General features: G+C 72.3%; 50 protein-coding genes and 1 pseudogene (2 of these 51 cut by a window edge). 27 read left to right on the plus strand and 24 right to left on the minus strand.

Annotation, left to right across the window (positions count from 1 at the left end; genetic code table 11):
- Window positions 1-763, plus strand: partial view of an acyl-CoA dehydrogenase family protein gene (locus MQE23_RS34760; protein ID WP_020274857.1) — the 3' portion only. It extends 428 nt beyond the left edge of the window; only the last 763 of its 1191 coding nucleotides appear in the window; the start codon falls outside the window, past its left edge; the stop codon is at window positions 761-763.
- A 37-nt stretch (window positions 764-800) separates the two neighbouring features.
- On the opposite strand, the gene MQE23_RS34765 is transcribed toward MQE23_RS34760, so the two are convergent.
- Window positions 801-1238 (minus strand): cell division protein SepF, encoded by a 438-nt coding sequence (locus MQE23_RS34765; RefSeq protein ID WP_020274856.1) that lies wholly within the window; start codon window positions 1236-1238, stop codon window positions 801-803.
- A 289-nt stretch (window positions 1239-1527) separates the two neighbouring features.
- Between MQE23_RS34765 and MQE23_RS34770 the strand changes: the two genes are divergently transcribed.
- From MQE23_RS34770 to MQE23_RS34790, 5 genes are all read left to right on the plus strand, one after another.
- Window positions 1528-2766: a DUF5685 family protein gene (locus MQE23_RS34770; RefSeq protein ID WP_243381196.1), complete on the plus strand. Its 1239-nt coding sequence runs from the start codon at window positions 1528-1530 to the stop codon at window positions 2764-2766.
- 196 nt (window positions 2767-2962) lie between these two features.
- Complete coding sequence (locus tag MQE23_RS34775; RefSeq protein ID WP_037671258.1) at window positions 2963-3868, plus strand: S1 family peptidase; 906 nt, start codon at window positions 2963-2965, stop codon at window positions 3866-3868.
- Window positions 3869-4236: 368 nt separating this feature from the next.
- Window positions 4237-5319, plus strand: a complete 1083-nt coding sequence (locus MQE23_RS34780) for a S1 family peptidase (RefSeq protein WP_037671255.1) — start codon at window positions 4237-4239, stop codon at window positions 5317-5319.
- A gap of 390 nt (window positions 5320-5709) precedes the next feature.
- Window positions 5710-9153 (plus strand): DNA polymerase III subunit alpha, encoded by a 3444-nt coding sequence (locus tag MQE23_RS34785; protein ID WP_037671253.1) that lies wholly within the window; start codon window positions 5710-5712, stop codon window positions 9151-9153.
- A complete protein-coding gene (locus MQE23_RS34790) occupies window positions 9150-10133 on the plus strand; it encodes a hypothetical protein (protein ID WP_243381197.1) in 984 nt (327 codons plus the stop codon). Before MQE23_RS34785 ends, MQE23_RS34790 begins: the two co-directional genes overlap by 4 nt.
- Window positions 10134-10149: 16 nt before the next feature.
- Here MQE23_RS34790 and MQE23_RS34795 read toward each other — a convergent pair whose 3' ends face one another.
- Window positions 10150-10524: a cupin domain-containing protein gene (locus MQE23_RS34795; RefSeq protein ID WP_243381199.1), complete on the minus strand. Its 375-nt coding sequence runs from the start codon at window positions 10522-10524 to the stop codon at window positions 10150-10152.
- A 79-nt stretch (window positions 10525-10603) separates the two neighbouring features.
- Between MQE23_RS34795 and MQE23_RS34800 the strand changes: the two genes are divergently transcribed.
- Both MQE23_RS34800 and MQE23_RS34805 read left to right on the plus strand, forming a co-directional pair.
- The gene (locus MQE23_RS34800; protein WP_020274849.1) at window positions 10604-11050 is read left to right on the plus strand and encodes a MarR family winged helix-turn-helix transcriptional regulator; all 447 of its coding nucleotides are present in this window, start codon (window positions 10604-10606) and stop codon (window positions 11048-11050) included.
- 170 nt (window positions 11051-11220) lie between these two features.
- Window positions 11221-12081: an alpha/beta fold hydrolase gene (locus MQE23_RS34805; RefSeq protein WP_243381200.1), complete on the plus strand. Its 861-nt coding sequence runs from the start codon at window positions 11221-11223 to the stop codon at window positions 12079-12081.
- Window positions 12082-12190: 109 nt separating this feature from the next.
- Here MQE23_RS34805 and MQE23_RS34810 read toward each other — a convergent pair whose 3' ends face one another.
- Entirely contained in the window at window positions 12191-13186 is a 996-nt protein-coding gene (locus tag MQE23_RS34810; RefSeq protein ID WP_243381201.1) for a lytic polysaccharide monooxygenase, read from the minus strand.
- Between the two features lie 287 nt (window positions 13187-13473).
- On the minus strand, window positions 13474-13608 hold the full coding sequence (locus MQE23_RS43555) for a hypothetical protein (RefSeq protein WP_020274846.1): 135 nt from the start codon (window positions 13606-13608) through the stop codon (window positions 13474-13476).
- Between the two features lie 139 nt (window positions 13609-13747).
- On the opposite strand from MQE23_RS43555, the gene MQE23_RS34815 reads away from it, so the two are divergent.
- The gene (locus MQE23_RS34815; protein WP_020274845.1) at window positions 13748-14419 is read left to right on the plus strand and encodes a class I SAM-dependent methyltransferase; all 672 of its coding nucleotides are present in this window, start codon (window positions 13748-13750) and stop codon (window positions 14417-14419) included.
- Here the strand turns inward: MQE23_RS34815 and MQE23_RS34820 are convergent.
- Together MQE23_RS34820 and MQE23_RS34825 are read right to left on the minus strand one after the other, a co-directional pair.
- Window positions 14378-14878 carry a DUF402 domain-containing protein gene (locus MQE23_RS34820; RefSeq protein WP_037671251.1) on the minus strand — a complete coding sequence of 167 codons (501 nt, stop codon included), beginning with the start codon at window positions 14876-14878 and terminating at the stop codon, window positions 14378-14380. The genes MQE23_RS34815 and MQE23_RS34820 overlap by 42 nt on opposite strands.
- On the minus strand, window positions 14859-15785 hold the full coding sequence (locus MQE23_RS34825) for a GNAT family N-acetyltransferase (protein WP_020274843.1): 927 nt from the start codon (window positions 15783-15785) through the stop codon (window positions 14859-14861). Before MQE23_RS34825 ends, MQE23_RS34820 begins: the two co-directional genes overlap by 20 nt.
- Before the next feature lie 71 nt (window positions 15786-15856).
- Here MQE23_RS34825 and MQE23_RS34830 point away from each other — a divergent pair, with 71 nt between their 5' ends.
- Complete coding sequence (locus MQE23_RS34830) at window positions 15857-16225, plus strand: GntR family transcriptional regulator (protein ID WP_020274842.1); 369 nt, start codon at window positions 15857-15859, stop codon at window positions 16223-16225.
- Between the two features lie 10 nt (window positions 16226-16235).
- Here the strand turns inward: MQE23_RS34830 and MQE23_RS34835 are convergent, their stop codons facing one another.
- The 6 genes from MQE23_RS34835 to MQE23_RS34860 all read right to left on the minus strand — a co-directional run bounded on the left by MQE23_RS34835 (window position 16236) and on the right by MQE23_RS34860 (window position 22503).
- The gene (locus MQE23_RS34835) at window positions 16236-17009 is read right to left on the minus strand and encodes a DUF72 domain-containing protein (RefSeq protein WP_020274841.1); all 774 of its coding nucleotides are present in this window, start codon (window positions 17007-17009) and stop codon (window positions 16236-16238) included.
- A gap of 33 nt (window positions 17010-17042) precedes the next feature.
- Window positions 17043-18137 carry a DUF5925 domain-containing protein gene (locus MQE23_RS34840; RefSeq protein ID WP_020274840.1) on the minus strand — a complete coding sequence of 365 codons (1095 nt, stop codon included), beginning with the start codon at window positions 18135-18137 and terminating at the stop codon, window positions 17043-17045.
- Window positions 18138-18213: 76 nt separating this feature from the next.
- Window positions 18214-19014 (minus strand): polysaccharide deacetylase family protein, encoded by an 801-nt coding sequence (locus tag MQE23_RS34845; RefSeq protein ID WP_020274839.1) that lies wholly within the window; start codon window positions 19012-19014, stop codon window positions 18214-18216.
- A complete protein-coding gene (locus MQE23_RS34850) occupies window positions 19007-19996 on the minus strand; it encodes a glycosyltransferase family 2 protein (protein WP_020274838.1) in 990 nt (329 codons plus the stop codon). Before MQE23_RS34850 ends, MQE23_RS34845 begins: the two co-directional genes overlap by 8 nt.
- A complete protein-coding gene (locus tag MQE23_RS34855) occupies window positions 19993-20814 on the minus strand; it encodes a glycosyltransferase family 2 protein (protein ID WP_243381202.1) in 822 nt (273 codons plus the stop codon). The genes MQE23_RS34850 and MQE23_RS34855 overlap by 4 nt, the downstream gene beginning before the upstream one ends.
- A gap of 480 nt (window positions 20815-21294) precedes the next feature.
- Window positions 21295-22503, minus strand: coding sequence for a S8 family peptidase (locus MQE23_RS34860; protein ID WP_243381204.1), 1209 nt, complete (start codon window positions 22501-22503; stop codon window positions 21295-21297).
- Between the two features lie 336 nt (window positions 22504-22839).
- Between MQE23_RS34860 and MQE23_RS34865 the strand changes: the two genes are divergently transcribed.
- Entirely contained in the window at window positions 22840-23646 is an 807-nt protein-coding gene (locus tag MQE23_RS34865; protein ID WP_020275275.1) for an SGNH/GDSL hydrolase family protein, read from the plus strand.
- Between the two features lie 4 nt (window positions 23647-23650).
- Here the strand turns inward: MQE23_RS34865 and MQE23_RS34870 are convergent, their stop codons facing one another.
- From MQE23_RS34870 to MQE23_RS34885, 4 genes are all read right to left on the minus strand, one after another.
- Window positions 23651-25300 (minus strand): serine/threonine-protein kinase, encoded by a 1650-nt coding sequence (locus MQE23_RS34870; RefSeq protein ID WP_243381206.1) that lies wholly within the window; start codon window positions 25298-25300, stop codon window positions 23651-23653.
- 79 nt (window positions 25301-25379) lie between these two features.
- Window positions 25380-26999, minus strand: a complete 1620-nt coding sequence (locus MQE23_RS34875) for a nickel transporter (RefSeq protein ID WP_243381208.1) — start codon at window positions 26997-26999, stop codon at window positions 25380-25382.
- Window positions 26996-28882 carry a tetratricopeptide repeat protein gene (locus MQE23_RS34880; RefSeq protein WP_243381209.1) on the minus strand — a complete coding sequence of 629 codons (1887 nt, stop codon included), beginning with the start codon at window positions 28880-28882 and terminating at the stop codon, window positions 26996-26998. The genes MQE23_RS34875 and MQE23_RS34880 overlap by 4 nt, the downstream gene beginning before the upstream one ends.
- Window positions 28883-28990: 108 nt before the next feature.
- Window positions 28991-30541 carry a DUF4331 domain-containing protein gene (locus tag MQE23_RS34885; protein WP_037671695.1) on the minus strand — a complete coding sequence of 517 codons (1551 nt, stop codon included), beginning with the start codon at window positions 30539-30541 and terminating at the stop codon, window positions 28991-28993.
- A gap of 227 nt (window positions 30542-30768) precedes the next feature.
- On the opposite strand from MQE23_RS34885, the gene MQE23_RS34890 reads away from it, so the two are divergent.
- The 3 genes from MQE23_RS34890 (at window position 30769) to MQE23_RS34900 (ending at window position 32513) form a co-directional block, all read left to right on the plus strand.
- On the plus strand, window positions 30769-31311 hold the full coding sequence (locus tag MQE23_RS34890) for a sigma-70 family RNA polymerase sigma factor (RefSeq protein ID WP_010046179.1): 543 nt from the start codon (window positions 30769-30771) through the stop codon (window positions 31309-31311).
- A complete protein-coding gene (locus MQE23_RS34895; RefSeq protein ID WP_020275270.1) occupies window positions 31308-32120 on the plus strand; it encodes an anti-sigma factor in 813 nt (270 codons plus the stop codon). The genes MQE23_RS34890 and MQE23_RS34895 overlap by 4 nt, the downstream gene beginning before the upstream one ends.
- 126 nt (window positions 32121-32246) lie before the next feature.
- The gene (locus MQE23_RS34900; RefSeq protein ID WP_037671693.1) at window positions 32247-32513 is read left to right on the plus strand and encodes a hypothetical protein; all 267 of its coding nucleotides are present in this window, start codon (window positions 32247-32249) and stop codon (window positions 32511-32513) included.
- Between the two features lie 182 nt (window positions 32514-32695).
- Here MQE23_RS34900 and MQE23_RS34905 read toward each other — a convergent pair whose 3' ends face one another.
- A complete protein-coding gene (locus tag MQE23_RS34905) occupies window positions 32696-33478 on the minus strand; it encodes an ABC transporter permease (RefSeq protein ID WP_243381211.1) in 783 nt (260 codons plus the stop codon).
- Window positions 33475-34455, minus strand: coding sequence for an ATP-binding cassette domain-containing protein (locus MQE23_RS34910; protein ID WP_020275267.1), 981 nt, complete (start codon window positions 34453-34455; stop codon window positions 33475-33477). The genes MQE23_RS34905 and MQE23_RS34910 overlap by 4 nt, the downstream gene beginning before the upstream one ends.
- A 63-nt stretch (window positions 34456-34518) precedes the next feature.
- On the opposite strand from MQE23_RS34910, the gene MQE23_RS34915 reads away from it, so the two are divergent.
- Window positions 34519-35235 (plus strand): TetR/AcrR family transcriptional regulator, encoded by a 717-nt coding sequence (locus MQE23_RS34915; RefSeq protein ID WP_243381212.1) that lies wholly within the window; start codon window positions 34519-34521, stop codon window positions 35233-35235.
- Window positions 35236-35239: 4 nt separating this feature from the next.
- On the opposite strand, the gene MQE23_RS34920 is transcribed toward MQE23_RS34915, so the two are convergent.
- The 3 genes from MQE23_RS34920 to hmgA are packed head-to-tail and all read right to left on the minus strand — an operon-like array spanning window position 35240 to window position 38531.
- Window positions 35240-36412 carry a type ISP restriction/modification enzyme gene (locus tag MQE23_RS34920; RefSeq protein WP_037671685.1) on the minus strand — a complete coding sequence of 391 codons (1173 nt, stop codon included), beginning with the start codon at window positions 36410-36412 and terminating at the stop codon, window positions 35240-35242.
- Between the two features lie 26 nt (window positions 36413-36438).
- Window positions 36439-37188: a GntR family transcriptional regulator gene (locus MQE23_RS34925; RefSeq protein WP_243381214.1), complete on the minus strand. Its 750-nt coding sequence runs from the start codon at window positions 37186-37188 to the stop codon at window positions 36439-36441.
- A gap of 26 nt (window positions 37189-37214) precedes the next feature.
- Window positions 37215-38531 (minus strand): homogentisate 1,2-dioxygenase, encoded by a 1317-nt coding sequence (gene hmgA, locus MQE23_RS34930; protein WP_020275263.1) that lies wholly within the window; start codon window positions 38529-38531, stop codon window positions 37215-37217.
- A gap of 181 nt (window positions 38532-38712) precedes the next feature.
- Here hmgA and MQE23_RS34935 point away from each other — a divergent pair, with 181 nt between their 5' ends.
- The 11 genes and pseudogenes from MQE23_RS34935 to MQE23_RS34985 all read left to right on the plus strand — a co-directional run bounded on the left by MQE23_RS34935 (window position 38713) and on the right by MQE23_RS34985 (window position 53133).
- Window positions 38713-39321 carry a hypothetical protein gene (locus MQE23_RS34935; protein ID WP_037671684.1) on the plus strand — a complete coding sequence of 203 codons (609 nt, stop codon included), beginning with the start codon at window positions 38713-38715 and terminating at the stop codon, window positions 39319-39321.
- Entirely contained in the window at window positions 39318-39935 is a 618-nt protein-coding gene (locus tag MQE23_RS34940; protein WP_037671682.1) for a TetR/AcrR family transcriptional regulator, read from the plus strand. Before MQE23_RS34935 ends, MQE23_RS34940 begins: the two co-directional genes overlap by 4 nt.
- Window positions 39936-40028: 93 nt before the next feature.
- Window positions 40029-42296, plus strand: a complete 2268-nt coding sequence (locus tag MQE23_RS34945; protein WP_243381216.1) for a molybdopterin oxidoreductase family protein — start codon at window positions 40029-40031, stop codon at window positions 42294-42296.
- Between the two features lie 135 nt (window positions 42297-42431).
- Window positions 42432-43850 (plus strand): CitMHS family transporter, encoded by a 1419-nt coding sequence (locus tag MQE23_RS34950; protein WP_243381217.1) that lies wholly within the window; start codon window positions 42432-42434, stop codon window positions 43848-43850.
- A 22-nt stretch (window positions 43851-43872) separates the two neighbouring features.
- The gene (locus tag MQE23_RS34955) at window positions 43873-45102 is read left to right on the plus strand and encodes an MFS transporter (RefSeq protein WP_243382866.1); all 1230 of its coding nucleotides are present in this window, start codon (window positions 43873-43875) and stop codon (window positions 45100-45102) included.
- A gap of 93 nt (window positions 45103-45195) precedes the next feature.
- Window positions 45196-45786 carry a hypothetical protein gene (locus tag MQE23_RS34960; protein ID WP_020275257.1) on the plus strand — a complete coding sequence of 197 codons (591 nt, stop codon included), beginning with the start codon at window positions 45196-45198 and terminating at the stop codon, window positions 45784-45786.
- Between the two features lie 1147 nt (window positions 45787-46933).
- A pseudogene (locus tag MQE23_RS34965) lies at window positions 46934-47395 on the plus strand (class F sortase); the annotation flags it as partial.
- A gap of 198 nt (window positions 47396-47593) precedes the next feature.
- A complete protein-coding gene (locus MQE23_RS34970; protein ID WP_243381218.1) occupies window positions 47594-48934 on the plus strand; it encodes an ABC transporter ATP-binding protein in 1341 nt (446 codons plus the stop codon).
- 143 nt (window positions 48935-49077) lie between these two features.
- Window positions 49078-50466 carry an aldehyde dehydrogenase family protein gene (locus tag MQE23_RS34975; RefSeq protein ID WP_020277602.1) on the plus strand — a complete coding sequence of 463 codons (1389 nt, stop codon included), beginning with the start codon at window positions 49078-49080 and terminating at the stop codon, window positions 50464-50466.
- A 20-nt stretch (window positions 50467-50486) separates the two neighbouring features.
- Complete coding sequence (locus tag MQE23_RS34980; protein ID WP_020277603.1) at window positions 50487-51569, plus strand: Zn-dependent alcohol dehydrogenase; 1083 nt, start codon at window positions 50487-50489, stop codon at window positions 51567-51569.
- Between the two features lie 193 nt (window positions 51570-51762).
- Window positions 51763-53133, plus strand: coding sequence for an MFS transporter (locus MQE23_RS34985; protein WP_020277604.1), 1371 nt, complete (start codon window positions 51763-51765; stop codon window positions 53131-53133).
- Here MQE23_RS34985 and MQE23_RS34990 read toward each other — a convergent pair.
- The 3 genes from MQE23_RS34990 to MQE23_RS35000 form a co-directional block, all read right to left on the minus strand.
- Entirely contained in the window at window positions 53122-54084 is a 963-nt protein-coding gene (locus MQE23_RS34990) for a DMT family transporter (protein ID WP_243381219.1), read from the minus strand. The genes MQE23_RS34985 and MQE23_RS34990 overlap by 12 nt on opposite strands.
- Window positions 54085-54191: 107 nt before the next feature.
- Window positions 54192-54902 carry a winged helix-turn-helix domain-containing protein gene (locus tag MQE23_RS34995; protein ID WP_037674397.1) on the minus strand — a complete coding sequence of 237 codons (711 nt, stop codon included), beginning with the start codon at window positions 54900-54902 and terminating at the stop codon, window positions 54192-54194.
- Window positions 54903-54962: 60 nt separating this feature from the next.
- The gene (locus MQE23_RS35000) at window positions 54963-55604 is read right to left on the minus strand and encodes a TetR/AcrR family transcriptional regulator (RefSeq protein ID WP_037674389.1); all 642 of its coding nucleotides are present in this window, start codon (window positions 55602-55604) and stop codon (window positions 54963-54965) included.
- 77 nt (window positions 55605-55681) lie between these two features.
- Here MQE23_RS35000 and MQE23_RS35005 point away from each other — a divergent pair, with 77 nt between their 5' ends.
- Window positions 55682-56255, plus strand: the 5' portion of a protein-coding gene (locus tag MQE23_RS35005; RefSeq protein ID WP_037674401.1) for an acyl-CoA dehydrogenase family protein. It continues 578 nt past the right edge of the window; 574 of the gene's 1152 nt are visible here — the first part of the coding sequence; the start codon lies at window positions 55682-55684; its stop codon lies beyond the right edge, outside the window.

Consider the following 56255-nt stretch of genomic DNA (forward strand, 5'->3'; position numbering starts at 1 on the left):
GACCGAGCCCGACCACGGATCCGACCCCGCCTCCATGCGGACGTACGCCAAGCGCGACGGCACCGACTGGGTCCTCAACGGCCGCAAGATGTGGATCACCAACGGTTCGGTCGCCGGTGTCGCCGTCGTCTGGGCGCAGACCGAGGACGGGATCCGGGGGTTCGTGGTGCCGACCGGCAGCGGTGGGTTCTCCGCCCCGGAGATCAAGCACAAGTGGTCCCTGCGCGCCTCCGTCACCAGCGAGCTCGTCCTCGACGACGTACGGCTGCCCGCTGACGCCGTCCTCCCGGAGGGCACCGGCCTGCGCGGACCGCTCAGCTGTCTGTCGCACGCGCGGTACGGGATCGTCTGGGGCGCCATGGGTGCGGCCCGCAGTTGTTTCGAGGCCGCGGTCGACTACGCGAAGTCGCGGGAGCAGTTCGGACGGCCCATCGGCGGCTTCCAGCTCACCCAGGCCAAACTCGCCGACATGGCGGTCGAACTGCACAAGGGAATTCTGCTCGCCCATCACCTGGGGCGGCGTATGGACGCCGGCCGCCTGCGTCCCGAGCAGGTCAGCTTCGGCAAGCTCAACAACGTACGGGAAGCGATCGAGATCTGCCGCACCGCCCGCACCATTCTCGGCGCCAACGGGATCTCGCTCGAATACCCCGTGATGCGGCACGCGACCAACCTCGAGTCGGTGCTCACCTACGAGGGCACCGTCGAGATGCACCAGCTCGTGCTGGGCAAGGCGCTCACCGGACTCGACGCCTTCCGGTGAACCCCGCGCGGGGGCAGGGCCGGTGAGCGGCCCTGCCTCAGCTCTGGTTGAAGAAGCCGTCCGTGCGGTGCCCGGCCGGGTCGCCGTTCACGATCTCCGTGTTGGCGGGGGTCAGCAGGAACACGCGGGTCGACACCCGCTCGATCGAACCGCGCAGACCGAAGATCAGCCCGGCCGCGAAGTCCACCACGCGCTTGGCGTCGCCGGCCTCCATGGCCGTGAGGTTCATGATGACCGGCACGCCCTCGCGGAACAGCTCGCCGATGGCGCGCGCGTCCCGGAAGCTGTCCGGGGTCACCGTGCCGATGCGGCGCCCCTTCTCCTCGGCGACGTCCGAGGCCACCTTGACGCGCGGATCGGTGACCCAGGCCTCCCCGGGCTCGGTCCCGTCGGAGTAGTCGTCGTCGTAGTAACGCTCGTCTTCGTTGTCGTCGACGAGGCCAAGCCAGGCACTTGCCTTGCGTACCGATCCCATGGACGCCTCCTCTCACAGCGGTCTTTCTGCTTTCCGCATCCCTATGGTCGTCCATGATGCGGATGGCGCGCCAAGTGGATAGACGCCGCACGGGGGGTTTGTGACGGTACTGGTGCACAGCGAATCCGTCGAGAGTCCGTGTTTCCCAAGGGCCTTGTCGTAAACGACTGCTGACTGTGAGTGAAATATGATTCTTCGCGGCGTACGGGTGATGAGCGGTGCGTACGGGTGAACACGATGGCCGATACCATGCGGCGCCAAACGTCGTACGAAGCACGGGGGGACATCGATGTTCGGAATGGTCAGGCCCTGTAGGCACCGGCTCGGGGAGAGCCTCACGGCCCAGTGGATGGCGCATTTGTGTGGGCTGTGTCTCGCGCTGCGCGGGGACCACGGGCAGCTCGCGCGCATCGTCACGAACTACGACGGGCTTCTCGTCTCGGTGTTGACGGAGGCTCAGGCGGGCCGGGCGGCCGGCGCGTCGAGCGGTGTGGGGCGGCGTACGGCGGGGCCGTGTCCGCTGCGCGGGATGCGCACCGCGTCCGTCGCGCACGGTGAGGGAGCGCGGCTGGCGGCGGCCGTGTCGCTGGTGCTCGCCTCCGCCAAGGTGCGCGACCACGTCGCGGACGGCGACGGACTGCTGGCCCGTGCGCCGGTCGCACGCGCCGCGCGCCGGGTCGCCGCGGGCTGGGACCGCGCCGGGGCGCGCACCGGTTCCGCCGTCGGGTTCGACACGGCCGTCCTGGTCGACGCCGTGGACCGGCAGAGCGGCATCGAGGCGCTCGCCGGTCCCGGCACACCGATCCTGACGGTCACCGAACCGACCGAGACCGCGACCGCCGCCGCCTTCGCGCACACGGCGGTCCTCGCCGGCCGGCCGCACAACGCCGGGCCGCTCGCCGAGGCCGGACGGCTCTTCGGGCGGCTGGCCCATCTCCTGGATGCCGTGGAGGACCTGCACGCTGACGCCGCTTCAGGCGCCTGGAACCCGATCGCCGCGACCGGCACCTCCCTGGCGGAGGCCCGGCGGCTCGCCGACGACGCGGTGCACGGCGTGGGGCTCGCGCTGCGCGACGCCGAGTTCGCCGACGCGAAGCTCGTGCATCTGCTGCTGGTGCACGAGCTGCGGCGCTCGGTGGACCGGGCGTTCGGGACGGTGCCGGTCTGCGCGTCACATCAGGGCGGGCCGTACGGACAGCAGCCGCCTCAGGGCCCGTACGGTCAGGGGCCGCACGGGCCGCACGGCTCTGGGCAGAACCCGTACGCGGGCGATGGCGGAAACCCGTTCGCAGGTGGGGGAGGCGGGTACGGCGGCGGTGGTCTCGGCGGTGGCGCGCCGGTGCCCCAGCCGCCCCGGGGGCGGCGCGGGTTCTGGGCCGGCTGCGGGATGTTCTGGCTGCTGTGCTGCACCTGCAAGCTGTGCTGTGCCAAGGAGTACGAGGGGCCGTGGTCCCGCAAGAAGCGCGAGGGCTGTTGCCGCGATTGCGACTGCGATGGATGCGACTGCTGCTGCCCCTGCGACGGCTGACCCCGTGTGACCTGTGGTTCAGAAGGGCACGGCCGAAAGGCCCTCTTGCGCCTACCGGCCGTTCGGCCGAATACTCCCCCACAGCGCTTGTCAGGGGCACGGCGGATTCGGAATCCGGCCCGCCTCGCCCCGGACTGCGCCTCACGGGCCCGAAACCCCACGAGGGCCCCCTACTTCCTTTGTGGAGGAACGAAAAGTGAGGATCAAGCGCACCACCCCCCGCAGTGGCATTTCGAGACGGACCCGGCTGATCGCCGTTTCCACCGGCCTCGTTGCCGCCGCAGCGATCGCGATCCCCAGCGCGAACGCCTCCGACACCCCCGCCACCTTCAGCGCCGCCGAGCTCAAGAGCGCCAGCGGCTCCCTGCTGAAGGCCGACATCCCGGGCACCGCCTGGGCCGTCGACAGCAAGACCAACCGCGTGCTCCTGACCGTCGACAGCACGGTCAGCCAGGCCGAGATAGCGAAGATCAAGCAGCAGGCCGGCGCCAACGCCGACGCGCTGACGATCAAGCGCACCCCCGGCAAGTTCAACAAGCTGATCCAGGGCGGCGACGCCATCTATGCGAGCAGCTGGCGCTGCTCCCTCGGCTTCAACGTCCGTGCCAGCAACGGCACCGAATACTTCCTGACCGCCGGTCACTGCACCGACGGCGCGGGCACCTGGTACTCCAACTCCGGCCGCACCACGGTCATCGGCTCGACCGCCGGCTCCAGCTTCCCGGGCAACGACTACGGCCTCGTCCGCTACAGCGGCTCCGTCAGCCGTCCCGGCACCGCGAACGGCGTGGACATCACGCGCGCGGCCACCCCGAGCGTCGGCACCACCGTCATCCGCGACGGCTCCACGACCGGTACGCACAGCGGCCGTGTCACCGCCCTCAACGCCACCGTGAACTACGGCGGCGGGGACATCGTCTCCGGCCTGATCCAGACCACCGTCTGCGCCGAGCCCGGTGACTCCGGCGGTTCGCTCTACGGCAGCAACGGCGTCGCCTACGGTCTGACCTCCGGCGGCAGCGGTAACTGCTCCTCCGGTGGTACGACGTTCTTCCAGCCTGTCACGGAGGCCCTGAGCGCCTACGGGGTCAGCGTGTACTGAGCCCCCGGCGGCCGTTCGCAGCACTTCGCAGCCCCCGCACGCATCGCGTGCGGGGGCTTTCGTGTGGCGTGTGGGCGCTCCTCCGAACCGGCTGCCGGAGGGGCGAAATTCGGCCATGCGTGAACCCCGCAGAGTGCCCGCACATTACTCACGCGTAATGTTTGCACTGTGAACACAGGGGAGTTGGGTCCGATTTGACCGTGGACGGTCAAAATGAGGGGGCGTGCGAAGCGCTGTCTACGCGCGTCTCGAACTCACCCTTGTGTGCTCCCCGTTGTCCTCGGAATAGTGGGCGCTCGTCAACAAAGCCTTCCGGTTCGCGAGGTCCCCACAACCTCTCGGGCCGACCCCCCACAGGAGGACGTGAGTTGAAGCACCGACGCATACCCAAGCGGCGTGTAGCCGTGGCAGGTGCGGGTATCGCCGCACTGGTCGCCGCGGGAGTCACCTTCCAGACTGCGAACGCGAGCGAGACCCCGGAGGCCTCCGCGCCCCGGACCCTGTCGGTCGCGGCGGCCGGAAAGCTCGCCTCGACGCTGGCCGAGGACCTCGGCGCCGACGCGGCGGGCACGTACTACGACACGAAGAGCAAGAGCCTCGTGGTGAACGTGCTCGACGAGGCCGCGGCCAAGGCCGTCGAGAAGGCCGGAGCCAAGGCGAGAGTCGTGGCGAACTCTCTCGCCGAACTGAAGAGCGCCCGCGGCACGCTGAAGCAGGACGCGACGATTCCGGGCACCTCCTGGGTGACCGACCCGACCAGCAACAAGATCGTCGTCACCGCCGACCGTACGGTGTCCAAGGCCGAGTGGGCGACGCTGACGAAGGTCGTCGACAAGCTCGGTGCGAAGGCCGAACTCCAGCGGACCAAGGGCGAGTACAAGCCCTTCGTCGCCGGTGGCGACGCGATCACCGGTGGCAGTGGCCGCTGCTCGCTCGGCTTCAACGTGGTCAAGGGCGGCGAGCCGTTCTTCCTGACCGCGGGGCACTGCACCGAGGGCATCTCGACGTGGTCGGACTCCAGCGGCAAGGAGATCGGCACCAACGCGGACTCCAGCTTCCCGGGCAACGACTACGGGCTGGTCAAGTACACCGCGGAGGTGGCTCACCCGAGTGAGGTGAACCTCTACAACGGCTCGACGCAGAAGATCACGGGTGCCGCCGAGGCGACGGTCGGCATGGAGGTCACGCGGAGCGGTTCGACGACCCAGGTGCACGACGGGAAGGTCACGGGGCTGGACGCCACCGTGAACTACGGCAACGGCGACATCGTGAACGGTCTGATCCAGACCGACGTGTGCGCGGAGCCCGGTGACAGTGGTGGCTCGCTCTTCTCGGGCAGCAACGCGATCGGGCTGACGTCCGGTGGTAGCGGTGACTGCACGTCCGGTGGGGAGACGTTCTTCCAGCCGGTGACGGAGGCGCTGTCGGCGACCGGGACCGAGATCGGCTGAGTTCCGGGTTCCAGGTTTGTGGAGTCCCGCCCCTTGTGTGAGGGGCGGGGCTTTTCCGTGTGCCGCCGGCCTCCGGCGGTTGGGCCGGGTGCCGGCGGCGGCCTGTGGCTGCTTCGGTGGGGGTGCGCGTAGCGCCTACCGGGGTGCGGTGGGTCGGGGTCGCGTCGGGGGGCTTTACCGCGCCTTGCTCAAGCGGCGGCGTCTCTCGCCTCGTCGCGGAACGAGCGGTGTGGCATGCCTCCACAGTCGGGGGCATTTTGGTGTTTCCGCAGGTGGGGTGGGGCCGAGCGGTTGTCGCACATGTATTCGAGAATTGGTCTATGGTGGGGGTGGGGTAGCTGGGAACAGATGTTCGAGAGCCGGTGTGGTTCACGAGTGCGGGAGGTGCGTGTGCCGGGGTTCACGCATCTGCACACCGTCTCCGGATTCTCGTTGCGGTATGGAGCCTCGCATCCGGAGCGGCTGGCCGAGCGCGCCTCCGAGCGGGGCATGGACGCCCTGGCTCTCACTGATCGCGACACACTTGCCGGTGCCGTCCGGTTCGCCAAGGCCTGTGCGAAGGCGGGAGTCCGTCCGGTGTTCGGGGCGCAGCTGGCGGTGGCGGGAGCGGAGCGCCCCGAACCCGGGCGGGGGCGGGGGCGGCGCCGTACTCCTGTACGCGGTGGCGCCTTCGTCGATGAGTCCGCCCCCCGGGTGACCTTCCTCGCCCGGGACGGTGCCCGTGGCTGGGCCGGGCTGTGCCGGCTCGTCTCGGCGGTGCACGAGGGGGAGGGGACGCCGCTGCTGCCCTGGGAGCGCAATCACGCCGAGGGTGTGACCGTGCTGCTCGGGCCTGATTCGGATGTGGGGCGTGCCCTGGCCGCCGGGCGTCCCGACCGTGCGGCGCGGCTGCTCGTGCCCTGGCGGGAGGTCTACGGCGACGCCCTGCGGCTGGAGGCCGTCTGGCATGGCCGGAAAGGTACGGGGCCCGGCTCCCTGCGGCTGGCCGCCCGGACCGTCGGGTTCGCCGCCGAGCAGCGGATCCGGCCCGTGCTCAGCAACGCCGTACGGTACGCCGACCCGGGGCTGGGGCCGGTCGCCGACGTGCTGGATGCCGCCCGGCGTCTGGTGCCCGTCGACCCGACCAAGGAGCTGGACTCCGGTGAGGCCTGGCTCAAGGGGGCCGGGGCCATGGTCGGGGTGGCGGAGCGGATCGTGGAGGCCGCGGGGTTCCGGCGGGACACCGCTCATCGGCTGGTGGAGCAGACCGAGGCCACCGCCGTCGAATGCCTGGTCGATCCGGAGGACGATCTCGGGATCGGTACCGTCCACTTCCCCGAGCCGCATCTGGTCGGTGCCGACCGCCGTACCGCCCAGCGGACACTGGCCTCGCGGGCGGCGGCGGGGATGGTGCTGCGCGGGTACGACCGGCGGCGGGAGTACTGGGAGCGGATGCACCATGAGCTGGACATCATCGCCCACCATGGCTTCGCTTCCTATTTTTTGACCGTGGCCCAAGTGGTCGACGATGTGCGGGAGATGGGCATCCGGGTCGCCGCCCGGGGATCCGGGGCGGGGTCGCTCGTCAATCATCTGCTCGGTATCGCGCACGCCGATCCGATCGAGCACCGGCTGCTGATGGAGCGGTTCCTGTCGAAGGAGCGGGTCGTGCTGCCCGACATCGACATCGACGTGGAGTCCGCGCGCCGGCTGGAGGTCTACCGCGCGATCATCGACCGGTTCGGCACCGAGCGGGTCGCGACGGTCGCGATGCCGGAGACGTATCGCGTGCGGCATGCGATCCGTGACGTGGGGGCCGCCCTGTCCATGGACCCGGCCGAGATCGACCGGGTCGCCAAGTCCTTTCCCCATATCCGGGCGCGGGACGCCCGCGCCGCGCTGGAGGAACTGCCCGAACTGCGGGCGCTGGCGGGCGAGAAGGAGAAGTACGGGAGGCTGTGGGAGCTGGTCGAGGCGCTGGACGCCCTGCCGCGCGGGGTGGCCATGCATCCGTGCGGGGTGCTGCTGTCGGATGCCTCGCTGCTCGCGCGCACGCCGGTCATGCCGACCAGCGGCGAGGGCTTTCCGATGTCGCAGTTCGACAAGGACGACGTGGAGGATCTCGGGCTGCTCAAGCTGGACGTGCTGGGGGTGCGGATGCAGTCCGCGATGGCGCACGCGGTGGCGGAAGTGGAGCGGGTGTCGGGGGTGAGGGTCGATCTGGACGGGCTGTCGCCGGGGGATCCGGAGACGTACCGGTTGATCCGGTCCACCGAGACGCTCGGCTGCTTCCAGATCGAGTCGCCGGGGCAGCGGGACCTGGTCGGACGGCTCCAGCCGGCCGGCTTCCACGATCTCGTCGTCGACATCTCGCTGTTCCGGCCCGGGCCGGTCGCCGCCGACATGGTGCGGCCGTTCATCGAGGCCCGGCACGGGCGGGCGCCGATCCGCTATCCGCACCCGGACCTGGAAGAGCCGCTGAAGGAGACGTACGGGGTCGTCGTCTTCCACGAGCAGATCATCGACATCGTCGACATCATGACCGGCTGCGGGCGCGGTGAGGCCGACCGGGTGCGGCGCGGGCTGTCGGATCCGGAGTCGCAGGGGCGGATCAAGGTGTGGTTCGCGCAGCACGCGGCGGCGAACGGATATGACGCGGAAACGATCCAGCGGACCTGGGAGATCATCGAGGCCTTCGGGTCGTACGGCTTCTGCAAGGCCCACGCGGTCGCCTTCGCCGTGCCGACGTACCAGTCGGCGTGGCTGAAAGCGCATCATCCCGCTGCTTTTTACGCCGGGCTGCTCACCCATGACCCCGGGATGTATCCGAAGCGGCTGCTGCTGGCGGACGCGCGGCGGCGCGGGGTGCCCGTGTTGCCGTTGGATGTGAACGCGTCGGGCGTCGCACACCGTATCGAACTGGTGTCCGGTAAATGGGGGCTGCGGCTGGCGCTCTCCGACGTGCACGGCATCAGTGAGGCCGAGGCGGCGCGGATCGCCGAAGGGCAGCCGTACGCCTCGCTGGTCGACTTCTGGGAGCGGGGCCGGCCCAGCCGTCCGCTGGCCCAGCGGCTCGCGCAGGTGGGAGCGCTGGACGCGTTCGGCGCCAACCGCCGTGATCTGCAACTGCATCTGACCGAGCTGCACCGGGGCGCGCGGGGCGCGGGCGGTGGCCAGCTCCCGCTGGCCGGAGGGCGGAAGACCGCACCGGCCGGGCTGCCCGACCTCACCTCCTCGGAGCGGCTCAGCGCCGAGCTGGGCGTGCTGTCCATGGACGCCTCGCGCAATCTGATGGACGATCACCGGGCGTTCCTCGACGAGCTGGGCGTGGTGTCCGCGCGTCGGCTGCGCGAGGCCAGGCACGGCGAGACGGTGCTGGTCGCGGGCGCCAAGGCGGCCACCCAGACGCCGCCGATCCGGTCCGGCAAGCGGGTCATCTTCTCCACCCTGGACGACGGCACGGGCCTGGTCGACCTCGCCTTCTTCGACGACTCCCACGACGCCTGCGCCCACACCGTCTTCCACTCCTGGCTGCTGCTGGTGCGCGGGGTGGTGCAGCGGCGCGGCCCGCGCAGCCTCAGCGTGGTGGGCGCCGCCGCATGGAACCTCGCGGAGCTGCTGGAGGTGCGCCGGGAGGAAGGACTGGAGGGGGTCGCGGCCAGATTGGCCGGTTCCGGTGATTCCGGTGACGGCGAGGGGCCGGAGGGCTCCGCGGACCAGGATCCGGCGGAGCAGCGGAAGATCCGTATGCCCACGGGGTACGAGATGCACCCCTGGGCCGATCTGCGTCCCGCGGGCGAAGGGCCCGCGGTGGGAAGAAAGTTGTGGCACCAGAGTCCGGGGAGTGCGGGATGACCATCCTCTGCGTACGTTTCCAGCTGCCTCCGACGCGCGAGGCCGACCTGCCCCGACTGCTCGGGATGCTCGAGGAGTTCACGCCCGTCGTCCAGGCCCTGCCACCGGACGGGGCGCTGGCCGACCTGCGGGGCGCCGAGCGGTACTTCGGGCGGGACGCCCTCCAGCTGGCCTCCGTGATCCGGGTGCGCTCGCTCGCGCTGTACGGCGTCGACTGCGTGATCGGTGCCGGGCCTGGACCGATGCTGGCCCGCGTGGCGCTGCGCGACGCCGTGCCCGGGGTGACGTGTGCGGTGCCCGAGGAGCGGGACGCCATCGCGGAGTTCCTCGCGGACAAGCCCGTCGCCGCGCTGCCCGGCGTGGGCGCCGCGACCGCCCGTACGCTGGACGACTACGGCCTCGACACCCTCGGCAGGGTCGCCGCCGCGCCGCTGTCCACGCTCCAGCGGCTGATCGGCGCGAAGGCCGGCCGCGAGCTGCACGAGAAGGCCAACGGCGTCGACCGCGGCCGGGTCGTGCCGAACGCCGTCTCCCGCTCCCTCGCCACGGAACGCCCCTTCGGCCGCGACGAACTGGACCCGGACCGCCACCGCCGTGCCCTGCTGTCGGCCGCCGAGGAGATCGGCGCCCGGCTGCGCGCCCTGGAGAAGGTGTGCCGCACGCTCACCCTGACCGTGCGCTACGCCGACCGCTCGGCCACGACCCGCAGCCGCAAGCTGAACGAACCGACCGCGCACTCGCCGGACCTGACCAGGGCCGCGTACGGCATGTACGAGGCGCTCGGCCTGCAACGCGCCCGGGTCCGCGCGATCGCCCTGCGCGCCGAGGGACTCGACCCCGCCGACCAGGCCTCCCACCAGCTGACCTTCGACCCCGTGGACGAGAAGGTCCGCCGCATCGAGGAGGTCGCGGACCGGGCACGGGCGAAGTTCGGACCGCGGGCGGTGATGCCCGGGGGACTAGGGGGACTGGCGGCGTAGATCCTTCTGCGTGACGTCAGTTGGCCCACGGCGGCACGATGCGCGTGCCGTCGGCGAGCCGTGCCTCCAGGCCGATCGAGGTGGTGACCCAGGAGTGCGCGGTCCGGTCGGTGGGGTTCTCGACGGCCAGGGTGGCGCCGGGATTGATGATCACCGTGTCGCCCGCGGCGATCCGCTCGGTGCGGCCGTCGAGGGTGATCAGCAGTTCCCCGTCGAGCAGATGGAAGATCTCCTCCCGGTTGACGGTGTGCGCGGGTGCCTTGAGACCGGCCGGGATCTCACCGCGCCAGGCGCACAGCTCCTTGCTGCCGCTGCGCGGGGTGGCGTACGAGACGAAGCGGGCGCCGTGGATCTCGTGGGTGACGGCTTCGGACGAACGGACGATGGGCATGAGGCCTCCAAGTAGTCAATCTGCTTGACTATATGGTCAAGCAGCTTGACCATCGAGTCAAGAGTGTTTCAATGCATGCGTGCAGAACTCCGAGGCCATGGCCCTGTCCGCCGCCCTGCTCGCCGTCGCCGGTGGGCTGACGCAACGCATCAACGAGGGTGTGATCGCGCGCGGTTTCGAGGGGGTGCGGCCCGCGCACGGCTTCGCCTTCGCGCGGCTCGCCCCGGACGGTGCGACGGTCACCGACCTGGCCGCCCACCTCGGGGTGACCAAACAGGCGGCCAGTCAGCTCGTCGACGAAATGGTGCGCAAGGGATACGCCGAGCGGCGGCCGCACCCGGAGGATGCCCGGGCGCGGCTGGTCGTGCTGACCGGGCGGGGATGGGCCTGCACTCGGGCGGCGGAGGAGGCGGCTGCGGAGGCCGTGCGGGAGTGGGGGGACGTGCTGGGGGAGCGGGAAGTGCGGGCGCTCGGGGAGCAGTTGCTGCGCATCGCTCCGCGCGGGCCCATCCGGCCTGCCTGGTGAAGGGGCGTCGGGTGGGTCAGTGTCGTCGGTTACTACTGGAAGTTTTTACTGACGCGTAACTTCCCAGTTCGACTACCCGCTCATAACTTGACGAGTGAACAGCATCCCGTGATCCGGATCACAGGGCGTCGTGCCGTCGCACCTCCCTTGAGCCGCAAGGAGATCACCCGATGCTGCCCTGGAAACGAGTGCTCAGACCCCTGGCCGCGCTGCTGCTGACCGCCGCGGCCGTCACCGTCCCCGCCACCTCCGCCCAGGCCTCCGGCGCACCGAGCTCCGGTTGGAACGACTATTCCTGCAAGCCGTCCGCCGCCCATCCCCGCCCCGTCGTCCTCGTTCACGGCACCCTCGGGAACTCCGTCGACAACTGGCTGGGGCTCGCCCCCTATCTGAAGGTTCGGGGCTACTGCGTCTTCTCCCTCGACTACGGACAGCTCGAGGGCGTCCCCTTCTTCCACGGCCTCGGCCCCGTCGAGAAGTCGGCCGTCCAGCTGAAGGACTTCGTCGACACGGTGCTCGCCACCACCGGCGCCGCCGAGACCGACATCGTCGGACACTCGCAAGGCGGCATGATGCCCCGCTGGTACCTGCGGTTCCTCGGCGGCGCAGCCAAGGTGAACGCCCTGGTCGGCATCGCGCCCAGCAACCACGGCACCGACCTGAACGGCTTCACCAACCTGCTGCCGTACTTCCCGGGCGCCGGGGACCTGCTGGCGAAGACGACCCCGGCCCTCGCCGACCAGGTCACCGGCTCCGACTTCCTCAAGCGGCTCAACGCGGGCGGCGACACCGTGCCCGGCGTGCGCTACACCGTCATCGCCACCCGGTACGACGAGGTCGTCACGCCGTGGCGCAGCCAGTACCTGAACGGGCCGGACGTGCGCAACGTCCTGCTCCAGGACCTGTGCCCGGTCGACCTGTCCGAGCACGTGGCCGTCGGGCTGCTGGACAGGGTCGCCTTCCACGAGGTGGCCAACGCGCTCGACCCGGCACGGGCCAGGCCCACCACCTGTGCGTCGGCATTCGAATGACACGTGTACATGTGTCGAGGAAACGTTTCGGGGCCTGTCCGGCCTGAGCCGCCGGACAGGCCCCGAGTCATGGGCAGCGGCCCCGGTCAGCGGCCGTGCCGGGCACTGCTCAGCGGCGGCCGCTCACCGCCCGGCGCCGGGCCGACAGGAACACGGCCGACGAGCCGAGCGCCAGCGCGGCCGCGCCGCCGATCGCGAGGTACGGGGTGCTGCTGTCGCCGCCGGTCTCGGCGAGGTTCTCCGTGGCGCCCGCCGCCTTCGGCTGGTTGGGAGCGGCGTCGGCCTCGGTGGGCTGCTTCGGGCCGGCGTCAGCCTCTGTGGGCCGGTTCGGGGCGGCGGCCGGTTCGGCCGAGGTGCTGGGGTCGTTGTCGCCGTGGCCGTGGTGCTCGACGGTCGACTTGTCGTTGCCCGCCTCGATCTGCTCCTTGGTGGGAGCGGAGGCCGTCGGGGCCGGGGCGGCGCCGCCTGCCGCGCTGTCGCCGCCGAAGGTGACGTCCGAGCAGGAGTAGAACGCCTCCGGGCTGTCCGACCGCTGCCAGACCGCGTACAGCAGATGCCTGCCGGAGCGTTCGGGCAGGCTGCCGGAGAAGGTGTAGAAACCGCCCGTGGCCGCCGGGTCGGTGGCCGTCGCGACCGGGTGCTCCAGATCCAGGTCGTTCCAGGCCAGCGGCTCGGCCGGGTCGTAGCCGGGCTTGGTGATGTACACCTTGAACGTGCCCTTGTGAGGGGCCGTCACGCGGTACTTGAAGGTGTGCGACCCGCTGCGCACGTCGGTCGCCGGCCAGTCGGCGCGGGCCAGGTCGAGCCCCTTGAACTGCTCGTTGTTCGCGCTGCACAGCTTGCCGTCCGGGATGAGCCGCCGGTGCCGTCCGCCGGCGTCCCCGATACGGATGCCGTTCCAGTCGTAGAGGGCCTGTGTGCCGCCCGCTCCGACCGCCGCCTTGCACGCGGCCGACTTCGGGCTCTCCGGGCCCTCGGCGTAGCACTGCGAGACCCTGCTGACCGGGTCGCCCATCGAACCGTGCGCTGCCGCCGGCGCGGCGGTCAGCGCGAGCGGGAGGGCGCCGAGGGCGGCGACGGTGACTGCCGTGCGGCGTGCGGGCATGCGGGAACTCCTCGAGACGGTACAGGGGAACAGGGCCGGGCCCGAGTGGGCCGGATCCCGTGGGGTGATCCGAAGCTAGCCCCTGAGAACCGTGAAATCGCCTGCTGAGGGCGGGTGAGGGAGATCCTTATGGCCGCGTTAAGGGAGCGCTCAGACTGGCATCAGGTAGGTGACGGGCGAGCCCGTGACCGGCCTTGGTGGAGCGACGACCGGACGGGCCCTACGACCGCGGGCACTGCCGCAAGCGGCTGCTCTGACGCGTGCGTCTCATGGTCGGTACCGGCCGCTCAGGCGTCCGGCCACCACGTGCGTGCGACGTCCTTGCGGACTTCCGGGCGTCCCGCCGGGCGCTCGTCGGCCTCCTCGCGGGCCCGGCGGACGTCCGTCTTCTTCAGGGGCTTCTGCACGGTCACACGGCGCATGGCTGCCTCCTTAAGGGTCTACCGGGTTCCGCGTTCTCACGGAGGTAGACCTTTCGGGGGAGAGTTCCTCATCGCTCCTGGTCTGTCAGTGGCGGCTGTCACGATTCGAGTGTCAGTGGCGGGTGTCACTCTTGGGCCCATGGCGAACGACAGTGACGGCATGACCTCGGCGAACACCGGCGCCGACGTGGACTGGGACGCGCGGGCGGCCTCCTTCGACGAGGAACCGGACCACGGCCTGCGCGACCCGGAGGTGCGCCGGGCCTGGGCCGCGCGGCTGCGCTCCTGGCTGCCCGGGCGGCCGGGGGACGTCCTCGATCTCGGCTGCGGCACCGGCAGTCTGTCGCTCCTCGCGTCCGAGCAGGGGCACCGGGTGACGGGCGTGGATCTCTCCCCGGCGATGGTGGCGCTCGCCAGGCGGAAACTGGCCGGGCGTGACGCGGTGTTCCTCGTCGGTGACGCGGCGGCACCGCCGGTCGGGGAGCAGCGCTTCGACGCCGTGCTCGTACGGCACGTCCTGTGGGCCCTGCCCGACCCCGGCCGGGCCCTGCGGCACTGGGCCGGGCTGCTGCGGCCGGGAGGGCGGCTCGTGCTGGTCGAGGGCGTGTGGGGGACGGTCGAGCCGGTCGGGATACCGGCGCAACGGCTCACCGGTCTCCTCGCGCCGATCGCCGGACGGGTGAGCGTGGAGCGGCTGTCCGGCGATCCGCTGCTGTGGGGCGGGGAGGTGACCGACGAGCGGTACGCGGTGGTGGCCGTGCGCGGGGCTTCAGGCCAGGAGCGCGGTGAAGCCGTCGCCGCGGGCGAGTGACTCCAGTTCGTCGAGGGCGGCCAGGGCGGCTCGTGCTGCCCCGGGGTCCGACTCGGCGAGGCCGCTGTCGGCGAACTCGTCCTCGTCCAGGCGTCGTACGTCCGTGCCGTCCGCGGAGACCCACAGGTCCAGGTCGAGGTCCTCCACGACCAGCTCCGGGCCGGAGCGTGCGGCGGGGCGGGTGACGTCGCAGTACCAGCCCTTCAGCGCGCCCGTGGCGGAGCGGACCTCCTTCACCGCGTACCAGCGGTCACGCCAGTAGTACTCCGTGAAGACGTCCCCGGGTTCGAAGCGGACGAAGCCGAAGTCGCGGACGCCGCTGCCCGCCCAGGGGGCGCGGACCGCGACGCGGGTGCCGTCGTCCGTCAGGAGCTCTCCGGCGTAGCGGATCTTCGTACGGCCCGCCTTGACGAGCACGACGTCGACCTGACCGGACCGGTCAGCCGAGTTCGCGGACATAGCGCACTTCCTTCGCACAGATCTCGTAGCCGAACCACTTGTTGATGGCGATCATCGGCTCGTTGCCGGTGTCGTTTCCGGTGAACGCCTCCGTGTACCCGGCGGCGCGGGCCCGGTGCAGGGAGTCGTTCTTGGCGAGCTTCGCCAGGCCGCGGCCGCGGAACGCCCGGGCGGTGCCGGTCATGGCGGTGCCGTAGCGGCTGCCGTCCGTGTGCGCCACGCTGAAGGCGGCGGGGCGGCCGTCGACGACCGCGACCGTGGTCAGCTCGCGGTCGAGCAGCGGGTGCTTCCAGTTCTGTTCCAGCCAGGCCTCGTAGTCCGTGAACTCGGCCTCGATGTCGCTCGGTTCGTCCGACACCGTCTCCGCGTCCAGTTCGAACATCGGACGCGGGTCGTCCGCGTAGTCGGCGGCCGTGCGCAGCTCGACGCCCGCCGGTGGGTCCTGGCGGGGCGGCAGCGTGCCGGCTGCCAGGTCCAGGCGCATGAAGTAGGCGGAACGGCTGGCCCGGAAGCCGTGCCGCTCGGCGAAGGCCAGGTTGTCCGGCTCGTCCAGCACCCAGGCGAACAGCTTCCGCACGCCCAGCCCCGCCAGGCGCTCCTCGGCGGTGCGCAGCAGCAGCGAACCGGCGCCGCGCTGCCTGCGGTCGGGGCGTACGTAGATGTTGGCGGAGCCCTGGCCGGGTTCCGGGCTCTCGTGGGCGACGCTGATCTGGGCCGTGCCGATGATCTCGCCGTCCTCCTCGGCGACGAGTTGCCCGAAGTGGGCGTCCGGGTGGGCGTGGGTCAGGGTGTGCACCACGGACTCGGGGGTGGACAGCATGTAGGGCAGGGCGAGGCGGCGGGTGTGGGAGAACCCCTCGGCGTCGGCTCGGACGTCGGGTCGCAGGTCGCGCACGATCACGGTCATGGAGGCGCACGCTACGCGGGAGCGCGCCAGGGGTGCCTCCCATTTTCCGTCGGGTACGGGACAATCGGCCTGTGACCTTGAAGATCGACATCGACGACAGTGCGCCGCCGTACGAGCAGGTGCGGGCGCGGATCTCCGAGCAGGCGCGGTCGGGTGAGCTGCCGGTGGGGTACCGGCTGCCGACCGTGCGCGGGCTGGCCGAGTCCCTGGGGCTCGCCGCGAACACGGTCGCCAAGGCGTACCGGGCGCTGGAGGCGGACGGCGTGATCGAGACCCGGGGGCGGCACGGCACGTTCGTGGCCGCCGCCGGCTCGGCGGCTGACCGGGAGCTGGCGGTCGCGGCCCAGGCGTACGTGGAGCGGGCCCGAAGGCTCGGGCAGGGGGAGGACGCGGCGCTCGCCGCGGTACGGGATGCCCTGCGGGCGGCTCAGGGGGAGTAGGGCGGCATGGTCAGCCGGCCCGCGCCAGACGGTCGGGTGTCCGGGTGATCTCCAGGCCCGCCGGCCTCCCCAGCCGCGCGAACGTCATCGCGTCCTCCACCGCCGCGCCCCCCGGGTCGTTGTTGAAGTACGCGTAGACGTCCTCGCCGCCGGGCCAGGTCGTGGCGATGCGGTCGAGCCAGGTGGCCAGCGAGCGGCGGCCGTAGTGCGGCCAGGGCCGGGCCCGGCCCTGGTGGAAGCGGACGTAGCCCCAGTCGGTGGTGCGCCACAGCGGCGTCGCGGGGCGGGCCAGGACGTCGGCCCAGCACAGGGCCGCGCGCCGGGACTCCAGGACCCTGCGGACCTGAGGCGTCCACCACGAGTCGTGGCGGGGCTCGACCGCGACGCGGGTCGAGGCGGGGAAGCAGGCGAGGCAGGCGTCCAGGAGGCCCGGGTCGGCGCGCAGGTTGGGCGGGAGCTGGAGCAGCACCGGGCCGAGCCGGTCACCGAGGCCCGCCGCGTGGCTCATCAGGCGGTCGACCGGCTCCTCGGGGTCCTTGAGCCGTTTGATGTGGGTCAGATAGCGGCTCGCCTTGACCGCGACGACGAAGTCCGCGGGCACGCGGCCGCGCCAGTCCTCGAACGTCTCCCGGGCCGGCAGCCGGTAGAAGGCGTTGTTGATCTCGACGGTGGCGAAGTGCCCCGCGTACTCCTCCAGCCAGAGCCGCATCGGCAGCCCGGACGGGTACAGGACGTCCCGCCAGTCCTTGTACTGCCACCCGGACGTGCCGACGAACAGGGTCATAGACCCATGAAAACACCGGCGCGCGGGGACCTCCTACAGATACAGCCCCGCGTCGGCATCCCCGCGCGGCTCCGGCAGGGCCGTCGGGGACGTGCCCCGGCGCAGCGCGTACAGCTCGGCCAGTGTGGCGCCCTCGCGGCCGATGCCCTCTTCGCGGCCCAGCCAGCTCACCGCCTCCGCGCGGGTCAGCGGGCCCACCTCGATCCGGGCCAGACAGCGGCCGGGCCGGACGACGGCGGGGTGCAGACGCTCCAGGTCCTCGTTGGTCGTGACCCCGACCAGGACGTTGCGGCCCTGGCCGAGCAGTCCGTCCGTCAGGTTCAGCAGCCGCGACAGCGCCTGGCCCGCCGTGTGCTTGGCCTCGCCGCGGATCAGCTCGTCGCAGTCCTCCAGGAGCAGCAGCCGCCAGCGGCCCTTGCCCGCCGCGTCCTCCTCGCCGATCGCGATGTCCATCAGATAGCCGACGTCACTGAACAGCCGCTCGGGGTCCAGGACGCAGTCCACCTGGCACCAGTCCCGCCAGGAACGCGCGAGGGTGCGCAGGGCGGACGTCTTGCCGGTGCCCGGCGGACCGTGCAGGAGGAGAAGGCGGCCCGAGATGTCCTCGGGGGTCGTCTTCATCAGACGGTCCATGGCGTCCGCCACCGGCGCCGTGTAGTTGGGCCGGACCTCGTCCCAGGTGCCCGCCGCGATCTGGCGCGTGGTGCGGTGCGGGCCGCGGCGCGGGGAGACGTACCAGAAGCCCATCGTGACGTTCTCCGGCTGCGGTTCGGGTTCGTCCGCCGCGCCGTCCGTGGCCTGGTCCAGGACCTTCTTCGCCAGCTCGGCGCTGGTCGCCGTCACCGTGACGTCGGCGCCCCGGTTCCAGCGGGAGATCAGCAGGGTCCAGCCGTCGCCCTCGGCGAGGGTCGCGCTGCGGTCGTCGTCCCGGGCGGCACGCAGGACCCGGGCGCCGGGCGGCATCAGCGTCGCCCCGGACCGTACGCGGTCGATGTTCACCGCGTGGGAGTACGGCTGCTCGCCCGTCGCGAAGCGGCCGAGGAACAGCGCGTCGACGACATCGGACGGGGAGTCGGAGTCGTCGACGTTGAGCCGGATCGGCAGCGCCTCGTGCGGGTTTCCAGACATGCCGCCATGATCCGGCACGAGGGCGCCGCGTGCACCCGGTTTCCCGGTGCACACGCGGCGTTTTCGCAGGTGCGGGTCAAGCCCCGAGGCGGGACACCAGCCGGCGTGCCTGGCGTGTCCTGCGGACCACGGCGTACCCCTTGGTCAGCGCACGGTCCCGGGCGAACGTACGGCCGATCGCACGGCCTTCGACCAGCCGCTCGAACTCGTCGGTGCCCGTGCTGCGGCGCACCGTCACGCGCCGCAGGGCGTACGGCCCCTGCGCGCGGCGCGCGAGGCCGTTGCCGACGGCGAGGGCCTGGGCGTACCCCGTCTCGTGTACCGCCTGCCGGACCCGGCGGCTGGAGTAGCCGTAGGGATAGGCGAACGAGACCGGGACGGCGCCCAGTTGGTCCGCGACGATCTCCTTGCAGTGGATCAGCTCGAACCGCAGCGTGGCGTCGGAGACCTGGTCGAGCTGCGGGTGGCTGTGGCTGTGCCCGCCGATCTCGACACCGGCCGCCGCGAGCTCGCGGACCTGGCCCCAGTCCAGCATGGTGTCCAGACCGCCGCCGGTGTCGTACGGCCCCCGGATCCACCCGGTCGAGACGAACAGGGTGGCCGGGAAGCCGTGCTTGGCGAGCACGGGCAGGGCGTGCCGGTGCACGCCCTCGTAGCCGTCGTCGAACGTGATGAGGACCGGCCGCTCGGGCAGCGCGCGGCCGGAGCGCCAGCACGCCGCCAGCTCGGCGGTGGTGACGGGGCTGAGACCCCGCTCGGCGAGCACCGCCATCTGCTCGGCGAACGCCTCGGGGGTCACGGACAGGGCGCGGGTCGCGTCGTTCGGGTCGGTCGCGACCGCGTGGTACATGAGGATCGGTACGCGGACGTCACTCACGGACCGCCACCTCCACCTCGGGCACCGAGAACGTGGTCCCGCCCCTGCGGGCCCGCACGCTGCCCACCACGTATCCGCCCGCCGCCGTCAGCACCCCGGCGACGATGGCCCCCGCCCGCCCGGCACCGCCCGGCCGGGCCAGCAGGGCGTCCCGCAGTCCCCGGGCCACCCCGGCCGGCAGGACCCGGGTGGCGTACCGGCGTTCGGACTCCAGTCCCTTGCCGGCGCCGACGCTGCGGGCCACCAGGGCCTTGGACAGGCCCTCGGCGTACGTGCGCGTACGGAAGTAGCGGAAGTGCTCACGGGCCTCGGGCACCCGGTGGTGGATCACCGCCCGGTCGTCGATCAGCAGCACCGCGTCGGGCCGGGCCCGGCTGAGACGGATGCACAGTTCCGTCTCCTCGCAGCCCAGCGGGCGTTTGTCGCCGTCCCGGCCGATGCCGGTGGCGAAGCCGCCCGCCGCGTCGAAGGCACTCCGGCGGAACGAGGCGTTGCCGCCGAGCACGTTGCGCACCCGGACCCGGCCGCGCGGCAGGCCCCGGTAGGTGCAGCCCACCACCCAGTCGAACTCCTCGGGGAACCAGGCCGGCCGCCGTCCCGACGCCCAGACCGGCTCCGTGCGCCCGCCGACCGCCAGCACGCGCGGGTCGGCGTACGCCTCGGCGAAGTGCAGGAGCCAGTCGCGCTCGGCCACGGCGTCGTCGTCGAGGAAGGCGACGATCTCGCCGCGCGCGGCCGCGATCCCGGTGTTGCGGCCGGCGGACAGACCGCGGGGGCCCGCGTTGGCGAGCACCCGCACGTCGTCGACTTCCTTGTACTCCTTGCCGAGACGGTCCAGAAGGGCCTGGTTGTGGTCGACGACCAGCAGTGTCTCCAGGGCGGGCCGTGACTGCGCCCGCACCGAGGAGACCGCCGCGAGGATGTCCTCCCAGCGGTCCTCGGTGTACGCGCAGATCACGACGGAGATGCCGGGACCGCTCAAGACACCTCTCCCCGGACCGGGTCGAGCATCGGCGACTGGGGCGAACGGCGGCGCAGCGCCCGGCGGTTGGAACGCTCCTGGAGGATCACCCTGAGCACGCGCAGCCCGTCGCGCACGGCCCGCAGATTGCTGGTGCCGTGGATGCGCAGGTACTCGTAGCTGGGGATCTCCTGCACCTTGAGCCCGGCCTTGACGACCCGGATGTTCATCAGGGTCTCGACCTCGAAGCCGGTGCAGTCCAGGTCGATCTTGTCGAGGCAGTGCCGCCAGAACGCGTTGTAGCCGTAGCACAGGTCGGTGTAGCGGGCGCCGAACTTGCGGTTGACGACCGTGCACAGCGCCCAGTTGCCGAGCTTGCGGATGAAGGTCATGTCGTCCGTGCCGCCGCCGTTGGCGAAGCGGGAGCCCTTGGCGAAGTCCGCGCCGGAGACCAGGGCGGAGACGTACGACACGATCTCGTTGCCGTCCGCCGAGCCGTCCGCGTCGATCATCACGATGATGTCGCCGGTGCACGCCTGGAACCCGGTGATCAGGGCGTCGCCCTTGCCCTTGCCGCGCTGCTCGACGACCTTGACCTCGGGCCACAGCTCGCGGGCCACCTGGACGGTGTCGTCGGTGGAGTTGCCGTCGACCAGGACCACTTCGTGGATCCAGTCGGGCAGGGTCTTGAAGACGTACGGAAGGTTCTCCGCCTCGTTCATGGCCGGGATGACCACGCTCACCGGCGGCGCTATGGCCAGGTGAGAGGAGACGGGCCGGTACTTCCCGGCGGTCGGCGGATGCTGCTCCGCCGCGGCCGGCTGCAGAACTGAGCTCATGAGTCTGGTCCCTCTCGTCCGGTGGACCGCCCCCCCAGGGCAGTCCGGATCCAGTCCGGTTCGAAAGGGGGGTTCTCACCCGTGGCACGCCGAGATGGAGCTTCGGGCACGCCGGGTGAGCTGGCAAAGCTGGCCGACAGCGGAAAACGGCAGCCGACCGCGCGGCACGGCCCGGAGACAGTTGCGGTCACCGAGCACGGCACCCCCCTACCGCGCCCCGCGCCGGTACGTCGCGGTCCTTGAGCCCTCCCCTAGAGCCGCGTGCTGACGGACCGATGCGGGTGAGATGTATGACGGTATTGACGATTGAACCCGTATGGCAAGACCTGGAACGGCCCCTCACGTTTTTGTTGGTTTGGTCGTTACGGGATGCGTTTTGCGGGGCGCAAGTTGAAAGGTTCCGGTGGCGGAAACAATCGTTCCCCTCAGGCTCGACCCGCCTGAGGGGAACGGTTGTTCAGGTGCCGGAGTCCGCGCCGGTTACGGCACGAGCTTCAGCAGCCGGTTCGGCGAGCCCGAACCCGCGCTGGTCACCTTGCCGGTGGTGGCGCCGCCGGTCAGGGCCGAGGCGACCTGGGCCGGGGTGGAGGAGGTGTGGCCCGCCAGGTAGACCGCCGCCGCGCCCGCGACGTGCGGGGTCGCCATCGAGGTGCCGGAGATGGTGTTGGTCGCGGTGTCGCTGGTGTGCCAGCCGGCCGTGATGGAGGAGCCGGGCGCGAAGATGTCCAGGGCCGAGCCGTAGTTGGAGTAGCTCGCCTTGGCGTCGGTGCTGGTGGTGGCGCCGACGGTGATCGCCTCGGCGACCCGGGCCGGGGAGGACGAGGAGGCGGTGGTGCTGCTGTTGCCCGCGGCGACGGCGTACGTGACACCGCTGGCTATGGAGTTGCGGACCGCCGTGTCCAGGGCGGCGGAGGCGCCGCCGCCGAGCGACATGTTGGCGACCGAGGGGCCGGAGTGGTTCTGCGTCACCCAGTCGATGCCCGCGATCACGCCCGCGGTGGTGCCGGAGCCGCTGTTGTTCAGCACCCGCACACCCACGATCTTCGCCTTTTTGGCGACGCCGTAGGTCGAACCCGCGATCGTGGTGGCCACGTGGGTGCCGTGGCCGTTGCCGTCGGAGGCGTTGTTGTCGCCGTCGACGGCGTCGTAACCGTGTGCGGCGCGGCCGCTGATCTGCTGGTGGGTGATGCGCACACCGGTGTCGATCACATAGACCGTCACGCCGCTGCCCGCGCTGTCCGGGTAGGTGTAGGTGCCGGAGAGCGGGAGCGAGGTCTGGTCGATGCGGTCCAGACCCCAGGGGGCGTTGTTCTGGGTGGCGGCGAGCCCGACGCGCTGGTTCTGCTCGACCGAGGCCACCGCCGGGTCGGCGGCGAGGCGCCTGGCCTCGGTGGCGGACAGGGTGGCGGAGTAGCCGTTCAGTGCCTTGCCGAACGTCTTGCGCACGGACCCGCCGTACTCCTCGACGAGGTCCTTGCCCGCGGCCGAGGACGCCTTCAGGCCCGCGCTCTTGTCGAGCGTGACGATGTAGCTGTCCTTGATCGCGGCGGGGGAGTCCGCGGCGAGCACCCGGCCCTCGGCGGGAGCGGCGGCCTGGGCGGGGAGGGCGGTGAGCCCGCCCACGAGGGCGGCGGTCGCCGACAGGGTGATCGCGGCGAACCCGAGTCTCTTGCTACGCAGTTGTGCCATTACGAGGGATGCCTCCTCTAGGCGGCGCGCGCCTGGGTGGGGCGCGCGTCATGTGGGGGATGTGCGCGTGCTCGCGCACACGGCCGGGAGCGTCGCGTTCCGCTCTGGGCCGGAGTAAAGCGTCGACCAACTACCGGCGTAGAACAAGAGAGTTGAGCACTAGTCAACAAATCTGTCATGGGCACGTAACAAAGGATGCCCGGGGCGTAACAAAACGTGAGGTGAATGCGCCGTGTGCGCCCCGCAAACGACCCAAAAGACTTGGCATGGACACTTCCTGTCAACACGCGTAGCTGCTACGACGGTTGTGGCAGAGATCCTGCTAAGGGAGGTTCCATGAGACGTTCCCGACTTGTCGTCTTCGTGAGCTCGCTCCTCCTCGCCGCCGGCACCGCCCTCACCGGGGCCGCCACGGCGCAGGCGTCCTCACTCGCCGCAACTGGCGGCTATGCAGCGCTCGGTGATTCCTACTCCTCCGGAGTGGGCGCCGGCAGCTACATCAGCTCCAGCGGCGACTGCAAGCGCAGCACGAAGGCCTACCCCTACCTCTGGGCCGCCGCCCATTCACCCTCGACGTTCGACTTCACGGCCTGCTCCGGCGCCCGAACGGGTGATGTTCTGTCCGGACAGCTCGGCCCGCTGAGCAGCGCCACCGCCCTCGTCTCCCTCAGCGTCGGCGGCAACGACGCCGGATTCGCCGACGTCATGACGACCTGTGTGACCCAGTCCGACAGCGCCTGCGTCTCCCGCATCAACACCGCACGCGCGTACGTCGACTCCACGCTGCCCGGCAAGCTCGACAGCGTGTACTCTGCGATCCGCTCCAAGGCCCCCAATGCCCACGTCGTCGTCCTCGGCTACCCCCGCTTCTACAAGCTCGGCACCACCTGCCTCGGCCTCTCCGAGACCAAGCGCAAGGCCATCAACGACGCCTCCGACCACCTCAACACCGCCATCGCCAAGCGCGCCGCGAACCACGGCTTCACCTTCGGCGACGTACGCGGCACCTTCACCGGCCACGAGATCTGCTCCGGCGACTCCTGGCTGCACAGCGTCAACTGGCTCAACATCGGCGAGTCGTACCACCCGAAGGCGCCCGGCCAGTCGGGCGGTTATCTGCCGGTGCTCAACGCCAACGACTGACCGCTCAGCCGGAATCCGTGTCCGACCCCGTGTCCGATCCCGAGTCGGAACCCGTGTCCGACCCCGTGTCCGAAGGAGAAGGGGAGGCCCCGCCCGTCGGGGTCTCCGTCTCGCAGGTGATCGAGAACGGCACCGACTCGGACGTCGTGCGCACCGGCTCCCGCACCTCGACACCGATCTCGTTCTCGAACGTCCCGCTCTCCGCCTCGGTCGTCACGGTCACCGCGTCCTGCCGCGTACGGCCGCCGCTCTCCGGGAACGACAGCGTCTTCCAGCCACCGTCGAGCACCGACCCGTCCTGCGTCACCCAGCGGTAGCTCACCTCGGCCGGCAGCCGCCCCACCGTGAACGTCGCCGTGAACCTCGGCGCCCGGGCGCCCGGCGGCGGACACGGGCCCGTGTAGTCCGTGCGCGTGCCGTCGAGACCGACCCGCACCGACTGCGGAGGCGGACTGCTCTCCTCGCTCTCGCTCTCGCTCGGCGTCGGGGAAGGACTGGACTTCCCGCTCCCGGTGTTCTGCGGCGGGCCCTTGGTCTCGGCGGGCGTACTCGCCCCGGCACCCCGGCCGCCGTTCCCGTCGCCGTCCCCGCGGTTCAGCAGCGCGTACGTCAGCCCGCCCACCGCGAGCGCCAGCGCGACCACGCCCGCGACCAGCACCCGGCCGGCCCGGCGGTCGCGGTCCTGTCGGGTGGCCGTCGTCGTCGCCCCCGAGCCGGACGGCACCGGCTGCCCCGGGAAGGGCATCGGGGGCGTGGGCGAAGGCTCGGGACGGCCCGCGAGCGTCGGCGGGAACGGGACGGCCCGTACGGTGTCGGCGCGCGGCGAGCCGCCCGCCCCGATGACCCGCAGGTCCTGCTCGGCCTGCTCGGCCGGCAGCCGCTGCGCGGGATCCTTGCGCAGCAGCCCCTCGATGACCGGGGCGAGCGGACCCGCCCGGTACGGGGGTGGCAGCTCCTCGTCGACGATCGCGCGCAGCGTGCTCAGCGGGGTGTCGTGACGGAACGGCGAGTGACCCTCGACCGCCGCGTACAGCAGCACGCCGAGCGACCACAGGTCGGACTCCGGGCCCGGGGTGCGGCCGAGGGCCCGCTCCGGGGCGAGGAACTCGGGCGAGCCGATGACCTCCCCGGTCATGGTCAGCGCGGAGCTGCCCTCGACCATGGCGATCCCGAAGTCGGTGAGCACGATCCGGCCGTCGTTCGCGATCAGCACATTGGCCGGTTTCACATCCCGGTGCAGCACCCCGGCCTCGTGCGCGGCCCGCAGCGCGGCCAGCACCTCGGCGCCGATGTGCGCGGCACGCTGGGGCGACATGGGGCCCTCGGCGTCCAGGACCTCGGCCAGGCTCAGCCCGCGGACCAGCTCCATGACGATCCACGGCCGGCCCTCGTCCGTCGCCACGTCGTACACCGTGACCACGTTCCGGTTGGAGACCCGGGCCGCCGCCCACGCCTCCCGCTCCAGCCGGGCGTACATCCGCTGCACGTCGTCGCCCGCGAGCCCCGCCGGGGCGCGCACCTCCTTGACAGCGATCTCACGGTGCAGCACCTCGTCGCGGGCGCGCCACACCGTCCCCATACCGCCCTCGCCGAGCGGTGCCAGGAGCCGGTAGCGGCCCGCGATCACACGCTCATGGCCCGGTTCTTCGGACACGGCGCCCCCATTCGCAGCCGGGCGAAATCTCCACGAGGTCTGTTTTCCCCATGACGTCGGATTTCCTCACGAACGTAACTCAGCCCAGTGCGGATGCGGCCCCCTTGAACACCAGTCCGGCCCCGAGGACCACGACGGCGCAGGCCGAGCCGAGCGGCGCGGCCCGGCGCACCAGGGCCGCCATCGGGCCCGCCGTCCAGCGGGGGCGCCGGTCCAGGAGCCGGGTCATCCCGCTGCCCGCCTTGACGACGGCGTACCCGGCGGCCGTCAGGGTGAGCGCGAGCCCGACGCCGTACGCGACGACCAGCAGCAGGCCGAACCAGGCCTGCCCGAGGGCCGCGGCGCCCACGAGCACCACCACGGCGGACGGGCTGGGCACGAGCCCGCCCGCGAAGCCCATGAGGATCGTGCCGCGGAGGGTGGGGGCGACGGGGTGGGAGTGGGTGAACCCGCCGTGGGTGTGCTCGACCGTGTGGGGGTGGGAGTGGGGACGGTTGTGGTCGTGCGGGTGGTCGTGGTCGTGATGGTCGTGGTCGTGGTCGTGGTCGTGGTCGTGGGGGTCGTGGTCGTGACGGTGGTCGTGCGCGTGGCTGTGGCTGTGGCTGTGGCTCTCGTCGTCGTGTGTGTGGGTGTGGCCGCCAGGGCCGTGGTGGTGGGTGTGCGCGCGGTTGCGCAGGGCGCGGCGGAGCAGGCTCGCGCCCGCCAGGGTCACCAGGAGGCCGCTGGCGACGCCGAGCCAGGCGATCACCGAGGGGGCAGCCGCCGAACCGGCCGTGACCAGGAGGCCCAGGGCGACCACGCCCAGGGTGTGGGTGACCGTCACCGAGGCGGCCATCGGCAGGACGTCCTTCATCCGGGCCTGGCCGCCCCTGGCCGCCGCCGTCGCGGCCATGATGGTCTTGCCGTGGCCCGGGGCGAGCGCGTGCATCGCGCCCAGGACGACGGCGATGAGCAGGGCCAGCGCGGCGAAGGCCGGGGTGAGGTCGTGCCGGGCGACCAGGTCGTCCAGGGCCCGCGTCCAGCGGTCGGCGCCGCGCGGCAGCACGGAGGCGGCGGGGGCGTCCGACTCCTCCTCGGCCAGGGCCGCACCGCCGGGGCGCACGCGCAGGGCGGCGGCCGCGGTGTCGGCCGGGGACGAGAGCAACTCCTCGGGATAGCGGGTCAGTTCGGCCGATATCGACTTCTCCGGGACGTCCGACTCGGTGAGCGTCATCCGGTCGCCCCGCGCCGTGATCTCCCGCCAGCCCGGGCCGGAGGAGGCGCCCGCGCCACGGAAGCCGAGCGACACGGTCCCCTTGTCCGACGGCAGGGGAGCGGTCAGTTCGCATTCCACGCGGAGGGTGTCGAGCCCCGCCTGCCCGGGCCGCACGCGCGCCTGACTGCGCTCGGCGGTGAGCGGGGTGCCGCGGCCGTCGACGGTGACCCTGCTGTCCGCGGCGGCCGTGGCGCACCGCTCGCGGGCCCACATGGTGATGCCCAGCCGCTCGATGTCCGGTTTCGCCTGGGTCGCCGGGATCTCGGCGAGGTCCTCGACGTGGTGGACGCGGAGTTCCCCGGGGGCCGCGACCAGACCGTCGTAGCGGTTGACGGTGAAGTTGCCCAGCGGGTGGGCGCTCGCCGCGCCGGCGGGCAGCAGGGTGAGCGCGCAGGCGGCCGTGAGGACGGCGGCGCCGGACGCGAACAGGCGGCGCAGGGTCACCGGGCCTCCTCCAGGTCCTTGAGCGCGGTACGGGCCTCGCGGGCGCCGAGCGGCGAGAAGCCGGGGTTCAGGTCGAGCGCGGCCTTCAGGTGGTCGCGGGCCTCGCGGTCGTTCCCGGTGGCGCGCTCGATGACGCCCCGGTGGTAGAGGAAGCCGGCGTTGCGGTAGCCGGTGGCGGTGGCGCGGCGGGCGTACGGCAGGGCTTCCTCGTCGCGGCCGTTGACGTGCAGGGCCCAGGCGAGGGCGTCGGCGGTGTGGACGCTGTGCCGGCGGTTCCACTCGGCGCGGGCGGCGCGCAGGGCCTCCTTCTTGTCGCCGTGGTCGGCGGCGGCCATGGCCGAGTCGAGGTCGGCGTTGACACCGCCCGCGCGGGCGAGGGACGTCCAGGCGTCGACGAGGGCGTACTGGTCGCCGGCCTTCGCCCGGTCGCCGTCGGCGCCGCGGTCCTCGTACAGCTCGCCGAGGGCGACGAGCGGGCCGGGCAGCGGGAAGCGGGCGACGACCTGCTCCAGTCCCTCGACGGCGGCGGCCCGGTCGCCGCTCGCGGCCTGGGCGCGGGCGCGGCCCTCCAGGGCGGGAAGGTAGTCCTCGTCGGCGGCGAGGGCGCGGGCGTAGTGGCCGAGGGCCGTCTTGTACTCGCCCTGGTTCCAGGCGAGCTGCCCGAGGGCGGTGGCGACGTACGCGATGTCGCCGGGCGCGTCGGCGGCCTCCAGGGCGTGCTCCAGCACGTCACGCGCCGTACGGACGTCGCCGCGCAGCTCCTTGACGTACGCGTACCGCGTGAAGACGGGCACCCCCGGGCGCCTGTCGTCGGCGGTGCGGGCGGCCTCGGCGGCGTCCGCGTACCGACCGAGCTCGACGAGGGCGTCGATACGCGTGCACAGGGCGCGTTCGTTGTAGGGGTTCTGCTTCAGGGCCCGGTCGGCGTCCTGCAGCGCGCCGGTGAAGTCGTGCCGGGCGGCGGCGAGGGCGGCACGGCCGGCGAGAGCCTGGTCGTTGCCGGGGTCCAGCTCCAGGGACCGCTTCAGCGCGCGCTCGGCCTGCGGGTAGCGCGAGGGGTCGCCGTTCGTCCGGGCCTGTTCGACGTAGGCGGTCCCGAGGGTGGCCCAGCTGCCGAAGTCCCTGGGCTGGGCGCGGAGATGCTTCTGCAGGGAATCGATCCCCGAGTCGAGATCGCCCCGGGCCAGCACACCGGCCGGCGGCGCCCCGGCCGCGGACACGGCCTCGGCACCAGCCCCCGCAGGGCCGTCCCCCACGCCCCCGAAGGCGATGGCCCCACCCGTCAGCGCGACGGCCAACAGCGCGGCACATCCCGCCAGATGAACGGCCCGCCAGCGCCGTCCCCCGTCAGCGGCCCGCCGCAGCGCGGCCACGCGCGGCTCGACGGCGTCGCGCTCGGAGGGAGCGTGGGGGCGGGACGCGCTTTCGGCACCGGCGCCGTCCTCGTTCTCGGGGCGAGGTGCGGAGCCGCCGTGCCCGTCAGGCTCGCCTTCGGCGGCGGATCCGTTCCCGGCGCGGGGACGGTCGTGGGTGCCGGGCGTGCTTTCGGTATCCGGGCCGGTGCCGGTGTCGGTGTCGTTCGCGGCGCGCGCCTCCACGCCGGGGGAGTCCGCACCTCCCGTGCCCGCCGCCCCGGGAACCGGGTCGGTGTCGAGCGCGCCCCCTGTCCCGCCTTCTGCCCCGTCGACCGGGGCCGGGCGCAGCCCGTCGCCCGCTTCGGCGGCCGGACCGCCGCCCCGTCCCGCGTCCGCCCCGGCGTCGGTGCCCGGGCCGGCGTGCCCCTGACCCCGCCCCGCCGACCGCTCTCCGTCGGTCTCCTGGTCCGGGCGCGGGTGGTCGTCGTCGCGCCTCTCCGGTGCGCTGTCCGTCGTACGCGGAGGCATGGCCTCTCCTCGGTCGGCTGTGCGGGTGCGGTGGGGGTGGGACAGAGGCGCGGCCCGTGCCGTGGGGGACGGGAGACGGGCCGCGCCGGTCGGTGGGAGCGGAGCGGGTCAGTACGCCCGGTTCCGCATGCGGCGCCACCACATGAGGGCCGCGCCGATCAGGACGATGCCGCCCGCGCCGGCCCCGGCGGACGCGGCGATCAGGCGCATGTCGTCCGAGCTCTGCGCCTCGGCCGGCTGGAGCGCGTCGCCGAGCTGGCTGCGGACGTCGTTGCCGCCGTCCACGCCCTTGGCGAGCGGACCGCGCGAGCCCTCCGTCGGCAGGGCGACGTACGGGAAGGCCTTCTCGAAGTCCTTGTCGTTCTTGTCGACCGCGTCGCCCAGGTCGTTCTTCGCGCCCAGCAGCTCACCCTCGACGACCTGGAGCGAGGCGTCGATCACGTCGTCGGTGAGGCGGCGGCCGTTCGGGAAGCCGGCGTTGTCGCCGTCCAGGACACCGAGCCGCTTCGGCTTGGCGGCCGGCTTGATCGAGGTGTTGAGGCGCAGCTGCTCCGACGGCGTCACGTGCGGCGGCTGGTTGAGGTCCTTGACGCCCTTGAGGAACACGTCGACCAGGTCGTTGCGCGGCTCGTCGGGCGCCGGGATCTTGTAGATCCCCTCGATGAGCTTGGGCAGCTCCGGGTTGGTGACGTTCTTCAGGAACTGGGCGTCGTCCCGGGGCGCGGACGCGTTGAACGTGTCCTTGTCCTTCAGCGGGTTGACGACCTCGTTCACCAGCGGGTTGCCGAGGCGCGAGACCTGCGCGAAGTAGCCCTGGGCGTTCTTGCGCTGCGTCGTCGACCAGATGCCGACGACCGGCTGCTCGTGGGACTCGGTGATGAAGCTGTTGGGGACCTGCAGGGCGATCGAGTTGACGTTGTAGCCCTTGAGGGTGTCGTTGCCGACCTCGGAGAGGTTCCCGCCGTACAGCAGGTCGAAGACCCTGAGGTCCAGGAAGAACGGGTCGTCGGCCTGCCCGGCGAACGTCTGGGCGCCCCCGGCGAGCTTGTGGATCGCCTGCTTGCGCAGCGTGTTGTAGTCCGGCATCGACGCCTTGCCGACGTTCGACGGCGCCACCGGCACGTCGTCGGCGACCTTGGTCTTCGACACGGCCTTCAGGTTCTTCAGCTTGATCAGTTCGAGGTCGTACGTCTGCGTGATGTTGAGGTCGGGGTCGTCGAGGCTCTCGACCGGGCCCGTGTTGTAGAGGAACGTCTTGTCGTTCTTCGTGTGGGTCTTGAACGTGTACCGGAAGAGCAGGTCTTCCTGCGCGTCACCGTTGCTGTCGATGCGCAGGTCGTACTGGGCGTCCTCGGCGAAGGTGAAGAAGTTGGGCCCGCCGGCCGGTTCCTCGAAGGGGATCCAGTTCGCGACGATGGTCGTCGTGTCCGGCTTGTCCGGGCTGACGAACGCGTACACGTCGGTGTTGTCGTACTGCGGGGTCCCCGAGATCAGCGGGGCCTCGCGGTGACTGGAGGCGGAGGCCGCCTCGGGTTCCAGCGCGGTCACACCGGCGGCTGCGAGCCCACCGGCGGCCAGCGCACCACAGATCGCGGTCGCGATGCTCCTGCGTCCCGCACCGGTCGCACCGGTCACGCCGGTCCTGGAGAAAGGTGTCATGCCGTCCGTCCTCAGTGCCAACTTGCCTGACACACGCCATTCGGAGCGGTCGGCGAAGCGGATTGGTCGAATCTCAAACGTTCTTACGGCGCGTCGGGAAAGTTGTTTCATCTCCGGGCGACCCGCGTTTTCGGCGCGCTGATCCGTAACCCCATCCGGAGGTGTGTGCGTTGCGAATGCCTCGTATGAGGGGACAGGCTCCATGCGGCCTGGGAGAGGGGGACCGAGTGGAGGCGGACGAGCTGCTGCTGCTGGTGGCGGGCGGCGACCAGAAGGCCTTCGAGGACTTGTACGGGCTGGTGTCCGGCCCGGTGTTCGGGCTCGTACGGCGTGTGGTGCGCGACCCCGCCCAGTCGGAGGAGGTGGCTCAGGAGGTGCTGCTCGAACTGTGGCGCTCGGCGGCGAAGTTCGACCCGGGGCGGGGCAGCGCGATGTCGTGGATCCTCACCCTCGCCCACCGCCGTGCCGTCGACCGGGTGCGCAGCGCCCGCGCGGCCGGCGAGCGGGAGCAACGGGAGGCCTGGCGCGCCCACCACCCGGCCTTCGACCAGGTCACCGAGGAGGTCGAGGCGGGACTCGAACGCGAGTGGGTACGCGTCTGCCTGGACCGTCTCACCGAACTCCAGCGCCAGTCCGTCACCCTCGCCTACTACGAGGGCTACACCTACCGTGAGGTGGCCGAGCGGCTCTCCCTGCCGCTGGGCACCGTCAAGACGCGGATGCGCGACGGGCTGACCCGGATGCGCGAGTGCCTGGGAGGCGTGGCATGAGTCTCTTCCGCCGCGAGGACCCGCACTCGCTCGCCGCGCCCTACGCGCTCGACGCCCTGGAACCCCCGGAGCGGGTCCGCTTCGAGAGGCACCTGAGGGACTGCGGCCGCTGCGCCGCCGAGGTGCGCGCCCTGTCCGAGGACGCCGTCCGGCTCGCCTGGTCCGCGGCCGCGCCGGCCCCCGCCGCCCTGCGCGACCGGGTCATGGCCGCCGTACGGACGACTCCGCAGGACCCGGCGCCGCAGAGCGCGGCACGCGAGCCGGCACGGGTGCGGGCGCCGCAGCTGCCGCCGCACGTGTGGGGCACCCAGCCGCCGCCGCGGCAGCGTCGCCGGATGCCGCTGTTCGTGCCCTTCGCCACGGCCACCGCCGCCGCGGCCCTCGTCGTCGCCTCGCTGTTCGCGGTGCAGGCGAACCGGACCCAGGATCAGCTGACCGCCGAGCGGGACCGGTCACGTGAGATCGCCCACGTTCTCGCGGCTCCGGACGCCCGTGCGAGCAGCGGCCGGGACGGGCGGGGCCGAACGATCGGAGTGATCGCTTCCGCCTCGGAGGGGAGCGCGGTGGTCACCCTCGGCGGATACGGTGCCCCGCCGGGCGGCCGAGTGCACCAGTTGTGGCTCATGCGCCCGGGCGCGCAACCACGCTCCCTGGGCCTCTTCGAGGGCGACACGCCCCTGGTCGCGACCGATCTGGGCACCTCCGCGACGTCACTGGCCGTAACCGTCGAGCCGTCCGGGGGATCGCCGCAGCCCACCACCCAGCCCATCGTCCAACTCGCCCTGAAATCTGTTGGATTCGGAGAGTAATCGGGGATACATCGTCAACCCCCTTATGGGGAAGGTGAATCCTGTGACCGCGATACACGAGTGCCCGGACGGGGCGATAGGGTTAACCTGCCCGGGCCGGGTGGACTCGTACGGGTGGGGAGTGACATGGAACAGATAACAGTGCGCAGCAGGGCCAGGGTCCCTGCGATCACCTGCGGGAGCAGCGCGACCAGTTCGCGCCTCGACCGCCACCTCTCGGTGCTGGGTGGCCCTGCCGTCCCGCAGCGGGAGACGGTCGAGGCGACCTCTCTGATGCGTGAACTGACCGCGCGTCAGCCGCACGACCGCAGTGGCAGGGGAGCGCGCGTGCGCCGCGTCTCGCTCTTCGCACCGCTGCGCCGGCTGCGCCGCTCGCTGTTCGGCGGCAAGTAGGGGCCCGCGCTCGGGCGGTCACACCGCCCCTGGTGCAACGCTGCGCACTCGTCGTCCGTCATCCCCACGGCACGCAGCAGCGCCAGGTGTGTACCCGAGCGCGGCCCGCCCCCAGTCGATGCCGCATCCCCGCCCGGCAGTGACCGGGGGCGTCGTCCGGTTCCGGTGTTCCGGCCGCCCCTTCACCGCTCCCCGTGCGCGTACTGACGCACGGCCAGCGGCACGAACACCCCGAGCAGCACGGCGCACCACAGCAGCGACCCCGCGACGGGGTGGGCCACCGGCCAGGCCGCTCCGTCGGGCACCGACGCGTTGCCGAAGAGGTCCCGCAACGCCGTCGCCACCGCGCTGATCGGATTCCACTCGGCGACCGTCCGCAGCCAGCCCGGCAGCCCGCTCGTCGGGATGTACGCGCTGGACAGCAGCGGCAGCAGGAACGTCGCCCCGCCCAGCTGACCGGCCGCCTCCTCGTTCCGGGTGAGCAGGCCGAGGAAGATCCCGGCCCAGACGCAGGCGAAGCGGAACAGCATCAACAGCGCGACGGCTCCCACCGCTTCGAGCAGGCCGCCCTCGACCCGCCAGCCCACCGCGAGCCCCACCAGCAGGAACGGCACCGTCCCCGCGGCCGTGACCACCACGTCCGCGGCGGCCTGCCCCAGCGGTACGGCCGCCCGGCTCATCGGCAGCGTACGGAAGCGGTCCGTCACGCCCCGGTGCGTGTCCTGGGCCGCCTGGAACATGCCGGTCATGATCCCGCCCGCGGCGGTCGCCACCAGCAGGCCCGGCACCAGGAACGACCGGTAGGCCTCGCCCGGCATCGCCAGCGCGCTGCTGAAGACGTAGCCGAAGAACAGCAGCATGCTGACCGGCATCGTCTGGGTGAGGATCAGCAGCCCCGGGTTGTTCCGCATGCGCAGCAGCTGGCGGCCCAGCATCGCGGTTCCGTCGTACGCCAGCATGCTCATGCGGCACGCTCCCTGTCGTCGGTCGTGGTGGCGGTCGTGGCCGTGGTCGTGGTGTCCGTGAGGCGCAGGAAGACGTCGTCGAGGGTCGGGGGCCGCAGGCTCACGTCGAGCAGCGGCACGCCCGCCGAGTCCAAGGTGCGCACGAGCAGCGGGAGGGTGAGCGTCGGGTCCTTGCTGACCGCGCCGACGGTGTTCCGCTCAGGGTCGAGCGACGGCTGGGCGCCCGTGAGCCGGTCGAGGACGGCCGCCGCCTTCGTCAGCGCGTCCGCGTCCGTCACGACGACCTCGGCGTGCGCCCCGACGAGCGCCTTGAGCTGCGCCGGCGACCCGGTGTGCGCGACCCGGCCGCGGTCGACCAGGGCGATGTCGTCGGCGAGTTGGTCGGCCTCCTCCAGGTACTGGGTGGTGAGGAGCACGGTCGTGCCCTCGGTGGTCAGCTCGCGCACCGCGTCCCAGATGAGGTTGCGGCTGGCCGGGTCGAGGCCGGTCGTCGGCTCGTCCAGGAACAGCACCTCGGGGCGCCGGATCAGGCTCGCCGCCAGGTCCAGCCGGCGCCGCATGCCCCCGGAGTAGGTGGCGGCGGGCCGGTCGGCGGCCTCGGCCAGCCCGAAGCGGTCGAGGAGTTCCACGGTCCGGCCGGCCGGGCCGCGCACCCGGTGCAGCCGGCCGAACAGCAGCAGGTTCTGCCGTCCGGTGAGATCCCCGTCGATCGACGTGTCCTGCCCGGTGACACTGATCCGGCGCCGGACGGCGGCGGCCTCCCGGACGAGGTCGTGCCCGGCGACCCGGGCCGAGCCCGCGTCCGGCCGCAGCAGCGTGGTCAGCAGCCGTACGGCCGTCGTCTTGCCCGCCCCGTTCGGCCCGAGGACCCCGCAGACCGTCCCCTCGGCCACCGCGAGATCCAGCCCGCGCAGGGCACGGACCGCCCCGAACCGCTTCTCCAGACCCTCACTAAGTACAGCGTACGTAGAAGTCATGGCATGACCATAGCGCACTACGTACGCTGTACGTAACTAGGATGGTGGCCGAGGTGATGATCGATGGCGGGCCGAGCTGCCGTACCCGAAGTGATCTGGGCGCGCCCCGAGCGCACCGGCCGTGGGCCGAAACCGGCGTTCACCCGCGCCGACATCGCGGCGGCGGCGGTGCGGATCGCCGACGCGGAGGGGCTGGACGCGGTGTCCATGCGGCACGTCGCGGCGGAACTGGGCTGCGGCACGATGTCGCTGTACAACTACGTCCCCCGCAAGGAGGACCTGTACGAGCTGATGATCGACGCCATCGGTGCCGAGCACGAGATGTTCGAGCCCACGGGCGACTGGCGCGCCGACATGCTCCGCAACGCGGAGGAGACACGCGCCATCATGCGCCGTCACACCTGGGTGCCGCGCCTGATGCCAGGGGTGTTCGCCTTCGGCCCCAACTCCCTGCGCTACCTGGAGCACTGCCTGGCCTGCCTCGAACCGCTCGACGTCCCGGCCGGCACGAAGACGGAGCTGATCGCGCTGCTCAACGGCGTCGTGACCACGTACACCGCGAACGACATCGCGACCGTCGAGCGCACGCGGTCCATGCCGTGGTCCGTGGAGGAGGAGAACGCGGTCCGGATGGCCTATCTGGGCAGCCAGGTGGCCACCGGCGCGTATCCGCGGCTGGCCGCGGCCTTCATGGAGCAGAGCGGGCCCGTCGATCTGGAGTCGGTGTTCAGACGGGCCCTCGAACGCGTCCTGGACGCCTACGACCCCGACCTGCGCTGACGCGCTACAGCAGCGCCAGCTGCCCCTCCGGGCCCTCCTCGGGGCCGTCCAGTACCGAGGCCGGGCGGCGGGCCGACGCCGGCGCCGGGAGGACGCCGGCCTCGCGCAGCTCCGTCGCCGTGACCGGGTCGGGGACCTCAGGCTCCTCCAAGGGGCGCAGTTCGGCCAGCAGGGCCAGGACCGTGATCAGTTCCAGCAACTCCGACGTCCAGGGCTGGGGCCAGGTCGCGGGGCGGATCGCGGCGAGCGTGCCCGGCTCGGCCTCGGCGACGCGCGCCGTGAACCACTGCTCCAGGACGCGCACCCCGCCCACCTCGAAGTCCCAGGCCTCCGGCGGCACCGGGGAGATGCGGCCCTCGTCCAGCAGCAGGGCCTCCTCGTCCCGGTCGTAGCGCAGGGCAAGGGGGCGGGAGGGCAGCGGGGCGCGGACGTAGGGGCGGCGGCCGCCGGGCAGCTTGGGGCGTTCGCCGTCGCGGCGCATCAGCCACAGCAGCCGGTGGCCCAGCTCCAGACCCCGCGCCCAGGCGTCGGTGTCCCCGGTGAGCGGGACGGAGAGGTCCGGGCGCGCTGTCGCCGTGATCCACGCCAGCACGTCCAGCGGCGTGGGCACACTGCCCAGACGGGTGCCCAGGTGCTCCAGCAGGCCGGGAGCCAGGTTCGGCTCCTGCCCGTCCGGCCGCCGGAACAGCGGGCGGATCCGGCCGGGGCGGAGCAGCGGGAGCAGTGAGGTGACGAGCAGGCGCGGGACTTCGCGGGCACTCCCGGGGGCCTCGGGCGCCTCCAGCACGAAGACCTGCCGTTCGTCCGCCACCCGCCACAGCTCCGGGCGGGCCGCGTCGATCAGCCGCTGGTCGGGGATCAGCCACTGCTCGTCGAAGGGGGCGCACAGCACGCGCACCGGCTCCGGGCAGGGCCCCGAGGCGCGCGCCAGCTTCTGCGTGCCGCTGCCCGCCTGGCCGGGCAACTGGCCGACCGCCGTGTGCGGCGTGCGCGAGCGGGTCGGCTCGAACAGGGTCTCGCGGTCGGGTCCCTCGGCCTTCATCAGGGCGTCCCAGCGGGCCTTCAGGGACGCCGCGTCGGGTCCCGCCGGCCACCCCCGGCCGAGCCGCGGCGGTGCGACGGACCACGGCATGAGGTCCGCCAGCAGCGGAGCGTCGTCGTGCGTCACGCAGGGCATCGTACGGTGTGGCTCCGGCACCCGGGTCAGGTCGCCTCCAGGGTCACCGTGAAGGAGAAGCGGTCCCCCCGGTACTGGATGACGGCCACGTCCAGAGGCCGCCCGCCGGCGTCGTACGTGATGCCCGTGTAGTGCAGGATCGGGCTGAGCAGCGGGACTTGGAGCAGTTTCGCGGTCTCCGGGTCGGCCAGACGGGCCTCCACCGTGTCCGTGATGCGGCTGATGTCCGCCCCGACGACGTCCCGCAGCACCTTGGTCATGGGCCACCGGACCAGGTCGTCCAGGTCCATGCGCGCGGCCAGTTCGGGACGCACGTAGTTGCGGGCGTGGTTGGTCGGCTCGCCGGTCTTCTCGTCGCTGCGCAGCCGGTGGTACGTCGCCACCTCGGGCAGATCCGGGAAGAACTCGGCGAGTTCGGCGGGCACCGGGGCCGTGCCGTGGTCCAGCAGCTCGGTCGTCATGCCGGACTGCTGGGCCACGATCGCGTCCACCGAGCCGAGCAGCCGGACCGGGGAACCCCGGCGCGCGTGCGGCTCGATGAAGGTGCCGCGCCGGCGGTGGCGCGTGATGAGCCCCTCGTCCTCCAGCTCCTTCAGCGCCTGGCGCATGGTCAGCACGCTCACGCCGTAGTGGCCGGCCAGCTGCTCCTCGGTGGGCAGGCGCAGCGGGTCCTGGGGCGAGCGGCCGAGGATCGAGGCGCGCAGCGACTGCGACACCTGGTACCAGAGCGGCAGCTTGCGGTTCAGGACGATCGAGTCCGGAGCGAAGGAGGTCACGGGCCATCCGTACCGGTCGGAGATGTTCAGTGCAAGGGACGGAAGTGCCGTTCCAGGCCCTGCCAGACGTCGTCGTAGCGCTGCTGGAGGTGTTCGGCGCGGGCCGCCTGCGGGGTGAGGGCGATCGGCCAGCGCGTCTCGAACATGAACGCCAGGCCGTCATCGATCTTCTGGGGCCTCAGCTCGGCGGCGCTCGCCCGGTCGAAGGTCTCCCGGTCCGGGCCGTGCGCCGACATCATGTTGTGCAGCGAGCCGCCGCCCGGCACGAAGCCCTCCGCCTTCGCGTCGTACGCGCCCTCGATCAGGCCCATGTACTCGGTCATCACGTTCCGGTGGAAGTACGGCGGCCGGAACGTGTCCTCACCCACCAGCCAGCGCGGGGCGAACACCACGAAGTCGACGCCGGCCAGCCCCGGAGTGTCCGACGGGGACGTCAGCACCGTGAAGATCGACGGGTCCGGGTGGTCGTACGTAATGGTGCCGAGCACATTGAAACGGCGCAGGTCGTAGACGTACGGCACATGGTTGCCGTGCCAGGCGACGACATCGAGCGGGGAGTGGTCGTAGGTGGCCGTCCAGAGGTTGCCGCAGAACTTGTTCACCACCTCCACCGGGCCTTCGACGTCCTCGTACGCGGCGACCGGGGCGCGGAAGTCCCGGGGGTTGGCGAGGCCGTTCGCGCCGATCGGGCCCAGGTCCGGGAGGCGGAAGGGCGCGCCGTAGTTCTCGCACACATAGCCGCGGGCGGACTCGTCGAGCAGCTCTACACGGAAGCGGACACCACGCGGAATCAGCGCCACATGTCCCGGCTCCACATGGAGCAGCCCGAACTCCGTGCGCAGCAGCAGCCCGCCGCGCTCCGGGACGATCAGCAGCTCGCCGTCGGCGTCGCTGAACACCCGGTCCATCGAGGTGTTGGCGGTGTAGAGGTGGACGGCGATGCCGGTGCGCTGGGTGGCGTCACCGTTGCCGCCCAGGGTCCACAGGCCGGCCAGGAAGTCGGTTTCCGGCCCCGGGTCGGGGAGGGGGTTCCAGCGCAGGCGGTTGGGGTCGGGCACGGTCTGGGTGAAGGGGGCGGTGCGGATCGAGCCGTTGTGCATGCGGGTGAACGCGGGGTGCGCGGCCGACGGGCGGATCCGGTACAGCCACGAGCGGCGGTTGTGGGCCCGGGGCTCGGTGAAGGCCGTACCGCTCAGCTGTTCCGCGTACAGCCCGAGCGGGGCCCGCTGGGGGGAGTTGCGGCCCTCCGGCAGTGCGCCGGGGACGGCCTCGGAGCTGTGCTCGTTGCCGAAGCCGGAGAGGTAGGTCAGCCCTTCGGCGGTCTTCCGCGCGTCCGCGCCCATGATCGCTGCTCCCTTGCGGTCCGATTCCTGCGTACCACCCGATTCCTATGCGACACCGTAGGATTGCGATTTCCCCGGCGCAAGAGGGACGCGCGGCCTGTCGGACCTCCTCTTGAGGGAGGAGGGGAACCCGACTCCAGGACGATCCGCCGGCCCGGACGCCTGTTCTAGGCTCCCCGGCATGTCGTGGACACGGGGATCTCGCGCCGTGCTCGCGGTCTGTGTCCTGCTGCTGACCGGATCCGCGGGCTGCGGCACAGGTGATGCGCGGGAGAGCGGGGCGTCGCCCTCACCGGTGGGCCGTCTCCTGGGGGACCGGGATCAGGAGGGGCGTCCCTACCGGGAGGTGGAGCGGCGGGGCGCCCCCGATGTCGGCATCGAGGTGCAGCCCGGCCCGGCCGGCGGCTGGGACGTGCGTCTGACCGTGCGGAACTTCCGCTTCTCGCCCGCCGGTACGGCAGCCCGGGCGGTGGCCGGGCGCGGTCTCGCGCGACTCTACGTGGACGGCCGCCTCGTCGCCCGGCTCCGGGCGCCCGAGTACCGTCTCGCCGACCACCTCGTGCCGCGCGGCACGCACCAGGTCACGGCCCGCCTGCACGCCGACGACGGCACGGTGTGGGCGGTGGACGGCACACCCGTGCAGAGCACGGCCGACATCACCGCGTCGGAGCCCGGCCCCGGCTCCACGCCGGGAGCGGACGCCCGGCGGAAGGCGCGGACGCACGCGACGGACACCCGGTCCCGGATCGGGGGGCGAGGTTCACCGGACCGCGCCGGAAAGGCATCATGAAACCCGTGCCCCACGCGACATCGCTCCGTCGTGCGCCCGTGCAGCGGCGCAGTGCCGAACGCCTGGCCAGAATCCTCGACGCCTGCGCCGACCTCCTCGACGAGGTCGGCTACGACGACCTGAGCACCCGTGCCGTCGCCCAGCGGGCCGCGGTCCCCATCGGCTCGGTCTACCGCTTCTTCGGCAACAAGCGCCAGATGGTCGACGCGCTGGCCCAGCGCAACCTGGAGCGCTACGCGGAGCGGGTCACCCAGCGCCTGCGCACGGCGGGCGACGGGGGCTGGCGCGAGGCCATGGACGCCGTGCTCGACGAGTACCTGGAGATGAAGCGCACCGCGCCCGGCTTCTCCCTCGTCGACTTCGGCAACCAGATCCCGGTCGGCACCCGCCACACCGAACCCAACCACCGCGTCGCCGACCGCCTCACCGAACTTCTCTCCGGCTATCTCGACCGCGAGCCCGACGAGGAGCTGCGCCGGGTCTTCCTCATCGCGGTCGAGACCGCCGACACCCTCGTGCACCTGGCGTTCCGGGTCGCGCCCGAGGGGGACCAGAAGATCATCGAGGAGATGCGGGAGATGCTGCGGGCCTATCTGGCCCGGGTGCTCGACTGACCTCACACCGGTCAGGGCCTCCCCACCGTGCATACCGGTCGGTATGCTCGGGCGGGTTCGTGCGTCACCGCAGCCGCCGCCCCTGGAGGACCCGTGTCCCGCACCGCCCTGCGTATCTGTCCCCTGTGCGAGGCCACCTGCGGCCTGACCCTCACCATCGAAGGGACGCGCGTCACCCATGCCCGGGGTGACCGCGACGACGTCTTCAGCAAGGGGTTCATCTGCCCCAAGGGCGCCTCCTTCGGGGCCGTCGACGCCGACCCCGACCGGCTGTGCACCCCGCTCGTGCGCAGGGACGGCGAGCTGCGCGAGGCCACCTGGGAGGAGGCCTTCGACGCGGTCGCCGCAGGCATCCGGCCCATCGTCGAGCGGTACGGCCCGAACTCCGTCGGCGTCGTGCTCGGCAACCCCAACGTGCACACCATGGCCGGTGCCCTCTACCCGGCGGTGCTGCTCGCCGGGCTCGGCACCCGCAGCGTCTTCACCGCCTCCACGGTCGACCAGATGCCCAAGCACGTCTCCAGCGGACTGCTCTTCGGCGACGCGAACGCCATCCCCGTGCCCGACCTGGACCACACCGACCATCTGCTCCTCATCGGCGCCAACCCGCTGGAGTCCAACGGCAGTCTGTGCACGGCCCCCGACTTCCCCGGCAAGCTCAAGGCCCTCAAGGCCCGGGGCGGCACGCTCGTCGTGATCGACCCGCGCCGCACCCGCACCGCCAAGCTCGCCGACCGGCACATCGCCGTGCGGCCCGGCACCGACGCGCTGCTGCTCGCGGCGATGGCCCAGGTGCTCTTCGCCGAGGGCCTCACCGAGCCGACCCCGCACGTCCAGGGCGTCGAGGAAGTGGCCGACGCCTTGGCGGAGTTCACCCCCGAAGCCGTCGCCGCCGCCTGCGACGTCGAGGCCGATGTCATCCGCACCCTCGCCCGCGAGCTCGCCGCCGCCCCCACCGCCGCCGTCTACGGCCGCATCGGCAGCTGCACCGTCCCGCACGGCACCCTGGCCAGCTGGCTCGTCGACGTCCTGAACATCCTCACCGGCAACCTCGACCGGCCCGGCGGCGCGCTCTTCCCGCAGGCCGCCACCGACAGGACCCCGCGCCCCGCCGGACCCGGCCGCGGCTTCGCCCTCGGGCGCTGGCACTCCCGCGTGAGCCGGCACCCGGAAGCCAAGGGCGAGCTGCCCCTCTCCGCCCTCGCGGAGGAGATCGACACCGCCACCGAGGAGGGCGAGCCGGTACGCGCGCTCCTCGCCGTCGCCGCCAACCCCGTGCTCTCCGCACCCGACGGCGACCGGCTCGACAGGGCGCTCGACTCGCTCGACTTCATGGTCAGCGTCGACCCGTACCTCAACGAGACCTCCCGCCACGCCGACGTCGTCCTGCCCCCGCCCCCGCCCTCCCAGAGCCCGCACCACGACTTCGCCTTCAACACCCTCGCCGTCCGCAACCAGGTCCGCTACACCCGCCCCGCGATCCCGCTGGAGCCGGGCCGGATGGCCGAGACGGAGATCCTGGCCCGGCTCATCCTCGCCGTGACCGGCATGCACGGAGCCGACCCCGCCGCCGTCGACCAGATGGTCATCGACCAGACCCTCGGCAAGGCCGTCGAGGAACCGCACTCGCCCGTGCACGGCCGTGATCCCCGCGAACTCGCCACGCTGCTCACCGGCGACACCGGACCCGAGCGACGGCTGGACATGATGCTGCGCCTCGGCCCCTACGGCGACGGCTTCGGCGTACGACCGGACGGACTGACCCTTCGGAAGCTGCTCGCGCACCCGCACGGCCTCGACCTCGGCCCGCTGCGGCCCCGCCTGCCGCAGCCGCTGAAGACCAGGAGCGGCAAGGTGGAACTGCTGCCGCAGCCCATCGCGGACGACCTGCCCCGCCTCAAGCGCTCCCTGGCCGAGCGCCCCGACGGGCTCGTCCTGGTCGGCCGCCGTCACCTCCGCTCGAACAACAGCTGGATGCACAACGTGCCCGCCCTCACCGGCGGCTCCAACCGCTGCACCCTGCACATCCACCCCGAGGACGCCGAACGGCTGGGCGTGCGGGACGGGGCGCCGGTGCGCGTGAAGGGCGCCGGGGGAGAGGTGACCGCACCGGCCGAGGTCACGGACGACGTGCGCCGGGGTGTGGTGAGCCTGCCGCACGGCTGGGGCCACAACCGTCCCGGCACCCGGCTCAGCCACGCCGCGACCGACCCCGGCGTCAACGTCAACCAGCTCCTCGACGGCCGCCTGCTCGACCCGCTGTCGGGTAACGCGGTCCTCAACGGAGTGCCCGTCGAGGTCGCCCCCGAGACGGCCCCCGGATGCGCATCCGTGACCGAAAAGCTCACCGCTCTGACCTGAGCAAAGCTGTGACCAGCAGTTTTGCGCTTATTGCTCGCACGTCAACGTCTTGTTAACGCTGCTTGAACGCACCTAACGTCTCGGACACCGCCGGCCCTGGTGGGATGTTCAAGGGCGAACGTTAGGTATCCACTCATGCTGACCATCCTCGGCTTCGCCATGATCGCGACCTTCCTGGTCCTGATCATGATGAAGAAGATGTCGCCGATCGCGGCGCTCGTGCTGATTCCCGCGCTGTTCTGCGTGTTCGTCGGCAAGGGCGCCAAGCTCGGCGACTACGTCCTCGACGGCGTGACCGACCTCGCCCCCACTGCGGCGATGCTCATGTTCGCGATCGTCTACTTCGGTGTGATGATCGATGTCGGTCTCTTCGACCCGGTCGTCCGCGGCATTCTCAAATTCTGCAAAGCCGACCCGATGCGGATCGTCGTCGGCACCGCCGTGCTCGCCGCGATCGTGTCGCTGGACGGCGACGGCTCCACCACCTTCATGATCACCGTCTCGGCGATGTACCCGCTGTACAAGCGCCTGAAGATGAGCCTGGTCGTGATGACCGGTGTCGCCGCCATGGCCAACGGCGTGATGAACACCCTCCCCTGGGGCGGCCCGACCGCCCGCGCCGCGACCGCGCTCAAGCTCGACGCCAGCGACATCTTCGTCCCGATGATCCCGGCGCTCCTGGTGGGCCTGCTGTTCGTCTTCGTCCTCTCCTACGTCCTCGGTGTGCGTGAGCGCCGGCGGCTGGGCGTGCTGACGCTGGACGAGGTGCTCGTGGAGGAGAAGGTCGACGAGAAGGAGACCGAGACGGTCCTCGTGGGCGCCGGCGGCTCCGGCGACCGCAAGGTCTCCATGCGCAAGGGCGTCGCGGGCGGTGCCGGCTCCGGCACGGACGCCGACGAGCAGGACGACGACTTCCAGGGCCTCGACCCCCACCGCGCCACGCTGCGCCCCAAGCTGTACTGGTTCAACGCGCTGCTCACCGTCGGCCTGCTCACCGCCATGATCATGGAGCTGCTGCCGATCCCGGTGCTGTTCCTGCTCGGCGCCGCACTCGTGCTCACCGTCAACTTCCCGCACATCCCGGACCAGAAGGCCCGCATCGCCGCCCACGCCGAGAACGTACTGAACGTCTCCGGCATGGTCTTCGCCGCCGCCGTCTTCACCGGCGTCCTGCAGGGCACCGGCATGGTCGACCACATGGCCAAGTGGATGGTGGACGTCATCCCCGGCAGCATGGGCCCGCACATGGCCCTGGTCACCGGCATCCTCAGCCTTCCGCTGACGTACTTCATGTCGAACGACGGCTTCTACTTCGGTGTCCTGCCCGTCCTCGCCGAGGCGGGCGCCGCACACGGTGTCTCCCCGCTGGAGATGGCCCGCGCCTCGCTGGTCGGCCAGCCGCTGCACATGTCCAGCCCGCTCGTCCCGGCCGTCTACGTCCTGGTCGGCATGGCCAAGGTGGAGTTCGGCGACCACACGAAGTTCGTCGTGAAGTGGGCCGCCCTCACCTGTCTGGTCATCCTCGGGGCGGGCATGCTCTTCGGGATCATCTAGCCACCGCATGGAGGACGACATCGTGAGGCCCGGTGGGAACCGCGGCTGGCTGCTCCGCCTCGTCATCGCCTTCAGCTTCGCGCAGGGGGCGGTGTCGATGGCCCGGCCCGCCGTCTCCTACCGGGCCCTCGCGCTGGGCGCGGACGAGCGCGCGGTCGGTGTGATCGCGGGTGTGTACGCGCTGCTGCCGCTGTTCGCCGCCGTGCCTCTGGGCCGCCGGACCGACCACGGCCGCTGCGCGCCCCTGCTGCCCGTCGGAGTGGTCCTCATATCCGGCGGCTGCGCGCTCAGCGGCGTCGCGGACTCCCTGTGGGCGATGGCCCTGTGGAGCGGGGTGATGGGCCTCGGCCACCTCTGCTTCGTCATCGGCTCCCAGTCCCTGGTCGCCCGCCAGTCCGCGCCGCACGAACAGGACCGCAACTTCGGCCACTTCACCATCGGCGCCGCGCTCGGGCAGCTGGTCGGGCCCATCGCCGCGGGTGCGGTGATCAGCGGCGACGACATGACGGGCACCAGCGCGCTCGCCCTCATCGTGGCGGGCGCGATCGGGGCGGTCGCGTTCACCTCACTGTGGCGCATCGAGCACCGCCGGACGGCGGCCACCTCCGGCGCCGAGAAGGGCGACCGTGTCCCGGTCCGGCGCATCCTGCGCACCCGGGGCGTGCCGGCCGGCATCCTCATCAGCCTCGCCGTGCTGTCCGCGACCGACATCCTCACCGCCTACCTTCCGGTGGTCGGCGAGCACCGGGGCATCGCGCCGTCCGTGATCGGTGTCCTGCTCAGCCTGCGCGCGGCGGCCACCATCGCCTGCCGTCTGGTGCTGACGCCCCTGCTGCGGCTGCTCGGCCGCACCCTGCTGCTCACGGTGACCTGTCTGCTGGCGGCCCTGCTGTGCGCGGGCATCGCCCTGCCGATGCCGGTGTGGGCACTCGGCCTGCTGCTGGTGCTGCTCGGCTTCTGCCTCGGTGTGGGGCAGCCGCTGTCCATGACGACGGTCGTCCAGGCCGCCCCTGACGAGGCCCGTTCCACGGCCCTGGCGCTGCGCCTGACCGGCAACCGGCTCGGCCAGGTCGCCGCGCCCGCCGCGGCCGGGCTGATCGCCGGGGTCGCGGGGGTGGCGGCGCCGTTCGTGATGCTCGGGGTGCTGTTGCTGCTGTCCTCCGGCGTCGCCGTGCGGTCGCCGGAGGAGCGGAAGGAGACGGGCGAGGCCCGCCGGTCGCGGGTACGGCTGCGCCGGAAGAGCGATATCTGACGCGTCGCAGGGCGCAGTTGCCGCCCTTCGACGGTCTTGTGACAGAGAGTCAGGTGACGAGGTATTTGTATGACAATCATCTGACTTGGAGGCATGTTCATGCCCGTCGTACCTCCCGTGTGCCGTGCCGGCACCCGCACCGCCGTCCTCGCCGCCCTCACCCTCGCAGGGACCACCCTGAGCGGGGTGCCCGCTGTCGCCGCTCCGGGGGACAACGGGGACGTCAAGATCCACGCGACCGACACCCTGGCCAGTGATCGACGCAACGACCCGAAGGTCTGCGACTTCTACCTCGCCGCGTTCGACTTCGAGGGAGGCGAGACGGTCAACTGGACCATCCAGACCCTGCCCGAGGTGCCGGCCAAGAGCGGCTCCGTCACCCTCGACGGGGCCGGCGCGGGCCGCACTCCGGTCATCGACCTGCCCAACGGGCAGTACAAGCTGACCTGGCTCACCGACCGCGCCCACGGCGCGGGCAAGTTCAAGGTGTTCCAGGTCGACTGCCCGGCCTCCAAGGCCACGCCCACCGCCATCACCCCCAACGGTGGTCCGCCGGCGGGTGGCGGCGGCATCGCCCGTGCCGAGGCCTTCACGCCGGTCGCCGGCGCAGCCGCCGTCGGGCTGGCCGCCGTCGCCGGGACGGTCTGGTTCCGGCTCCGTCGCCGCCCCGATGGCGCGGCGTAGGCCGCGTTCCGCGTATCGCGCCGCTCCGGTGGAGCGGCGTGGGGCCGGTGAGGCCATGGGTGCGGGGTCGGTGGGCTGGGGTGGGGGAGGGGCCGGCCCCGACACCGGCTCGGTGGTTCGGCGAGGGGCAGGCAGTCGGTCTGGAAACGGCTCGGCGGTGCGGCGTGGGGCCGGCGGTCGGTCCGAGGGCGGCTCGGTGGTTCGGCGTGGGGCAGGCAGTCGATCCGAGACCGGCTCGGCGGTGGGGCGTGGGGCGGGGTCCCGTTCTGCCGGCGTGTCGACGGTCCGGCGTGGCGATGCGGCAGGTTCCGGCGGGACTCCGGTGGGGCGGCGTGGGGGCGCGGCGGCTCCTGCCGCTGAACCGGGGGCGCGGCGTGGGGCCCGGCCTGGTTCCGGTGCTGGTCTCGCGGCGCGGCGGCGACCGGGCTACGGGGGCGCGGCCGTTCGGCGTGGAGCCGGAACCGGTGTCGTCGGTGTTCCGGCGGGGCGGCGCAGGGTTGGCTACGGATACGTCCCTGCTCCGGTGGCTCGGCGCCGGCGGTACCGCAGGCCCTGGCACCGGACGCGCGCCTACCGCCTGACGCGGACGATCGTGGTGACCGTCGCCCTGCTCGTGTGCGGTGTCTGCTTGGACCGGAGCGGAGAACCGGGCAGGGCGGCCACGGCCCTCTCGCCGGGCTCCGCCGAGGCTGCCGCTGCCGTGCCGGGCGACTCGGGTGTCGCCACCGCTGCCCTGCCGGACGACTTGGATGCCTCCACCGCTGCCGTGCCGGGCGGATCGGACGACGCCCCGGCCGCCCGGCCCCGCCCCTCCCGGGAGCCCGGCCCTCACACCGGCCCGTCCCGGGCACCCGCATCCCGTACGGTCGCGGGCCCCACCCCTGCGTCCGATGCTCCTGGGTCCCCCGCCTCCGGGCGGCGGCCCCCCGGATCCGAAGCTCCGGGATCCCACGCCTCCGGGCACCCGCCCCTCGGATCCGAGGCCCCCGGGTCCCACGCTTCCGGGCACCCGCCCTTCGGATCCCCCACCCCCGGGCCCTCCACCGACGCCCGCGGGGCACGGAACCAGCGGCCCGCCGCCGACCCCGGCCCGAAGCGCACCTCCACCCCCACCGCACGACCGCCCCGCCCCCCGGCGTCCCTCCACCCCCTGCCCCGCTCCCGGGCCACCCGCCTGCTCATCCCCTACCTCCGTATCGACGCCCCGGTCATGGACCTGGGCCTCGACCGCGAACGCCGCCTCACCGCACCCCCGGAGGACGACCCGAAGCTGGTCGGCTGGTACCGGTACGGCGCCTCGCCGGGCGAGCGGGGCACCGCCGTGGCCGTCGGGCATCTCGACACGGACAGCGGTCCCGCCGTCTTCGCGGGACTGCCCGAGCTCACACGCGGCCGCATCGTCAAGGCCCGCCGCGCCGACGGGCGGATCGCCGTCTACACCGTGGACAAGATCAAGTCGTACGAGAAGGCGCACTTCCCGAGCAAGGAGGTGTACGGCGCCCGGGGCCGCCCCGAACTGCGCCTGATCACCTGTGGCGGCAGCTACGACCGCAGGAAGGGCTACTCGGGGAACGTCGTGGTCTTCGCCCACCTCACCGCCATCCACTGACCCCGGGCGGCCTCCGGCCCATGGCCGAACCGGGCCGTCCGCCTTCTCACCAGCTGGACCGAAAACCCGGATTCCGCCGGGTGTCTTCCCCAGGCCGCGTACATTCCGTTAACTTCCGTGACCCACAGCCCCGTACGACCCGCACGGGGCTTCCGACCGCGGAGCACCAGCGCCCTGAAGACCCCTCGGGGGCACCTCATGACACGCGCCATCTCCCTGCACGACGTGAGCAAGGCCTACACGCGAGGCGCCCGCGTGGTGGACCGGCTGTCGCTGGACATCACGCCGGGCGAGTTCCTCGTGCTGCTCGGCCCGTCCGGCTGCGGCAAGTCGACCGTGCTGCGGATGATCGCCGGGCTGGAGGAGATCGACGAGGGCGAGCTGCTGCTCGACGGCGAGTACGCCAACGACCTGCCGCCCTCCGGCCGGGACATGGCGATGGTCTTCCAGAACTTCGCCCTCTACCCGAACATGACCAGCCGCGCCAACATCGGCTTCCCGTTGCGTATCGAGGCCCCGGGCACGGACCCCGGGCCGCGTGTGGACGCCACCGCCCGGATGCTGGGCATCGAGGACCTCCTCGACCGCCTGCCCGGCCAGCTCTCCGGCGGTGAACGCCAGCGGGTCGCCATGGGCCGGGCCATTGCCCGTCACCCCTCCGCCTTCCTGATGGACGAGCCGCTGTCCAACCTCGACGCCAAGCTCCGCACCCATCTGCGGGCCGAGATCGCCCAGCTCACCCGCGAGCTGGGCGTCACCACGGTCTACGTCACCCACGACCAGTCCGAGGCCATGTCGCTCGGCGACCGGGTCGCCGTGCTGCGCGGCGGCGTGCTCCAGCAGGTCGACAGCCCGCGGGTCGTCTACGCGCTGCCCAGCAACGTCTTCGTCGCCGCCTTCATCGGCACCCCCCGTATCAACCTGCTGCGCGGCCTGGTGCGCGCTCCGCTGGACGGTGCGATGACCATCAGCCTGGGCAAGCAGTTCCTGCGCCTGCCCGAGCCGCTCTCCCTGGACCACCAGCTGCTGCGCGTCCAGCAGGGCCGCGAGGTCATCGTGGGCCTGCGCTCGGAGGCCGTCCGGATAGCCAAGCACTCCGCGGCCCGCCCCGGCGAGGTGCCGATCACCGGCCTGGTCGAGCACGTGGAGTTCCAGGGGCACGAGATCCTCGTCCACTTCAACACCGGCTCCAGCCCCGCCGTCGTCCCCGAACTGGAGGCCCCGCGCCCCCGACCCGGCCGCCCCGTCCGGCGCCGTCGCCGTGAGGCCTCGGTCCTCACCCGTCTGCGGGAGCGGACCGCGGCCGGCCGGGCGGGCCCCGTCGTGGCCCTGGACGACCCCCGGGACACCGGGGCCCGTCCTTCGGCCGCCGAACCCCGCCTGCCCGGCGACCTGGTCGTGCGCACCACCCCGGACCTGGCCCTCCGCCACGGCATGCAGGTGCCGCTCCTCGTCGACCTCGCCCACCTCTTCGTCTTCGACCAGCACGGCGACCGCATCTGTCCGCACCCCGAGCGCCTGCCCGATCTGGGGGAGTGAGGAGCCGCACACTCGGGCCGGGCCCCGGCCGTGCTGTGATGACCCGGCATCCGGTGCCCGGCACCCCGTGACGTCTGGCGTCGGAAAACTATCGCCGCTAGTTTATGTGTCGGACGACGACGCCCCGCCCCGGAGGAAGCGCGATGAAGGCATACGACGGCATGTACCTCGGGGGTGCCTGGCGCCCCGCCGCCGGCCAGGACGTGATCGAGGTCGTGAACCCGGCCGACGGGCAGGTCATCGGCACGGTCCCGGCCGGCACCGCCGAGGACGTCGACGCCGCCGTACGGGCCGCCCGCGCCGCCCTCCCGGACTGGGCCGCGACCCCGCCCGCCGAGCGCGCGGCGCGCCTGGCTGCCCTCCGGGACGTGCTCGTGGCCCGCACGGAGGAGATCGCCGAGACCGTCACCGCGGAACTCGGCTCGCCCCTGAAGTTCTCCCAGGCCGTCCACGCGGCCGTACCGATCGCGGTCGCGGGCTCCTACGCCGAGCTGGCGGCCACGTACGCCTTCGAGGAGAAGACCGGCAACTCCGTCGTGCACCACGAGCCGGTCGGTGTCGTGGCCGCGATCACGCCCTGGAACTACCCGCTGCACCAGATCGTCGCCAAGGTCGCCCCGGCCCTCGCGGCCGGCTGCACGATCGTCGTGAAGCCCGCCGAGGACACCCCGCTGGTCGCCCGCCTGTTCGCGGACGCCGTGCACGAGGCCGGTATCCCGGCGGGCGTCTTCAACCTGGTCACCGGCCTCGGCCCGGTCGCAGGGCAGGCCCTCGCCGAGCACCCGGGCGTCGACCTCGTCTCCTTCACCGGCTCCACCGCCGTCGGCCGCGGGATCGCCGCGATCGCCGCCGGGCAGGTCAAGAAGGTCGCCCTCGAACTCGGCGGCAAGTCCGCCAACGTCATCCTCCCGACCGCCGACCTGGCCAAGGCGGTCAACGTCGGCGTCGCCAACGTCATGTCCAACTCCGGGCAGACGTGCAGCGCCTGGACCCGCATGCTGGTCCACCGCGACCAGTACGACGAGGCGGTGGACCTCGCCGCGACGGCCGCCGCCAAGTACGGCGAGCGCATCGGCCCGGTCGTCAACGCCAAGCAGCAGGCACGGGTGCGCGGCTACATCGAGAAGGGCGTCGCCGAGGGCGCCCGCCTGGTCGCCGGCGGCCCGGAGGCCCCGCGCGAGACGGGCTACTTCGTCAGCCCGACCGTCTTCGCCGACGTCACCCCGGACATGACCATCGCGCAGGAGGAGATCTTCGGTCCGGTCCTGTCGATCCTCCGCTACGAGGACGAGGAGGACGCCCTGCGCATCGCCAACGGCACGGTCTACGGCCTGGCCGGCGCCGTCTGGGCCGGGGACGAGGCCGAGGCGGTGGCCTTCGCGCGCCGGATGGAGACCGGCCAGGTCGACATCAACGGCGGCCGCTTCAACCCCCTCGCCCCCTTCGGCGGCTACAAGCAGTCGGGTGTCGGCCGCGAGCTCGGCGTGCACGGCCTGGCCGAGTACCTCCAGACCAAGTCCCTCCAGTTCTAGTCAGGGGAGTCCCTTCCGCCATGGCTGTCCGCGCCGCCGTCCTGCCCGCCGTAGGTTCCCCGCTGGAGATCACCGGCATCGACCTGCCCGACCCCGGCCCCGGCCAGGTCCGCGTCCGGCTCGCCGCGGCCGGGGTCTGCCACTCCGACCTGTCCCTGTCCAACGGCACCATGCGCGTCCCGGTCCCGGCCGTCCTCGGCCACGAGGGCGCCGGCACCGTCGTCGCCGTCGGCGAGGGCGTCACCCACGTCGCGCCCGGCGACGGGGTCGTCCTCAACTGGGCCCCGTCCTGCGGCTCCTGCCACGCCTGCTCGCTCGGCGAGGTCTGGCTGTGCGCCAACGCCCTCAACGGCGCCGCCGACGTCTACGCCCGCACCGCCGAGGGCACCGACCTCCACCCCGGCCTGAACGTCGCCGCGTTCGCCGAGGAGACGGTGGTGTCCGCGGGCTGCGTCCTGCCCGTCCCGGACGGCGTCCCGCTCACCGACGCGGCCCTCCTCGGCTGCGCCGTCCTCACCGGGTACGGCGCCGTCCACCACTCGGCCCGGGTGCGTCCCGGCGAGACGGTCGCGGTGTTCGGCGTCGGGGGAGTGGGCCTCGCCGCCCTCCAGGCCGCCAGGATCGCGGGCGCCTCGAAGATCGTCGCGGTGGACGTGTCCGCCGGGAAGGAGGAGCTGGCCCGGGCGGCCGGCGCCACCGACTACGTCCTCGCCTCCGAGAACACCGCCCGCGAGATCCGCGCCCTCACCGGCAGACAGGGCGTCGACGTCGCCGTCGAGTGCGCAGGCCGCGCGGTCTCCATCCGCACGGCCTGGGACTCCACCCGCCGCGGCGGCCGCACCACGGTCGTCGGCATCGGCGGCAAGGACCAGCAGGTCACCTTCAACGCCCTGGAGATCTTCCACTGGGGCCGCACCCTGACCGGCTGCGTCTACGGCAACTCCGACCCCGCGCAGGACCTCCCGGTCCTCGCCGAACACGTCCGGGCGGGCCGTCTGGACCTGACCGCCCTGGTGACCGAACGCATCTCCCTGGACGGCATCCCGGCGGCCTTCGAGAACATGCTGGCGGGCAAGGGCGGCCGGGCACTGGTCGTCTTCTAGCCCGTTTCCTCCCGCGCCCCGGCCTCCGTGCGAGGCCGGGGCCTCAGGCATGCCCGCCCGCACACTGAGTGCCACGTACAGGCAAAAGTCCTGGTGCGCGACCCGTTGACGTCCATACCGTCCGGTCAGTACGTTCCCCGGACCATCGATCCACCCCCCGTTCCGTCCTCGCACCCACCGGAGCGTGCACCGCATGGACACGGCCCCTTCCGCTCAGCCGCCAACCGCCACCGCGCCTGCCGCGGGCAACCGCCGCCGCGTGGCCACCGCCGCGGCCCTCGCCTCGGCGGTCGAGTGGTACGACTACTTCGTCTTCGGCATCGCCGCCGCCCTCGTCCTCGGCGACCTCTACTTCCCCGCCGGCAGCCCCAGCGCCGGCGTGCTGGCCTCTTTCGCCACGTTCGCCGTCGGCTTCCTCGCCCGCCCCCTCGGCGGCATCGTCGCCGGCCACCTCGGCGACAAGCGCGGCCGCAAGCCGATGCTGGTCCTCGCGCTCACGCTGATGGGCGTGGCCACCACGGGCATCGGCCTGCTGCCGACGTACGAGACGATCGGCGTCGCCGCCCCGATCCTGCTCGTCCTGCTCCGCGTCGCGCAGGGCGTCGCCGTCGGCGCCCAGTGGGGCGGCGCGATGCTCCTGGCCACCGAGTACGCCCCGGAGGGCAAGCGCGGCGTCTACGGCAGTGTCGTCCAGCTCGGCGTCCCCATCGGCGTGGTGACCGCCAACACGGTCTTCCTGGCCGCCGGCGCGCTCACCACCGACTCGGCGTTCGCGGCCTGGGGCTGGCGCGTGCCGTTCCTGGTCGGCCTGCTGGTCCTCGCCCTCGCCTGGTACATCCACACCCGCGTCGAGGAGACCCCGGCGTTCCGGGAGGCCGAACGCGCCCTCGCGGAGCAGGAGAAGACCGAGCAGAGCTCACCGCTGCGCACGATCCTGCGCGGCCACCTCGGCACGGTCCTCCTGGCCGGCGGCTCCTTCGCCGTGAACACCGCGACCTTCTACATCCTCATCACCGGTGTCCTCGACTACACGACCCGCGAGCTGGACATGAAGAAGGGCCCGGTGCTCACGGTCTCGCTCTGCGTCAGCCTCACCCAGCTCGTGCTGATCCCGGCCGCCGCCGCGCTCTCCGACCGCATCGGCCGCATCCGGATCTACGCTTTCGGGGCGGCCGGCATCGCGCTGTGGGCCGTGCCGCTCTTCCTGCTGATCGACACAGGCTCGCTGCTGTGGCTCGCGGTCGGGACGTTCGTCGCCAGCTGCTTCCTGAGCATCATGTACGGCCCCCAGGCCGCCCTCTTCGCCGAGCTGTTCACACCCGAGATGCGCTACACCGGCGCCTCCCTCGGCTACCAGATCGCGGCCGTCGCGGGCGGCGGCCTCGCCCCCTTCGTCATGGTGCTGCTGCTGGAGGCGACGGGCACCTCGATGGCGGTGTCGGGCTACATCATCGCGCTCTCGGTGATCGCGCTGGTGTCGATCAAGGTCCTCGCGGACCGGGCGCGTCCGGCGGAACCGGAAGCCGCGCCCGAGGCCAGGGCGGAAGCCGAGTCAGCGGGCTGAGCCCCCAGTGCGCTCGGGCCGGGGCTCCGGAGCCGCTCCCGGACCCCCGGCCCGAGCCGCCGCCCGCGACCGCGACACCGCGACACCCGCCAGGCACAGCACACCGCCGACCAGGGTGAGCAGCCCCGGCACCTCGCCGAGGAACAGCCAGGACATCAGGACGACCAGCGCGGGCGCCGCGTACGTCGTCGCGCCCATCCGGCTCGCGGTCGTCCGGGACAGGGCGTACGCCCACGTCGTGAAGGCCAGGGCGGTCGGGAAGATGCCCAGGTACACCATGTTGAGCGTCGCGGAGGCCGGCGCCTCGGCGGCCTCCTGGACGAGCTGCCCGGCGAACGGCAGGCAGACCACCGCGCCGACCAGGCAGCCGAACGTCGTCACCTGCAACGGACTGGCCGTGCCCAGAGCGGGCTTCTGCGCGACGACACCGGCGGCGTAGGTGACCGCCGCGAGCAGGCACAGCACCACTCCGAGCACGGAGGAACCGCCCCCGCCGGACATCGAAAGACCCACGGTCACCGCACCGGCGAACGACACCGCCATCCCCGCCAGCAGCCGCGGCGGCATCGGATCACCGAGCAACCGGGCACCCAGCAGCGCGATGAGGATCGGCCCGGTGTTCACGATCAGGGCGGCCGTACCCGCGTCGACCAGCTGCTCGCCCCAGTTGAGGGCGACCATGTACACGCCGAACCACAACAGACCCGATATGGCGATCCCCCGCCAGGCCGAGCGCGGCGGCCACGCCTCCCGCCGCAGCAGGCAGATCACCCCCAGCGTCAGCGCTCCGGCCAGCAGCCGCCCGAGCGCCAGCGCGCCCGGCGAGTACGCGTCCCCCGCGCTGCGGATCGAGACGAAGGCGGACGCCCACAGCACGACGGTCACCGCGGCCGCACCGGCGGCCAGCAGTTCGGCCCGGCGGGCGGGGCGGGGTGGGGTGTGGTTCATCATGATCCCGAGGCTAGGAGGGAAGGGGGGACGGACGCTCGCGAATTTCGGACGGGGCCTTCGCGGCCGGTCAGGCGGCGTGCCGGGGCTTGTCCGACGAGGCTTCGGGGTCAGTGCAGCGCCCTGGCCTCCACGCCCAGCAGATCGAACAGTGCCCGTTCACCGGCCGCTGTCACCTTCACGGCCCGCTCGGAGCCGATACGGACGCACCACCCCGCGTCCAGGGCGTGCCGGCACAGCGCCGCGCCCGCGACGCCCGCGAGATGAGGCCGGCGTTCGGTCCAGTCGAGACAGGCACGGGCCAGGGGACGCCGACCACGCCGATCGAGGCCGATGCCTGCCGACTCGAACCACGCCAGCCCGGCTTCGGTGAGCGCGAACCCCGTCTCCTGCTGCAGCAGACCGCGCGCCGTCAGGGCGTCCGTGACCGCGATGCCGAGCCGCCCGGCGAGATGGTCGTAGCAGGTGCGGCCCCGGGCCATCGCCGAACCGGCGCTCGACTGCCGCAGGTTCCGCGGCCGTACGGCCGTACCCGGCGCGACCTGCGCCGCCAGGTCCTCCACCAGCTGCGCGACCCGCGCGTCGGCCAGCCGGACGTACCGGTGCCTGCCCTGGCGCTCCTCGGCGAGCAGCCCGCCCGCGACGAGCCTGCCGAGGTGCTCGCTCAGCGTCGACGCGGCGACACCCGCGTGCCGCGCCAGTTCGCTCGCGGTCCAGGCCCGGCCGTCGAGCAGCGCCAGCAGGCACGCGGCCCGGGTCTCGTCCGCGAACAGCGCGGCGAGCCGGGCCAGGGCCGTGGCCTGCGGGTCCCTCGTCGTCATGCCCCCCAGCATGGAACACCGACCCTTCGGCCGCCGCCGAAGTGTCCCGTCGCGATGGTGCTACGCGGTCCGCCGCACCTGCTCGTACTGCCGTGCCAGCCCGTCCAGCAGGGCCGTCAGCCCGGTCTCGAAGGCCCGCTCGTCGATCTTCTCCTGCTGCTCGGCGAGGAGATGGGCCTGCTGGAGATGGGGGTAGTCGGCGGGGTCGTAGGCGCTCGCGTCGTTCACGAAGCCCCCGGCGAAGGAGCCGAGCGCGGAACCCATCACGAAGTACCGCATCAGCGCGCCGATGGACGTGGCCTGGGCCGGCGGCCAGCCCGCCTCGACCATCGCGCCGTAGACGGCGTCCGCGAGGCGCAGCCCCGCCGGGCGGCGGCCGGGGCCGCGGGCCAGCACCGGGACGATGTTCGGGTGGTCGCGCAGCGCGGTCCGGTAGGAGACGGCCCAGTCGTGCAGCGCGGTCCGCCAGTCGCGGCCGTCCTGGAACATCGTCAGGTCCACCTGGCCGCTCACCGAGTCGGCGACCGCCTCCAGGATCTCGTCCTTGGTGCGGAAGTGGTTGTAGAGCGAGGGCCCGCTGACCCCGAGTTCGGCGGCGAGCCGGCGGGTGGAGACGGCCGCGAGGCCCTCCGCGTCCACGAGCGCGCGGGCCGTCTCGACGATCCGGTCGGTGCTGAGCAGGGGCTTGCGCGGTCGGGCCATGGCGCACATAGTAGGGCTGCCGATAGAAACTAGCAGTGCTAATTTAAATGTACGGCTTTCAAGTGGAGTGGCTTGTGGTGAACCTGGAGCTCAGCGAGGAGCAGACCGCCGTACGGCAGCTCGCCCGGGACTTCGTCGAGCGCGAGATCGCCCCGAACGCCGTCGCCTGGGACCGCGCCGAGGAAGTCGACCGCGCGATCGTCAAGAAGCTCGGCGAGGTCGGCTTCCTGGGTCTGACGATCGACGAGGAGTACGGCGGCTCGGGCGGTGACCACCTGGCGTACTGCCTGGTCACGGAGGAACTCGGCCGGGGCGACTCGTCCGTGCGCGGGATCGTCTCCGTCTCGCTGGGGCTCGTCGCGAAGACCGTCGCCGCCTGGGGGAGCGAGGAGCAGAAGCGGCGGTGGCTGCCGGGGCTCACGTCCGGCGAGGCGGTCGGCTGCTTCGGCCTGACCGAGCCGGGCACCGGCTCGGACGCGGGCAACCTCGCGACGCGGGCGGTGCGCGACGGCGACGACTACGTCATCAACGGCACCAAGATGTTCATCACCAACGGCACCTGGGCCGACGTCGTCCTGCTCTTCGCCCGCTCCACGGACGCCCCCGGCCACAAGGGCGTGTCCGCCTTCCTGGTCCCCACGGACACGCCCG

This window comes from Streptomyces sp. HP-A2021 (genome assembly GCF_022807935.1).
Lineage (GTDB): Bacteria > Actinomycetota > Actinomycetes > Streptomycetales > Streptomycetaceae > Streptomyces > Streptomyces afghaniensis.

Excerpts from the sequence above, each read along its gene's own strand:
- MQE23_RS34795 (WP_243381199.1), bottom strand. The coding sequence starts at position 10,524 with ATGCCCATCGTCCGTTCGTCCGAAGCCGTCACCCACGAGATCCACGGC.
- MQE23_RS34765 (WP_020274856.1), bottom strand. The coding sequence starts at position 1,238 with ATGGGATCGGTACGCAAGGCAAGTGCCTGGCTTGGCCTCGTCGACGAC.
- MQE23_RS34840 (WP_020274840.1), bottom strand. The coding sequence starts at position 18,137 with ATGTCTGGAAACCCGCACGAGGCGCTGCCGATCCGGCTCAACGTCGAC.
- MQE23_RS34865 (WP_020275275.1), top strand. The coding sequence starts at position 22,840 with ATGAGACGTTCCCGACTTGTCGTCTTCGTGAGCTCGCTCCTCCTCGCC.
- MQE23_RS34790 (WP_243381197.1), top strand. The coding sequence starts at position 9,150 with ATGACCATCCTCTGCGTACGTTTCCAGCTGCCTCCGACGCGCGAGGCC.
- MQE23_RS34960 (WP_020275257.1), top strand. The coding sequence starts at position 45,196 with ATGTTCATGCCCGTCGTACCTCCCGTGTGCCGTGCCGGCACCCGCACC.
- MQE23_RS34935 (WP_037671684.1), top strand. The coding sequence starts at position 38,713 with ATGTCGTGGACACGGGGATCTCGCGCCGTGCTCGCGGTCTGTGTCCTG.
- MQE23_RS34860 (WP_243381204.1), bottom strand. The coding sequence starts at position 22,503 with ATGGCACAACTGCGTAGCAAGAGACTCGGGTTCGCCGCGATCACCCTG.
- MQE23_RS34770 (WP_243381196.1), top strand. The coding sequence starts at position 1,528 with ATGTTCGGAATGGTCAGGCCCTGTAGGCACCGGCTCGGGGAGAGCCTC.
- MQE23_RS35000 (WP_037674389.1), bottom strand. The coding sequence starts at position 55,604 with ATGGCCCGACCGCGCAAGCCCCTGCTCAGCACCGACCGGATCGTCGAG.
- MQE23_RS34995 (WP_037674397.1), bottom strand. The coding sequence starts at position 54,902 with ATGACGACGAGGGACCCGCAGGCCACGGCCCTGGCCCGGCTCGCCGCG.
- MQE23_RS34895 (WP_020275270.1), top strand. The coding sequence starts at position 31,308 with ATGAGTCTCTTCCGCCGCGAGGACCCGCACTCGCTCGCCGCGCCCTAC.
- MQE23_RS43555 (WP_020274846.1), bottom strand. The coding sequence starts at position 13,608 with ATGCGCCGTGTGACCGTGCAGAAGCCCCTGAAGAAGACGGACGTCCGC.
- MQE23_RS34950 (WP_243381217.1), top strand. The coding sequence starts at position 42,432 with ATGCTGACCATCCTCGGCTTCGCCATGATCGCGACCTTCCTGGTCCTG.
- hmgA (WP_020275263.1), bottom strand. The coding sequence starts at position 38,531 with ATGGGCGCGGACGCGCGGAAGACCGCCGAAGGGCTGACCTACCTCTCC.
- MQE23_RS34975 (WP_020277602.1), top strand. The coding sequence starts at position 49,078 with ATGAAGGCATACGACGGCATGTACCTCGGGGGTGCCTGGCGCCCCGCC.
- MQE23_RS34910 (WP_020275267.1), bottom strand. The coding sequence starts at position 34,455 with ATGACTTCTACGTACGCTGTACTTAGTGAGGGTCTGGAGAAGCGGTTC.
- MQE23_RS34980 (WP_020277603.1), top strand. The coding sequence starts at position 50,487 with ATGGCTGTCCGCGCCGCCGTCCTGCCCGCCGTAGGTTCCCCGCTGGAG.
- MQE23_RS34820 (WP_037671251.1), bottom strand. The coding sequence starts at position 14,878 with ATGTCCGCGAACTCGGCTGACCGGTCCGGTCAGGTCGACGTCGTGCTC.
- MQE23_RS34985 (WP_020277604.1), top strand. The coding sequence starts at position 51,763 with ATGGACACGGCCCCTTCCGCTCAGCCGCCAACCGCCACCGCGCCTGCC.
- MQE23_RS34915 (WP_243381212.1), top strand. The coding sequence starts at position 34,519 with ATGGCGGGCCGAGCTGCCGTACCCGAAGTGATCTGGGCGCGCCCCGAG.
- MQE23_RS34940 (WP_037671682.1), top strand. The coding sequence starts at position 39,318 with ATGAAACCCGTGCCCCACGCGACATCGCTCCGTCGTGCGCCCGTGCAG.
- MQE23_RS34815 (WP_020274845.1), top strand. The coding sequence starts at position 13,748 with ATGGCGAACGACAGTGACGGCATGACCTCGGCGAACACCGGCGCCGAC.
- MQE23_RS34970 (WP_243381218.1), top strand. The coding sequence starts at position 47,594 with ATGACACGCGCCATCTCCCTGCACGACGTGAGCAAGGCCTACACGCGA.
- MQE23_RS34920 (WP_037671685.1), bottom strand. The coding sequence starts at position 36,412 with ATGCCCTGCGTGACGCACGACGACGCTCCGCTGCTGGCGGACCTCATG.
- MQE23_RS34805 (WP_243381200.1), top strand. The coding sequence starts at position 11,221 with ATGCTGCCCTGGAAACGAGTGCTCAGACCCCTGGCCGCGCTGCTGCTG.
- MQE23_RS34855 (WP_243381202.1), bottom strand. The coding sequence starts at position 20,814 with ATGAGCTCAGTTCTGCAGCCGGCCGCGGCGGAGCAGCATCCGCCGACC.
- MQE23_RS34880 (WP_243381209.1), bottom strand. The coding sequence starts at position 28,882 with ATGCCTCCGCGTACGACGGACAGCGCACCGGAGAGGCGCGACGACGAC.
- MQE23_RS34990 (WP_243381219.1), bottom strand. The coding sequence starts at position 54,084 with ATGATGAACCACACCCCACCCCGCCCCGCCCGCCGGGCCGAACTGCTG.
- MQE23_RS34900 (WP_037671693.1), top strand. The coding sequence starts at position 32,247 with ATGGAACAGATAACAGTGCGCAGCAGGGCCAGGGTCCCTGCGATCACC.
- MQE23_RS34835 (WP_020274841.1), bottom strand. The coding sequence starts at position 17,009 with ATGACCCTGTTCGTCGGCACGTCCGGGTGGCAGTACAAGGACTGGCGG.
- MQE23_RS34825 (WP_020274843.1), bottom strand. The coding sequence starts at position 15,785 with ATGACCGTGATCGTGCGCGACCTGCGACCCGACGTCCGAGCCGACGCC.
- MQE23_RS34810 (WP_243381201.1), bottom strand. The coding sequence starts at position 13,186 with ATGCCCGCACGCCGCACGGCAGTCACCGTCGCCGCCCTCGGCGCCCTC.
- MQE23_RS34905 (WP_243381211.1), bottom strand. The coding sequence starts at position 33,478 with ATGAGCATGCTGGCGTACGACGGAACCGCGATGCTGGGCCGCCAGCTG.
- MQE23_RS34885 (WP_037671695.1), bottom strand. The coding sequence starts at position 30,541 with ATGACACCTTTCTCCAGGACCGGCGTGACCGGTGCGACCGGTGCGGGA.